The following is a 57,671-nucleotide window of genomic DNA, read 5'->3' as shown; positions in this document are numbered from 1 at the left end:
GAATTTTGCCATGGAAAATAAAGGGAATCCATCCTTTGATTTTGAAGTATTGGAAAACCTGATTCAATTACCCAATATTATCTGGATGAATGATGATAAAGGACAAATTAATGATGAAATCTTTTATGAAGTAGTGGGCGGTCATACTCCATTCATGCAGGTTTTCTGGATCAAAGAAAATGAAGAAACAGCTTTTTATGGTGCAGACGATCTTCCACAGGCTTCTTACCTAAAATATCATTTAGCCTACAAAAGTGATTTCGATGGCAGAAAAGCAATGGAATTACGACTTGAATGGGAAAAAAAAGCAAGAGAAAACCATTGGAAGATTTTACTCTATCATGATTTGGAGAAAGATGTAATTGAAATAAATTAGTTATTTATTTTTAATAAATAATCCGGCTTTCTCAAAAATGAGAAAGCCGGATTATTTGGATACAAATGAATATTTTTTGTTTATCTATTTTACCGGAAAGATGTTCCCTGATTATAATAATATCTTTTTTAATGTGAATTATTTTCTCTGATCTTTAACTTCCGGAGATAAGTATAACAGCTTTCAAAATCGAAATACTTTTCTTTAAGCAGCTCTGCCTGGTATTTAAGGGGTAGATATTTTCCCCATTTTGAAAAATCAATAATCCCGGGGCGGTCTTCTAATAATTTCATAAGCATAGCATTAATATCTGAACTTTGTTCAATATTTTTAAGAACGGCCACAAATTCGGATGCAGTACAGTTTTCTATTTCAAATGAACTTTCATGATCATTGAGCATATTTTCTATTCCCTGCCTATCCAAAATAAAACGTAGGGTCCTGTTGACTGCAGAGCTTGTAAAAGAATAAAAAGTGATATTTTCATTACTGTTTAACAGTGCCCTTTCCGTTGTAGAGTCGTTGATGTCAAAAACAGAAAAATCTTTTCTTAATATCTCAATAATTTCATATCCTGTCTTATCCAAAAAATCATATTCTTCTCTTGAGGTAATGATTTCAAGCATCTTTTCCCGGATTTTATATGCTGTATCTGCAGCATCTCCCAAAAACATAGGCTTTTTCCCATCTATAGCCGGCACTACCTCTATTTTCTTTGTTTTATAATCAATATCGATGATGCTCCATATTTTGGCAGACAGGTAGATATTTTCACCTTTCCTAATTTGGGGAGATAATGGAAGTTCTCCGATTTTCATTCCATTTCCGGAAACTTTAAAGAAAACAGCAGTTTCAAAAAGGGTATAGAAATCTTTAGTATTGACTACTTTTTCTCCTTCAATACCAATGATCAGTTCGTTTCCTAACTTTTCCAAAAATTCAATATTGGTGAGATGGATAATAACGTCTTCTATTTCCTCTCCTTTAACATTTGAAAAGGTTTTATTCGCTGCAATTTCTCTCAGCAACCGTGGCAAAGAAATTCCAGATGTTCCTTTAACAATTGATAAAAGCTGATGAACCAGAACATCATAAGGTTTTTTATTGACAGAGATAGGTTCTATATAGTGTTCCTTGTATAATAACCAACATGCCAAAGACTGTAGTAAGCTCCATTTTCCTGTAGCATATAAAAATAGATTGCTGGCTTTTCCCTCCCTTCTTCCACTTCTTCCTACCCGCTGGATCAGAGAAGCTATACTATGGGTGGCATCAATCTGTACGACTTCATCTACATTGCCAATATCAATTCCGAGTTCCAGAGTTGAAGTACAGGAAATGCAGAAGTTTTCCAAAGTAGAATTTTTTGCAAAAAACTCTACATATTCACGAACCTCTCTATCTACAGAAGAGTGATGTGAGAAGTAATTCTTATGCCCACCTACTCTTTCGGAAATCTGTTTCAGTTTTACGGCAACTTCTTCCACTTTTCCTCTTTCATTGGGAAATATCAGAACTTTACTGTCTCTTGTCCGGGCATACAAATCTTTCAAAAGAGGCAATGGTAATTCATTACCAGCTCCTGAAAAATATTTAAAAATAACGTTGATTGGTTTGGGAGTAGTATCTCTTATAATCTTTGTGCAGCCCTGATCTCCAAGAAAGTCTTTGAGTTCAGCATATTGATTGGCATCACTTACCGTTGCAGATAGTCCTACAATACTGAATTTCTTCACATTAACTCTTTGCAGACGATTCAAAAGCGATTGCAGATGAGTTCCCCGGTCAGAACCTAAAAACGAATGGATCTCATCAATAACAATATATTCCAGATGGGAGAACAAATGATGAATATTGTAAGGTTTGTTGGCGAACATTGCCTCCAGAGATTCCGGGGTAATGAGAACAATTCCTTCAGGCGCTTTAATAAGTTTGTCCTTAGCCCCTTTCGAGGCTTCTCCATGCCATTTTGTTACCGTAACATCCAAATATTCACAAAGACTTTCAACCCTTAGAAACTGATCGTTGATTAAGGCAATCAATGGAGAGATATAAAGTACTTTTACACCTGCTTCTTTGAAATTAACTTTTGATAAAATAGGCAGAAAAGCTGCCTCAGTTTTACCTGAGGCTGTTCTGGATATTAAAATATAATTATTATCAGTTGGAATAATCCTTTGTATAGCCGCTTCCTGAATGGGCCTTAAACTATCCCATTTCTTATCACGGATGTATTTTCTGATAGGTTCAGAGAGCTGGTCGAATGCTGTCATAATTCCTCAATGTTGTCTAATAGAACAAGATCATTTGGCCTTTCGTCAACAATTTCAATTTCTCCAAAAAGTCTTCTTTTATCCACCTCAGGATTTTGTCTGATGATATTGAGAATATTCAGGAAATCCCTGAGCACTTCTCTTGGTGTAAGAAACTCTGCAGCTCCAGGTTTATTGAACATTTCTTCCATAAAAGATGAAATTTCATTATCTTTTATATCCAGCTCTGCATTATAATTGAAGTCAAATATCAGCTTAAGTTTTTTAAGTAAAACAAAAATTTCATTGTGATTCAGAGGCATCAGCTTAATGACTGGCTGAGCAAAATCACGAAATTCAGAAGTTTCAAACTTATTGTATTCGAGTCTTGATTTTAAAGCCCGGTAACTGAAAAGTCCTCTTCTTTCATTTTCCAGAAAGTCTCTCGTTCCTGCAAAATTGATGAATAGATTAGCGACTTTCCCCTGAAAACAGTCATTGTAAATTGATAGAATTTTTTCATAATTTTTCTCACGGGAAGCTGTAACAGAAATTTTGTACAGATTAATGGCTTCATCCAGATTGATCATAAAGCCGCTATATCCCATACTTACAAAAAGCTTACAGAAGTTTTTAAGCATATCATAATAGTTGGAATCGTTGATGATTTCACGTATTCCCAGATCCTGTCTTGCTTCTGTTTTGGTTGTATACTCTCCTTTCAGCCATTTCAGAGCATTTCTGCGTAAGAGTTCGTCCCCTTTGATATAGCCTTCATAATATTTGACAATTGCAGAACCAAAATCAAAACCGCCTACTTCAGTAATTTCATTCACGGTTTTCATAATAGAATTCTGAATTAAGTTTAAATACTGATCATTCCTGATCTCTATCAGAGAAATATGATTTTCTTCGGCCGTTTTTGAAATTACCTGTTCAATCCATTTTTCCAGCAAAGTCTGCAAGGCTCCACCTTCCGGTTTGGTCTGAATAGCAATATTATCCATAATGGCAGAATATAATATTACACTTTTCCCGTCATTGGCATAGAGCCTGTTGTCCGGAGTAAAATCGGCATTGGCTACTACAAATTTTTGCTTTAAGGCAACAGTATTGAGTAAATGAAGCATAAAAGACTTTCCGCTTCCGAAATCCCCGATCCAGAATTTGACAAGACTGAGCCCATTTTTTACATCTTCTAAAGAGCCTATAACTGCATTAATCTCTTCAGATCTTCCTACTGTAATATGCTGAACACCAATCTTAGGCACTACTCCGCTTACCAGAGAGTTAACAATGGAATTGGCTTCTTTGGGTTTAATATTGTCAATCATTATTTAAAAGTTTTTGGTAATAATTTGTGTTAATAATAAAATATTCATCTTCTTCTTCAATCAGAATATCATCAAGGGTCTCAAAGCAGCATTCATTAATGGAATCTATTGTAGAGCCAATAAATAGCCCTTTTGTTTTTATAAAATCTCCAAAATCACTCTGAAGTATATTGAAACTGTTTTTTTTAAATAAATCCAAAATTTCCTTTTGAATATCTGTTAAGCTCAATCCGTCAAGATATTTGGTATTCTGATTTTCAGAAACCTGGGGTGTTATCTTAATAATAAGTTCTTGTTTTCCAACTGTTTCTTCCCTCTCTATACAATTCTCTTCCTCCTCATCGCTGAGGATCTGCCCCAGTATATCTGCCGTTTCAGAATGTTGAGCCTGAATATCTTTAATGGCTTCAGGATCTATTGTAATTCTCTTTCTTTTAGGCTGATAAAGCATATTTGCTCTTTTGATAGCTATTTCAAGATCTCTGTCTGCTATAAAATTTTTCAGAATCTCTTCAAAATCAGTAAGCTGTTCTTGGGTTGAAAATAAATTCTTCTGAATGCTCTTGTTAAATTGTCTGTGATCAAATTTTGGAGAACTTAGGTCTTTTTCCAAATAATGGATATAAAGTCGCAGTGCACAGGTTCTATCATAGTCTGCTACAAACTTTGATGCCTCAAAAAATATAGTATCAACAGATGGATTTTTAACATTCACTTCTACAAGTCTGAAAATTTCTCTTTCAAAAGCAAGCGGATTTGAATAATCTTGTTTAATCAGATCAAATTTTGCTTTCCACCGGCTGGTATTATTTTCATTGAGAATAATATTGGTTTTGTAATCCGCATCCAGAATCTGATATTGATTTTCTACCAGAAAAGATTCAATTTTTGATACGATCTTTTTGTTGTACTGATGAAAGATATCCGGTTCGTTATAGTTGAAATCCGTGTTGATTCTCCTTTTAATACCATAAATCTCACGGATATTATTTTCACATAGTTTTAAAATATGGTTGAAAATTTCCGTTTGTACAGAATCATAAGTATAGCTGTAATTTAAGCTTTCTTTTTTGTAGTTGTACCGGAGGCAAACAATAATCTCGGATAATTCATCAATTACTGTAGGGTAAGATTTATTAATAGGAGTACAGTGTTGATAAAGATAATTAATGGTTCTTAAAAATTGCTTTAGTATCTGAATTTTACAATATTCAATTTCGTTAAAGACATTTCCTGAAAAAGACATTTTATCCAGCATTTTAACCTGATGATCTGCCAGATTCAGTTTTCGGCTGTATCTTTTTCCTATTTTACAAAAATCAGAATCATAAGATGTGTTCTGGTGGGATATTGAATCATTTGTGGGTATAGAAAAATCATTTTCAAAATGAATCGGGATATTTGCGTTTCCGGAAACATCAATAATAAAATCGTTGGAATTTGGTGAATGGTTATCGTTCAGCATAGTGACATCAGGGATTATCATCATAGAATTTTCTGAGGAAGTTTCTCTTCAAACAGTATCAAAAATATCAAATTCATGAACTAAAATAATAGTATGTCCGCATTTTCTTAAATCTAATGCTTTTTCCACTTTTCGGCCATAGCAAGAATAGCTCCAGCAAGCATTATTGGTATCTCCAATGATCAGGTAATCCGTTTTTTTTGAAATACTGTTTACAGCAGTTCCTCCTTTTTGGGTAATCGCTTCCTGCAATTCATTTCTTGTTCCTCTGCTTAAAATACCTGTAATACAAAATGTTTTATTTTCAAAAACAATTTCAGGATCTATAGCACAAATGCCAGAGATATTGACTCCTTCAGTATCTTTTTCTATTTTTGCAGTAGTGTCTGTGTTTTTTAGCTCTACAAACTGCTTGATAAAGGCTGTTAAAACAGCTCTTTCCTCCTCATCAATCTTCTTGTCAGCAACAATAGACAAAACAAGACTTCTGATCTCATCATACGGATAATAGGAACTTAGATGCTCATTTTCTGACAGCCAGCCGTGAAGTTTAAAAATTTCATCATCACTTAAAATGCCATCAGCCAGAATGCCATGAAAAATCCCCTGTAATAATTGTAAGTCTGAAGTAATCCCATTGTAATACATACTATCATGCTCATACTTCTGACATAGCCAGTATAAATCTTCAACAGCTTCTTTGGCAGGTATCCCGTTAGAAGCCGTATTTTCAATTAAAAGCATGAATTCACGGAAAGGATTTCTATTGACCAGATCATAATGTTCTTTAGCCCATAATCTGAGCTCATCCATTTCTTTAGCATCAATAATATCATCAGCTATGATTCCTAGTAAAAGGCCTTTTAGAGAATTGATAGCCTTATCTGCTCTGGCCCTGGACGTTACAAGTTGTAAGTCCGAATTTTCAAAATTGGTCATCTTATTACAGTTGAGTTATTGGTTAATTAGCTTCCTTGATGGAAAATCAATTATCTAATATAGCAATATATTGCCTCAAATGTATTGAAGATAAATAAAAAGTCTTTACGGATTCCCGTAATTGAGTTGGGAATTAAAAATTGAAAATGAATAAGATCCTTTTCTATCTAAAAATGATCTACCCCTAAGACCTGCTATAAATCAAGTTGTCTCTGGAATTCTTCCAGATATTTTGCAATATGTATTCCATCGGCTAATCCATGATGGGCTTCAATAGAAACAGGAAGATATTTTTTCCCCTCGCGGATATTAAATTTACCAAAAGCAATTTTAGGGATTGATTCTCCGGTATTAAAATCTGTTGGATGAAGAATTGCACTGAAAGAGTTCCAGGGGATTGTAGTATGTCTAACATGGTCTTTACCCAGTCTTTCGTTACTTATTCTAAGTCCTGAAGTTTCATGTACTCCCTTTATCTCTTCCTGTAGATTAGCATTGAAAACCTCAAAATCTTCAGAGAAAAGGGTAAATGAAAAACCAAAGGTTCCATCCGGTCTGCCAATGGTACTGCCAGCATGTACTGTATCAAACTGCATCACCTGCCCGTCAATAATTCTAAGCTTTAACTCATCAACAGTATTTACAGCCACCATAGATTTATGAAAGTAATAGGCAAAAAATGAGTATCCGTTTTCCTTGGCCTTGTCATAGGCTTTTGTACAATCCACTTCTGTTGTGAAACCAAAATAGGGACTTGCCATGTTAGAAAAAAAATTAAAATGCTCCTTTCTGTTCCAGCTTTCAATATCTACGATCTTCATTGATTTTTATTTGCTGCAAATTTCTGTAATTTTTATCAGTTTACAAGTAAGAAGGAATATAAATTTCCCGTTAACACTATATTTTCTGTTTCAAAATCATGCATATAAATTGACAAGCATGATTATTGCACTTATTTGTAAAGATGAATGCTTAGGAGAACCATTTAAAACAAAATAAAGCTTTACAAGTATGAGTACATCAAATTTAAAAGGAAGAAATTGGGCAGCAAAAAAGGTAGATCATGTTTATATTGTTAGTATTAAAAATCAATCAAGTATCATTGAAGCACTTACAGATTTTGTTAGAAGCCAGGGCATTCAATCGGGGGAAGTTACAGGAATTGGAGCAGTAGATGAAGTTACTTTACGTTTCTTTGTTCCGTCTACCAAAAAATATGTGGATAAAACATTTAAGGAACAGATGGAAGTAACCAATATTTCTGGGAATGTTTCTGTAATAGGTGAAGAGCCGATACTCCATTTGCATATTACTTTAGGAAGAGAAGATTATACTGCATTGGCAGGACATCTTTTAGACGCCAGAATTCGGGGAGCAGGAGAATTTATTTTTTATCCGCTCAATACCAGAACTGTAAAAGCAAAAGATGAGGAAATAGGGATTAATCTCTATAATTTTGAAGAATAATATACCGAAAGTCTTATTTTTGATAAAATATTTTTTAAATGTTTGAGGTACTTCTTTCCCATATTCAGAATAAAGTAGTTATAACCGATGAACAAAAAACACAGGTTCAAGCTTTCTTTACTTTAAAAAAACTTCGAAAAAAACAATATCTGTTACAGGAAGGAGAAATCTGTAAGTGTCTGTCTTTTGTAAGTAAGGGATTGCTGAAATCTTATTTTTTGGATGAAAAAGGGAATGAACATATCAATATGTTTGCTTTTGAAGGCTGGTGGATCTCTGATTTCAACAGTTTTATTCATCAGGAAAAATCAGTTTTAAATATAGATGCCATTGAAGAAACTGAAGTTCTGATGATCACCCTTGATGATTATGAAAAAATGATGCTGGAAATTCCTGTAATGGATCGTTATTTTAGAATTCTCTATCAAAACAGTCTGGTGACAAAGGATCATAGGCTTATAGTCTCCAATAGTTATACTGCTGAGGAAAAATATCTTCAACTGGCACAGAAAAACCCTGAGATGATCAAAAGGGTTCCCCATAATCTTATCGCCTCTTATCTGGGGCTCGCTCCCGAAACAGTAAGTAGGATTCGTAAAAAAAATCTTCTCAATAATACTTGATACAGATCAATCCAAATGCATGATCCATATCAAGCATATTGGACTGTTCTCAGCCATAATTTTGTAATGAAAATTTACAATACTTATGGAAAATAAAGAAAATATAGCATTGGTAGTAGGTGCTACAGGAATTACAGGAAGCAATTTGGCAGAAGAACTTGTTGCACAAGGCTGGATGACCTATGGATTATCCAGAAACCCCAACTCTACTATTTCCGGTCTTCGTAGCATCAAAGCAGATCTGTTGGATGAGCAAAACCTGACGGAAGCATTGAAGGAGATCTCTCCTACTCATATTTATTTTACAACATGGATGCGAAATGATACGGAAGAAGAAAATATTCGGGTAAACAGTTTACTTGTACGAAATCTTCTGAACGTTTTATCTCCTAAAAAATCGGTTAAGCATGTAGCTTTAGTAACCGGCTTGAAACATTATCTGGGACCTTTTGAGGCTTATGTTAAGCAAGGGATTTTGCCTGAAACACCTGTTCGGGAAGAACATCCAAGGCTTCCTCTTCCCAATTTCTATTATGCTCAGGAAGACGAAGTGTACAAAGCTTCGGAAAGAGATGGTTTTACCTGGAGCATTCACAGACCTCATACTGTAATTGGGCATGCTGTGGGTAATCTGATGAATATGGGAACTACGCTGGCTATTTATGCAAGCATCTGCAAGGAAACGGGAAGAAAGTTTATATGGCCTGGATCTGAGGCACAATGGCATGGTGTTTCCGATGTGACGGATGCAAAAGTACTGGCCAAACAACTGGTATGGGCTTCCTCTACCGAACCTGCGAAAAATAAGGCCTACAATATTACGAATGGAGATGTTTTTCGATGGAAATGGCTTTGGAAAAGATTAGCCGACTGGTTTGGAATAGAAGCCGAAGGGTTTAATGATATGATCAGACCTCTGGAAAAAGAATTGGAAAACGATGCGCAAATCTGGAGTGAGATCGCAAAAAAACACCATTTAAATGAAGAAAATCTTAGCAAATTATCGTCTGCATGGCATACCGATCTTGATCTCGGAAGACCGCTGGAAGTAATGTGTGATATGTCCAATAGCAGAAAGCTTGGATTTACAGCCTATAAAAGTACAGAAGACTCTTTCATAGAATTGTTTGAGCGATTAAGAAGTGAAAATATAATTCCTTAAGGAGTATATATTTTCAAAACCTTTAAACGATAAGCCATCTATTATAAAATGTAGATGGCTTTTGTGTTTTTTAATAGTATTTCTATATTTTCTTATTTAATTTCTTGTAGATATACATTCGCAGTATCTTTTATATCTATTTTAATAAATTTTAAGTCTGAAAAATATAGGTTTCTTTTTGTTGTTTCATTAGAGGGAACATAAGTGTTTCTAAATAAAGTTTTTTGCATTTCTTTCATAGTAATTATATCACTCCCAGTAATATATTTTATACCATTTTCAGATGCTTTGTTATCAAAACTTAAATTATAATTTCCTCGTTTAAATTCTAAATTTTTAATGTAATAATTCTTCTCCTGACCGCATTTACAATATATATTCATTGTATCTTTCTGCTGGATAAAAGTATATTTTTTTTGATAATATCTAGAACCCATTGGTTTCCAATTTTGAGTTATGATACTTATATTTTTGTTATTGAAAATTTCTTTATTTTCTGATGCTTCTACCGTTTTTTTATAAGAATTGTCCTGATTATATGCTTTTGAATAATATTTTGCGAGTTGGATATTTCCATTGATAAATTCAAATACTAAGACATCTTTTGATGTGGCCTCAATTACTTTTTGTGCATTGCACGATGGGAAAATCAGATTAATTATTAAGACATATTGGAATATATTCATTTTATTATTTCAATTGTTTTATTGCATTTCATCAGCAGAAATTTCACTTACTCTCAATCTTAATATTATCAAATCTCTCAAAATCAACAATGTAAAATATAACATCATTTAATTTAGTATCTTCCCTTTTTCTTGTATTATTGTTAAATAGCTTATAAAGTAAAATATTCTCATTAAAAACATTAACCTTACCAGAAGACTCTAAATTATTTTTTAAAATTTCAACATTATAATTCCCCTTTTTAAACTTTAGGTTATGTAAATAATAATTACCAGTATTTCCATAGTTAATTACGTAATTCATAGTATCCTTATCCTTTACAAAACTAATTATTGTAGGGCGAGGAATATCAGTCCATTTTCTGTCTTTAATTAAAGTATAAGTATCATTTTGCATAAATGTTTTCTGTAAAATCCTTACTCCTTTTTCTGGTTTTAATAGAAGTAGATTTGAACTATACATATCATCATTCGCTATTTTTTTTTGTGCATCACAACTATAAATAAGTGGTAAAACCATTATGATAAAAAATATTTTTTTCATTACTTATAAATTTTTAAATCCTTCTTTTAATACAGTTATTACTACTTCATGAAGTGTATTAATTTTTTCTGAAGATAAGTCTTCTCCTTTTGATTGAATTTTTGAAATATGAAAATGGCCTGTCATTAAACTAGATTTCAAATCTTTTCTTATTTTAGCAACACGATAGAATATTTCATTGGACAAATAATTTCCTCCAGGGCCATTATATACTTTTCCTTTTGGATAATTATCTACAGTTGCAACTCCACTTTCTCCATTTTTCTGGCTATACTCTCCAAAAAATATTGCTTGAGATAAACCTTTTGAAAAGGCTTTTGGAAGTGTGGTAGAAATAGTTTCTGGAGAATCATTACTTACCGATTTACTTTCATCTACTCTTATATGATCAGAATTATCATTAAAACCTTCTCTTGTTGCAGTTGCAAAAACATCAATATGATAATCTCCTTCACCTGCTTGGCTTACTGTAATTATCATATCAACATTTAAAATATGAGATGTGATATATTTTTCAATAATACCATTCCCTTGTCCCTTGTTCTGATCCTGACTTCCATCAAAATCAGAATATCTTACCGGAACTATCATTGTTTGTATATAGGCTCCTAATTTATTGTTTTTTGAAAATGCTAATGCAACTACTCCAGATGGGTTTGATTGTTTTATATTGGGTGAATATAGCTTTATAGATTCATTATTAAACTCATTCAATATAAATGGATCAAATCCAGTAATGAGAATTTTCTTTTTATTTCCAGCCTTTGAAAAATCTATTCCTGTATAATTTCTACTTTTTTCTTCAAAAAGTACTATGATTTTCCAAAGCTTGCTATTTTTAGGGATAATGGATTTTTTGAAAAAATCATCCTGATCTTTTTGTGAAAGTGTTTTAATATCTTTAATAAAAACATATTGCCTTTTTAAGATAACCTGCATGGCAATTCTTGCCCAGTACAGAGGCCTGTCGTCAAGAATAGCCTTTCTTTCTTTTATTTCATCCTTTTTTACTCCGGTTTTGTTGTTTGTTGTGGTCAACTTCATATTATGCTTCTGGTGCTGTAGTACTGCATAGCTCCATAATTTTCCCGCACTTTCAGATACCTTCGCATTGATGTCCTCAACAGATGCCTCTGTATGGTCTTCACAAAGCCATTCTGAAAAATCATCAACAATATCTTTAATATCTTCATTCTCATCAGCGTATTTATCAATATAAAAATTTTCATAATTGGTCAATAAATCTTTGCCTCCGGAATTGTCTGTTTTAAAAAGGCCAATTAATTCTTCATAGTTTCTTTTATAGGTAACAGGTTTTAAACGGTTTTCTGCTAGTGGAAGAAAAACATTTTTAGCATCTAAAACAACTTTAGCGAAAAATTCATTTAAATCTTCTTCCTTTATTTGGGTTTCATGTAAAGTATAATCATATTCTTCAAAATCATCGCTATACCAATTAGGATTAAGAACAAAAAGCGGAGTTTCAAAAGTTTCTTCGTGAGTAACTAATCCGTTCCAGGAAAAGCGTTTAGTATTTAAAATATCAAATTTCTGATGGATACTTTTTGTTTTTCCCTGCAGATTCACATAGATGCTTTGCCCTTTGGCATTGGATGTTACTATCTTGATTTTAAGTTTCTGTCCGTAAAAAAAATCTTTAGTATTCTGATCGAGGACTTTATTGTTTTCATCCAAAAATTCAACCTTTTCTACTTTTGGATGGGTGGTATAAATTTCTTCAGGCGGAATATAATTTCCGTGGGAAACTCCCGTCTTTTCACCTTGCTGGGTTATTTGTTTTTCAGCAGTAACAATTATATTTCCTTTGGTTACCCACATAGAGTGATTTCCATCTGATTTGATGGTATATTCTCCACGAACAATTTTTGTTTTAGAGCCACCAACATACATTTTTGTAGTTTCTCTCATTTGTTTGGTGTTTTTATATCCAGGTGGTTATGTAACTCTATGAAGAACGGATAGAAATACCGAACAACAATAGTTGCAATATTGATAAAACCATTTGAACCTTACTAACTTACAAAAATAATTGCAGAATCATAGGATTCTGCAATTAAAAATATCTCTTCTCAATATATTTATTATCTGGTTATAATTCTGTGGTGGTTATTCCGTATTTCTTTTTAAATGAAAAATAAAAATGAGACAGATTCTCAAATCCCAGATCAAGATAGATATCCGATGGTTTTTTATTCCTGTTTTTAATCAGAAAATAAGCTTCTTTCAATCTTTTTTCCTTTAACCATTGCTTGGGAGTCATATTAAATATTTTGCTGAAATCCCGCTTAAAACCAGAAAGACTTCGGCCTGTAAGCCGTGCAAAAGCTTCCACAGATACATTGAACATAAAGTTCTTATTCATAAATTCCTTGAGATCAATCTTATGTGGTTCCGAAAAGTCAAAAAGAAGATTCTTTAGATCCGGATGAGCTTGCAGAAGAAGCTCAATTGCTTCTTTAACTTTTAATACAGCCAGCCTTGGAGATATTTGTTCGGTTTTATCAATATAAGGGATTAATGATGCAAAATAACTCTTAAAAAATTCATCAGACTCAAAGAATAACCGTTGATGACCCGGAAAAGGACTATCCACTACCATCTTTTGCTCACTGGCATATTGCCGAAGAGTTTCATCATCCAGTGTAATGGAAATAAATTGATACTTTTCCCCATTTAAAGGCTGTTTAATCGTTCGGATTAATTGATTTTTCCTGACTAAAACTACCGTGTTTTCTCCGATAATAGTCTTACCCTGATCATGAAAGGCATGAGTTTCCCCAGAAATCTGAAATCCCAGAAAATGATCCGGAATAAACTCTTCATGCCCCCTGTAGGCATCAAAGGCACATGAATAAACCAGTTTGTCAAATATGATTTCAGAAGTCTTTTCCATAACACAAATATCTGAAATTTAAACAATAGCAGACGCCCCTGCATGGGCAATCTCTTTGTCTTGCTCAGGAGTGCCGCCAGACGAACCTATAGCCCCAATTATTCCTGCGTTTTTATCCTTAATGATAACGCCTCCTGCCAGGGTTAAAAGTCCGTCATTAGAATTTAGCATCCCATATCCATGAATATCGGCTCCAGAAATAATGCCTCCCATTACATCGCTGTCAATTCCAAACATAATGGCTGTTTTGGCTTTTTTTATAGCAAAATCAATCACTCCATATACGCTGTCCAGCCGGGCAAAAGCAACCAGATGTCCTCCGGTATCTACTACAGCAATACTTACAGGAATACCTAATAATTTTGCTTTTTCTATTGCAGCATGCAATATTTTTTCTGCTAGTTTATAAGTTATTCCCATATTCTTAACTTTTTGCAGTCCACGCTTCAGTTTGAAGCTGTTTTACAAAATCTTCAGTTTCCTTGGGATGTACATTCCTGAAATCACTGTTGTCATTCAGAGCAACATTTACAATAACTTCCGCCATGGAATATGGATCCAGCTGATGCGCAAGAGACTCAGAAGCTCCCTCGAAAGCTGATTCTGGGGTGAAATTTACCTTTGGATCATACCAGCGGAATATGGAGTCTACTCCCCTGTCATTGAATCCTGTTCCAAATACTCCCGGATTACAGGTTGCAATTTTGATATTGAACGGAGCCAGTTCGGTTCTCAACCCTTCCGCAATTGACTCTAAGGCATGTTTAGACGCACAGTAAGCGGCCACGTAGGGTACTGTCCATAAACCTCCCATGGATGAAGTAAAGACAATTTTACCCCCTTTCTTTTCAATAAACTTTTTAATGAAACCCTGTGCCAGTTCCAACGCACCGAATACATTCACCTCAAACATAGACCGGATTAAGTCAACAGGCTGCTCTGCAATAGGACCCCCTTCCATGATACCTGCATTGCTTATCAGAATATCAATATCATATTTATTTAAAATATAGGCAATATCCCTTGAATTGGTTACATCCAGCTTATCAACCGTTAAAGGTACACCCTGTTCTGAAGCTTCCCGGATTAAATCGCTCATTTGAGGATATACCTGTGTTGTTGCAATTACCTGATGTCCCTTTTTAGCAAGTTCAAAGGCTGCTATTTTCCCAAAACCGCTTGCTGCTCCTGTAATTAGAATTGTTTTACTCATTGTATTTTATTTTTTTTGTTGATACAAATTTCAAAGATTTTTAAACGGTTTATATTGGTGAAAAGTCCAAACTTATAGTGTTGAAAAGTTCATCTTTTACATTCAGATTGAATCATCTTTATGAAACTAAAACAAAGAGCTGTTTTTTGCTAAAGTTTAAAAATGAATACCTCTATTCCCTATAGTCCATTAAAACCTAATCCAAAAAAATAATAAAATCTGTAGTTTATTGTAAATTGGTTAAGTTTTTGAAGCTTATTCTATAAAACCAGTCACACCATTGAAACTAATCACATTTACTAAAAAAGGAATTTATTGTCCGCAGGGAAAATTCTACATAGATCCCTGGCGACCTGTTGATATGGCTGTCATCACTCATGGACATGCCGACCATGCCCGATGGGGAATGAAAAAATACCTCTGTCATCATTTTACAAAGCCCATTCTTCATCAAAGGATTGGGAGTGATATTGAATGCCAGAGTTTGGCATATGGAGAGATAATTACCATTAACGGGATAAAAGTTTCTCTTCATCCTGCTGGCCATATTATTGGTTCTGCACAGATTAGGCTGGAATATAAAGGGTATGTTACAGTAGTTTCCGGTGATTATAAGACTCAGGATGATGGATTGAGTACACCTTTTGAATTAGTAAAATGCAATGAATTTGTTACCGAAAGTACCTTTGGATTGCCTATTTACAACTGGCTGGAAGTTCCGGATTTAAACCAAAAACTTCAAAATTGGGTACTAAAAAATAAAGAAAATAATAAAACCTCAGTGTTTATCGGTTATTCTCTGGGAAAAGCCCAACGAGTTATGACAGCGGTAAAAGGGCTGGGGAAAATATATGTGCATTACTCCATAGGAAAGCTTAATGAAGCTTTTGAATCTGTAGGAATTGATCTTCCCGATTATACTATCGCCGATTTCAGAGAACGTCCCAAAGAAATGGAACATGAAATTGTAATTGTTCCACCGGCTTTACTGGATAGTAATATTATTAAGAAAATTCCGGATCCGGCCACCGCCATATGTTCGGGATGGATGCAGGTACGCGGAGCCAGAAGATGGCGGAGTGCAGATGCTGGATTTGCCATGAGTGATCATGCAGACTGGAAAGGATTGCTGCAAACGGTAAAAGATACTGAAGCAGAAATTGTACATGTTACCCATGGGCAGACAGAAGTTTTTTCAAAATATCTGAATGAAATTGGGATTCGTGCAGATGTGGTGGAAACCCTTTATGGTGAAGACGAAGAACAATCTGAAAAGGAAACCATTGAAAATCCGGAACCATGAAACATTTTGCAGACCTTATCAACGCCTTGGAAACAACCAATAAAACCAATGCTAAAATTGATGCCATTATTGACTATCTGGAACGAACTCCTGATGATGACAAAGTATGGTTTATTGCCTTGTTTACAGGAAAAAGACCCAAAAGAAATGTCAATACCAATTATATGAAGGAATGGACATTGGATATCACAGGACTTCCGCTATGGCTTTTTCAGGAAAGCTATTCTTCCGTTGGAGATCTTGGTGAAACCCTTTCTTTAATTCTGCCTCCTCCTCTGCAAAAAATTGAAAAAAGTCTGTCAGAATGGATGAATGAGATTGTTAATCTAAAAGATAAAACAGAGACAGAAAAGAAAGAATTTGTATTGAGTTCATGGAACGGCTTAGATTACACAGAACGATTGATTTTCAACAAATTAATTGGCGGAAGCTTCCGGATTGGAGTTTCTGATAAAACTTTGATAAATGCCCTGACAAAATTTTCCGGTCAGGAATCCAGTGCGCTGATGCACAGCCTCATGGGTAAATGGAACCCTAATGATGTTTCTTTCAGAGAACTGATTGATGCTGAAAATATAAACCCCGACAATTCAAAACCATATCCTTTTTGCCTTGCCTATCCTTTAGAAAAAGAGCTTGAAGTCCTTGGTAAGCCTTATGAATGGCTCATAGAATATAAGTGGGATGGAATTCGGGGTCAGATTATCCGTAGAAACGATGAAGTTTTTATTTGGTCAAGAGGGGAAGAACTTGTTACAGAACAGTTTCCCGAGATTACTGAAGTGATAAAAGCCATGAATGGGAACTTCGTTTTAGATGGAGAAATACTTGCGGTGAAAGAGGGTAAGGTTTTAAATTTTAATGAATTACAGAAAAGATTAAACAGAAAAACTTTAACTAAGAAAATGCTCTCAGAAATTCCAATACAGGTCTTTGCCTACGATTTGCTGGAGCTTGAAGGCAATGATTTGAGAGAAAAGCCCGTCTCTGCCAGAAGAGCAATGCTGGAAGAATTTTTACTCAATGAAAAGCCTCATAATATTAAGCTGTCTCAAAGTATCAATTTTGAAAAATGGGAAGAACTGAACCTGATCAGAGAAAACTCAAGAACGGTAAACAGTGAAGGATTGATGCTGAAACAAAAAAACTCACCCTATCATTCAGGACGAAAGAAAGGCGACTGGTGGAAGTGGAAAATCAATCCTTTTACAATAGATGCCGTTCTTATTTATGCCCAAAAAGGAAGTGGCAGACGCAGTGCCTATTACACCGACTATACTTTTGCTGTAAAAAATGAAGATAAGTTGGTTACTATCGCGAAAGCTTACTCCGGATTGACGGATAAGGAGATTATGGAGGTAAGCAAATTTGTAACTAAAAATGCCCTTGAGAAATTTGGACCGGTACGAACTGTAAAAGCTGAACTTGTCTTTGAAATTGCATTTGAAGGAATTGGGCTTAGCAATCGTCACAAAAGCGGTGTTGCCCTTCGGTTTCCAAGAATTGTAAGGTGGCGGAAAGATAAGACAGTAGACGAAATTGACACTCTTGAAGAGATCAAAAAATTAATACAATAACGTGGCTGCTTTTGAACATACCAATGGATTTAAAATCATTCAACAATGGATGGTTGATAAAGGCATATCTCCTTTTCAATTTCAAATAGATACCTGGCGCAGATTCGGAAACGGATATAGTGGTATGGTGGTAGCGCCCACAGGGTTTGGGAAAACTTTTTCAGTTTTTTTAGCATTGGTTTCAGACTTTCTGAATCATCCTGAACATTATAAAAAAGGCTTGAAAATGATCTGGATAAGCCCTCTTCGCTCTTTATCCAAGGATATTGCAAAAGCCATGCAGGAAGCCATTGATGAAATTGGTCTGGACTGGGCCGTAGGAGTGAGAAATGGAGATACAGACCCTAAAGTGAGACAGCAGCAGGTAAAGAAAATGCCCGAAATTCTGGTAGTAACGCCGGAAAGTTTACATTTACTCCTTGCTCAGAAAAATCATGAAACCTTTTTCCGTGATATGAAATGTATGGTTGTAGATGAGTGGCATGAATTGTTAGGTTCAAAGCGCGGCGTAATGGCAGAACTGGGGATTTCACAGCTTAGAGCTTATGCCCCTGATATGAAAATATGGGGTGTTACAGCAACCATTGGTAATTTGGATGAAGCCATGGAGGTACTGATTCCTTATGATATTAAAAAGACTCAAATTACTGCTACAGAACGAAAAAAAATAGATATTCTTCCGGTCTTTCCGGATGAAATTGAAATATTGCCATGGGCCGGACATCTTGGAAATAAACTGGCGGATAAAGTAGTTCCTATTATTCTCAATTCAAAATCTACCATTGTTTTTACGAATACCCGAAGCCAAAGTGAAATGTGGTATCAACTGCTGCTGGATGCCTATCCTGATTTTGCGGGGCAGATTGCCATTCATCATAGCTCCATTGATGCTCACTTAAGGATCTGGATTGAAGAAAATTTGAGTTCAGGAAAATTAAAAGCTGTTGTTTCCACATCATCGCTAGATTTAGGAATAGATTTTAAACCTGTTGATACCGTCATTCAGATCGGCTCTGCAAAAGGAGTTGCCAGATTTCTTCAACGGGCAGGCCGCAGTGGGCACTCCCCTTTTGAAACTTCCAAAATTTATTGTGTACCCACCCATTCTCTGGAATTGATTGAGGTTTCTGCCTTAAAGGAAGCTGTAAAGCAAAAAGTAGTTGAGCCTAGAGAACCACAAGTCTTATGCTTCGATGTCTTGGTGCAGTTTCTGATGACTTTAGCGGTTGGAAGCGGCTTTTATCCCGATGAAGTATACAAAAGAATTAAAAAGGTATATGCCTTTCAGGAAATGACAGATGAAGAATGGAAAAGCATTCTTGAGTTTCTGACCATTGGAGGAAGTGTCCTGAAAAACTATGAAGAATTTCATAAAATTGTTATTTTGGACAATGGCTTATACAAGGTAACATCACGGAAAATAGCAATGCTTCACCGAATGAATATGGGAGTAATTGTAAGTGATGCGATGCTAAAGGTTAAATTTATTTCCGGCGGTTATGTTGGAATGATTGAAGAATATTTTATTTCAAAACTCAAAAAAGAAGAAAAGTTCATTTTAGCCGGACGTACACTGGAAGTTGCAATGATCAAGGATATGACCGTCTATGTAAGAGCTGCAAAAGGAAAAGCACTCGTACCAAGTTATTTGGGTGGAAGGCTGCCATTAAGTTCTGACTTGGGTCATTTTTTAAGAGAAAAACTTTCACATGCTCTAAATCCGAAAGCTTCAGAAAAAGAATTAAGGTTCCTGCACCCGTTATTGATCAATCAGGAAAAAAACTCTCATATTCCCAAAGAAGATGAATTCTTGATTGAAATGATTAAAAACCGTGAAGGATATCATTTGTTTATGTACCCCTTTGAAGGGCGTCTGGTACATGAAGTGATGGCTGCATTAATCGCCTACAGGATTTCAAAACTGGCTCCAATTTCCTTTTCAATGGCCATGAATGACTATGGATTTGAATTATTCAGCGATAAGGAAATACCTTTAAAGGAAGAAAATATACAACATGTTCTAAGCAGGGAAAGCCTGATGACAGATATGATAGCCAGCATTAACTCTGCAGAAATGGCAAGGAGGAAATTTCGTGATATAGCAGTGATCTCCGGAATGGTAATTCAAAATTATGCAGGAAAGCAACGTTCCAATAAATCGTTGCAAAGTTCAGCCGGATTGATATTTAAAGTACTGGAAGATTATGACTCCAATCACTTTCTCATCAGACAGGCCTATACGGAAGTCTTTAATATACAGCTTCAGGAACAACGCTTAGTAGAAGCCTTTAAAAGAATTGAAAAGTCTAAAATCATTTTAAAACATTCCCGTTCTTTCACTCCATTAAGCTTTCCTATAAAGGTAGACAGCCTCAGACAAACCCTTTCCAGTGAAGGACTTGATGCCAGAATTAAAAGAATGTTGAAGCTTTAAAATATCATTATTTTCGGCTTAAATACCTGAAAAGTTTCATGCGTTTTGTACAGCATAACTCTTGATAAGTTCGTAACTTAGAGTATCTTCTCCCAAAGAGTAAAATAAAATTAAAATAATGGCAAAATTGTTCTTAGTCCGTCACGGACAGTCACTCTGGAATCTTGAAAATAGGTTTACAGGCTGGCAGGATATCGATATAACAGAAACCGGAATTGAAGAAGCAAAAAATGCAGGAATAGCCTTAAGGAAAGAAAAAATAGATATTGCCTTTACCTCTGTTTTGATCAGGGCAAAACATACCCTTTCCATTATCCTTGATGAAATAGGAAAACCCAATATTCCCATCATTACAGATAGAGCCCTGAATGAACGTTCCTATGGTAACCTTGAAGGGCTTAACAAGGCAGAAACAGCACAGAAATATGGTGATGAGCAGGTGTATACCTGGCGCAGGTCATATGATGTTGTACCACCAGGCGGAGAAAGCCTTAAAGATACCTATAACAGGGTTATTCCCTATTTTGAACGAGAGATTGCTCCGTTGTTAAAGAAAGGAGAAAATGTTTTGATTGTTGCCCACGGAAACAGTCTCCGTGCCTTGATTATGTACCTTGAACATCTATCGCCTGAAGAAATTTTAGAAAGAGAAATTGCTACAGGTATACCTATAACCTATATTTTTGATGAAAATTTTCATGTAAGCAGACGGGAAAACTGATTTTTCACCAAAAGTAAAAATACTAAGTAAATCAAGTTATTTAAGCATAGCATCTTAAATTTATAATTCATAATTTTCTTTCGTATTTATGGTTACAAAAGATATTTCAATTCAAAACAAGGTTTTTACTTTAACCAATCAGCGTGCTGTATTTTGGAAAAAGGAAAAAGCCCTGATACTTTCTGATCTTCACATAGGGAAGACTGCTCATTTCCGTAAAAATGGCATTGCACTAGCCAATCACATTATGAAAAGTGATCTGGAAAGACTTTCAGCATTGATTGAATATTTTCAGCCCGAAAAATTTATTGTTGTTGGAGATCTGCTTCATGCAGGGGATAATTCTGATGTAGACGAATTCTGTACATGGAGAAACCAATATCCTGATCTCCATTTTTATCTTATTGAAGGCAATCATGACCGAATTTCAGAACAGTTAAAGAAAAAGCTTTGTCTGAACTTTAAGGAATCATTATTGGAAATAGATGGATTTACCTTTATTCATGATTTTGATAAAACGAAGACAGCTTTCCAGATTACCGGGCATATTCATCCCGGAATTGTTTTAAACTATGCCATAAAAAATATCAGACTTCCCTGCTTTGCCCTTAGTGAAAACCAGTTATTACTACCCGCATTCAGCGAGTTTACAGGGCTTGATACTAAAAATCTCCCCAAGAAAAGTACTTTTTTTATTTTTACAGATACAGAGATTTATAAAATTTGAAATGAACAGAAAACTCGTAAAAATATAATAAAAAAAGATTTTTAAAATTCTCGCAGATTTTGCAAATAATTTAATCATATTACTCTGCTCAATCCGCTAAATCTGCGAGAAGTAAATAGTTTTATCTCCAATAAAATCCTTGCGCCTTACAACATACAGTATCTAAAGCTTTTGCATCTTTGTGCAGCCAGCCCTTCTTACTTATTTTTATCATCCAGCCACACTACTTTCTGCTCTGGAAAATGTTCCTGGCCAATAATTTTGCTATATAATTCAGGTCTGCGCGCCTTAATATACCTATACCCTCCTGCCTGTGTGAGTTTTTCAGGAGTAATAACAGCTGTTTCAAAATGGTCTTCAAACGAACGGCATTCCGCAATGATGTCTCCAAAAGGATCAATAATCATGGAGCAGCCATTCTTAAGCTGATCATCATCCATTCCGATAGGATTTGAAAAAACTATATAAGCCCCATTGTCATAAGCTCTTGACGGAAGCCATTTCATCAACCAGTCTCTTCCTTTCATCCCATTAAATTCCAGACGTAAAGAGGTAGGGTCAGCAATTCTGTTTTCCCAAAGTTGGGGATCTACAAAGCCCGCTCCCGGTCTTGTAGAAGGGGTACACATGGTAACATGAGGCATGAATATAATATCAGCACCCAAAAGCTTGGTCGCCCTTACATTTTCAATAATATTGTTGTCATAGCAGATAAGAATTCCGCACTTCCATCCCAAAATATCAAATACACAGTATTCATTGCCAGGGGTAAGGTGTGGATTGATGAAAGGGTGGAGTTTTCTGTACTTCGCTTTTAATCCATTTTTATCTACACATACATAGGCTTTAAACAAATTATTTTGCTCATCCTTTTCAAAAAGACCTGCCAGTATTGTAATATTGTATTGGGTAGCAATTTGTTGTAGCTTTTGGATACTTTCTCCATCAGGAATAATTTCTGCAATATCGAGAAGCTGTTCTTTTGAAAGTTTTCGGGCAAAAGTATATCCTGTGATTGAACATTCATGGAAAGCAATGACATCTGATCCCTGAGAAGCAGCCTGTGCGGCCAGTTTTTCTATAACGGAGAGATTATATTCCTTATCTCCACTTTTGTTTTCAAATTGTGCTGTTGAAATTTTAATATTCATTGATTTTTTTCAGCAAAACTAAATGATAGCGTTGTCGAAAAATTGTATAAAACCGACATGAAAGTTATAACTCAATGAAATTAACTGCCATTTTATTTTCTTTTTTCACATATTGTCGGGGAGTAAGCCCAATATTATTTTTGAACTCCCTGATCATATGAGACTGGTCAGAATATCCTGCATGGTAAGAAAGAATAGTCATATTCTTATCCTCGATTCCTTTATTCATAAGGCTTAAAAAATAGTGCAGCCTAATAATATTACTGTATTTTTTGGGTGTCATTCCCATATAATTCTCAAATTTCCTCTCAAGATGCCGCTCAGAATAACCTGAAAATATTTCCAAATCTTTTGATGAAGAAGAACCTTTATTTTGCAGAATGTGTTGCTGTACAGCCGTTATAAAATGGAAATCAGAACCTATTTCTGCAGAAAGAAAGGTGGTGAAAAACATATTCAGATCATGAATAACCGACAATGGATTTGCTTTATTAAAAAGACTTTCCTGATAAGGATGTAATTTATTTTTTAGAACATCTTCCACAGAAATTATCTGATTCCGAACTTCTTTTGCAGAAACTTTCAGAAGAATATTTAAGAAATACGGTTGAAAAACTACTGCAATCAAAGAAAATATTCCTTTTGAATAAAAATCTTTATAGCTATTTAATCCACCATAAAAAAAAGAAAGCGGCATACGTTCCTCTGAAAGATGAGAATGCAGATTCATATTACCGGATAAAATAAGCCCGGTACTTCCGTCTGTGAATAACCTTACATTTTTTATAGCGTCTTCAGAGTTGTTCAAAAAGATATAATGTCTGATGAAAGGTGCCAGATGTTTTGGAGGTGAAATCTGCATATTCAAATGTACATAAAACTTATCATTCTAAATATCCTAAGACATGTAAAATTAGATGTTAAAATTCTCTTGCAGATCAAACCTATTGCACAAATAATTGTGAAAAAAATTGTAAAATCGGCGAGAAAAAACTGCATTAATTTATCTCTGGTAAAATCTTTGCATCCCCTTACATCTTTGCTTTTTTCTAGCAAATATCCATTAATTATTTAAAAGGCATCTATTCCAGATACCCTATTTTATTCTCTTTTGGTCAGGTATTTGAATAGTTTACTAAATATTATTCTTCATTCTGTTGAATATATGAATACCAATCACTTAAAATATTATAGTATGTCAACACAAAATCTTACCCATCTCGAAGCGATCAAAAAGATCAAAGAGCTTTCAGAAAAAGCCCGAATATGTATGTTCTGTACAGAATTGGAAACTTCTCCTATCAATTCAAGACCAATGACCCTGCAGGAAACAGATGATAGCGGAAATCTCTGGTTCATCAGCAGTGGAACCAGCAATAAGAATTTTGAAATAAAAGAAGACCGCAGAGTACAGTTGTTTTTTATGAATAATGGCGACTCCCAATACCTTTCGGTGTACGGAGAAGCCTCTGTTTATAAGGATAAAGCTACCATAGAAGAAAAATGGTCTCCTCTGGCCAAGGCTTGGTTTGACGGAAAAGATGATCCCAATGTTACCATTATCCGTGTAGAACCTAAAGAAACCTATTATTGGGATACCAAAGCAGGAAAACTGGTCAGTTTATTTAGTTTTGTTGCTTCAGCGATAATAGGACATAAAACCAATAATTCTGATGGTGTAGAGGGAAATGCAATAATTTAGAAAATTCAAAATAAACAATAAATGCTCTCGCAGATTTTACAGATTTTGAAAAGATCCGCACAATCTGTAAAATCTGTGAGAAATAAAAAAACGGCTCAAGAAATTGAGCCGTTTATACAAGATTAATAATATTAATTTTTCACATCTTCCATAGACGCTCCAAAATTAATATGAAGAACATTGCCATTAGGGGTTACTAATGCAGGTACAGATTTTACACCAGCCCTTTCAGCATCCTCAATTTTGTTTTTGTTATTTCCTAAATGGATAATTTCAACATTTTCTAAACCTATAAGGTTAACAATGTCATGTTCTGCGCTGATACATACAGGACACCCTGCATGATAAAAAATGGATTTTTTCATAAGTAAGATTGTATTAATGAATAAGGGTTTTCATAATATTTTTTAATTCCTCTGTTTCTTTTTCAGTAAGAGGTTTTAGCGGGCTTCTTAAATTACCTCCATCTTCACCCAGAATATTAAGACCTGATTTCACAGCTCTTGGTAACCCTTTATTAACAATAAATTTTAAAAGGTCAAACTGTTGATAGAAAATTGTTTTTGCCTTTTCAAGATTACCTTCCTCAACTGCATTATATAGGCCTATATTAAGTTCAGGAATAAGATTGGGTGCAGCTGTACACCACCCTCTTGCTCCCGCAGAAAATGCAGCTAAAGCTAAAGGATTTGAACCGTTATAGAACGCTACCTCTTCTCCTAATTCCCTTCTCAGATAATGCATCCTTTGAATATCTCCTGTACTTTCTTTGATCATAGTTACATTAGGAATTTCAAGCAGTCTCTTCAACAAAGCCGGTGACATGTCTACTCCACTTGTTGCGGGATTATTGTACGCCATAATCGGAATGGAAATTTTACCGGCTACCGCATCATAATGCGCTACAATTTCATCATCTGTAAGCTTCCAGTAGCTCATCGGAATAATCATTACTGCATCAGCTCCCGCTTTCTCAGCAAACTGAGCGTGGTGAATTGTTTTCTCTGTTGTAAGATTGGAAACTCCAACAAGAGTCGGGATTCTTCCTTTTACCTGCTGTAAGGTAGCTTCTGTAACTTCCTCTTTCTCCTCATCAGACAAATAAGGCATTACTCCTGTGCTGCCCAATGGAGCAATTCCATGACTTCCGGAAATGATCAGCCTTTCTACCAAATGTTTGAAAAGAGGTATATCTACTTTTTCATTTTTATCAAAAGGGGTGATAGGATATGCTATAATTCCCTTAAATGGTACGTTTTTCATAATTTTTTTATTTAAAATAAAATTTGTTCTGTTCTACGTTGTTTTAAAGAAACCATTAAGAGGATATTAAGACGAACTTAGTTTAATATGAATGAACTAATGAATGATAAATTTATTAAGCTTATACTCTTAATATCCCTTAATGGTAGAAGATTAAAGGTCTCTTCCCTCTTCCTCCCTTAGCGCAACTCCCAGATTTTGAAGCTGAGGGGCATTTTCACAGGCAATATATTTAGCAGGTTCGGTATCACTAAGGTTTTGATGCTTATGCCAAGCCCAAGAAGGAATATAAACGGCATCTCCTGCTTCCCAATAAACGCGTTCATCCTCTACTTCTGTCCAGCCTTTTCCCTCAAGTACAAACAATACAGTTTCATAGGTATGACGGTGTCTGTTTGTTTGTTGCCCTGGAAGTAACCCTCCAATGGTCATGCTTACATTTTTGCTGGGAAGATCCACAAAGAACACGGGATGTTTTCTTTCCGTTGAAAACTGATTGTGTTCTCCTGCATTCTCTACATTTTTATGAATTAAATTAGCAGGCTTTACATACTTTGGTCTTGCAAATGTTTCGTGAAAGTCTTTTGAACTGAATTCTTTTTTGTCCATGATTTTAAAAATTTAATGTTCTGTGCTTTATTGCATGACAAAATTATCTTATATTTGGACTAGTCAAATGACTCAGTTTTAATATAAATAAATAGTCCAGATGCTACGACCTTGGAAATTAGAATTTGAAATCGATAGGAAACTTGATAAAGCAGTGTATTTACAAATTGCAGATACCATTATTACAGATATCCGATCCGGAAGGCTGAAATCCGGAGATGCACTTCCTGGCAGTCGAAATATGGCTGCAATGCTGAAAATCAATAGAAATACAGTAGTAGAAGCCTACCAGGTTTTAATGAATGAAGAATGGGTTATTTCCAAAGAAAGGAAAGGAATTTTTGTATCTGATAAAATACCGGTGCTGCATTCAAAAAGCATGAACAGGGTTTCAGAAACTGAATATCAACCCATGGCAGCTAATGGAATGTTAATTAGTTTTGATGATGGGCATCCGGATAGTAAAATCGCTCCTGTTACAGAGCTGGCAAGAGCGTACAGGCAGATTTTCAGCATCAAAGCAAAATGGCAGATGATGGGGTATGGAGACGAGCATGGAGATATTGAGTTCCGAAAAATGATTTCAAAAATGCTGAACCATCAACGCGGAATGCAGATTCAGGAAAATGAAATATCCATTACAAGAGGAAGTCAGATGGCCATGTTTCTTACCGCTCAAAGCCTCCTAACCTCAGGTGATGGTGTGATGGTGGAAAATCCTGGCTATCAACCTGCCTGGCAAGCTTTTGAATATACTGGTGCTACTCTATTACCCGTACCTGTGGATGAAGAAGGGATTGATATTGAAACCGTTGAAAAGCTCCTTACCCAACACAAAAATATAAAGGCAATCTACATAACACCTCACCGGCAATATCCTACAACGGTTACCTTAAGCTTATCGAGAAGGCTGAAGCTGATAGAGCTTTCTAATAAGCATAATATCACAATTATTGAGGATGATTATGATAATGAATTTCATTTTGGATACCGCCCTATCTTACCCCTTTCAAGCTTTCCTGAACTCAACAATTATGTATATATAGGAACGCTGAGTAAAGTAGTGGCACCTGCTTTAAGAATTGGCTATTTAGCGACTAAAAATCAGGATTTATTAAATAAAATAGGAAATTTAAGGAAGATCATTGATGTACATGGAGATGTCATTATGGAACAGGCCGTATTACAGTTAATTAAGGACGGAGCCGTAAAAAAGCACATTAAAAAAGCGACTGTTCATTATAAGAATAAAAGGGATTTTGTGTACAGTCTTTTGAAAAAGTATATGAAAGATGTTGCCGACTTTACCTTGCCTGAAGGTGGGCTTGCATTCTGGATCGCACCTAAAACAATAATGGATTGGGATATTGTTACTTCTTTATTATTGGAAAAGAATATTAAAATCATTCATCCGAAACAATATAGCAGGGATAATGTAAATGGATTCAGGTTGAGCTATGGCTCACTCTCAGAAGATCAATTGGAGCAAAGCATTGTAACCATTTCCGAAGTTTTCACTAAGTTATCTGTTTAAGGTTGTGTGCAATGATTTTAATCTGTTGTAAAATTAAATGCTATAGAAACTCTTAAAAAATTCTCGCAGATTTAGCGGATTGTGCAGAGTAATACAATTAAATTATCTGCGTTATCTGCTAAATCTGCGAGAAGAGTAAAAAATCTTTACTTGTAAGCCTAAAGATATCTATTCTACCTCAAAAACTGCCTGAATTTCAACCGAAGAATTAACAGGGATAGATGATGCTCCAAATGTAGCTCTTGCATGTTTTCCTTTCTCTCCAAATACTTCAACAGCCAGATCCGAAGCAATATTCATAAGGTCTGCATGCTTGGTATAATCATCCTTGGTATTGAAAATTCCTGTAAGTTGTACACATTGCTTTACTCTTCTCAAATCTCCACCAACAGCTTCATTAAGAACTGACAGTACATTCAGCATGGTAACTTTTGTAGCATCCTTTACCTGTTGTTCGTTGACGTCTATTCCCAATTTTCCGGCGTTAAATATTTTCCCATCCTTTAGGGCAACCTGATTGATGAATACAAGATTTCCGGAACGTACAAACGGCTGGTAGTTTCCTGCAGGCTTAGGAACCTGAGGAAGAACAATGTTTTTTTGTTTTAAAACCTCATTAAAGTTCTGATGATTTTCAACAATAGATGTATTCTTTTTAGGACGAGTATCTTTCAGGGCCAAAGCTACTTTTGCAAAGTTCTTCCCTTGAAGTTCTGCCAAATGACGTTCTCCTTTTGTAGGTCGTTCAACATCCTTTAGAGAAGCCATCGTCGTAATTCCCAATACACTATTTCCCTGTGGAATTGCTTTATTAAGTTCTTCAGTCCCTCGAATTCCGTTGGATACCAAAACCATTCCGTGTACTGCAAGGCTGTTCCAAAAAGCCTGAAGGGCAAGTTCTTTTCCTGCTCCGCTTCCTGCTGACATAAATACCGTTGCAGGAACACCCTCTAGCCCATGATTGGTCCATATTTGTACGGTTTTAGATAAGAATTCACTCATCCCAGTGCTTATATTTCCGAAATAAACTGGGGAACCAAAGGCTATTCCGTCATAATGGGTAAGTTCATCCACTGTTACTACCGGAAGTCCTTTCAGATTCGGGTTTTGTGATGCCTTAACCAATTTAATGGATGAAACAGCATTGTTTTCGCTTTCAATTCCTTTGGCGATTTCTTTAGCCAATTCATAGGTTCCACCATTATCCGAGTGGATAAGTACAAGTACGTTAGCTTTATTCTGTGCCATCATGTAGGTAGTGCTTAATAGTAAAGTTAAAATAAAAAAAGAACATAGTTTTTTCATTCTGAATAGGATATAAATTAATAATACAAAATTAGTATTGGCGTTTTTATTAAATTTGCCAAAAAATATATACAAAACGACAGTATGAAATGTGGACTGATTGAAAAAACGGAAAGCCAGTTTGTAGATACCATTGAAAAAGAAGCTTATGTATGGTGTGAAAAAGACTGGAAGCATGATGACTACGAACATATTCACAACCGTGCACAGCTTACCTTTGTAGAGGATGGCTATCAGTATTTTCATATTGATCAGAAAATTTATCTTGTTCCCCAACATCATGTGATTTGGGTTCCATCGGGAAAAGCACATAAAATTACCTCAGAAGCAAAAACGGTCAATCTGATGGTATTTTTATTCAAATCTGTCTTTGATGAAGATTTTTATCAGAATGTTCAGGTCTTTGCAGCTCCTCCTGTCTTGAAAGAAATGCTATTGTATGCTTCAAAATGGAATCAGTCATTAGAAAATAACGAAGAACAAGATATTTTTTTTAAAGCTATTTTAAAAAGTCTTCCCAATTTCTATAAGGAAAGCAGTGGACTGGAAATTCCTGTTCCGGGAGATGCACGGCTTATTCCCGTTTGCAATGACATTAATGCCAATTTTAAGTATAATCTGGATATAGATTCCCTGGCTGAAAAGGCAACCATGTCAGTACGAACTCTTCAGCGTATTTTTAAAAGTGAAACAGGAATTACCCTTCAGAAATATCTTCAGCTGACCAGAATTTTAAAAAGCATTGAATTAATAGACACCCAGCAGTACACCTTGAGTGAAATTGCTTATAAAGTGGGCTATCAAAGCCTTTCTGCTTTTACAACGTCCTATTTTGCTGTTATGAAAGCTAAACCTAGAATCAATAAAGGCTAAGGATTTATATTAAATATTTTAGGCAGCTTCTTTCCGGTTGGGAGCGGAAAGAAGCTGCCTATTATTGAATCATGAAGTGTAAAAGTAATTTACTTTGCAAACTTCTTAGTACCAGCTACACACAGAATAACACCAATCGTTACCCCCAGCATTCCTATGCTTACCTGCTCATGAAGAAGATATGCTGCCAGAGTAAGTCCGAAAAAAGGTTGTAACAACTGAAGTTGTCCCACCGTGGTAATTCCTCCCTGAGCTAATCCTTTATACCAAAATATAAATCCAATAAACATACTGAATAAAGAGATGTAGCCCAATCCAAACCAGCCTTTAAAGCTTACTGTTTCAAGATGAGATGGAAAATAAATAAAAAATAACGGAAGCATGATAGGCAAAGATAAAACTAAGGCCCATGAGATGACCTGCCATCCACCTAATGTTTTAGAAAGCTTAGCTCCTTCTGCATAACCCAATCCACATAAAATTACGGCCAGAAGCATAAGGAGGTCTCCAATGGGAGAAGCTGAAATTCCTTGAGAAAATGCATAGCCAATCACCAAAAGACTGCCGATTATTGAAAACAACCAGAATACCGGATGTGGTCTTTCTCCCCCACGAAAAACCCCAAAAATAGCCGTAGCCAACGGTAACATCCCCAAAAATACAATGGAGTGTGCAGAAGTGAGATATTGTAACGCCAATGAAGAAAGCAAAGGAAACCCTATTACACATCCTATAGCCACCAATACTAAAGAAAATATCTGGTTTTTCGCAGGGCGTTTTTCTTTATAAATTAATAAAACAGAAAGTGCCAATATTCCCGCTATCACAGCACGGGCAATAGTCACAAATATTGGATCCATTTCCATCACGGCAAGTTTGGTAGCAGGCATTGAGCCGCTAAAAAGCAATACCCCTATGAAACCATTGATCCAACCGCTTACAGCCTGGTCTTTTGAAATTGTATCTGTCATCATTTTAATAAGTCTTTAATTAATAGGTCAAAATTAGAGAGGATAATTTGATAAACACAGTATCAGTTTTGTATATTTGCATGAGCACAGTTTAAAAAGATGAGCAAAGAATTTTTATATACAGAAATAGCAGATGGTATTGCTGCACAGATCAAAAGTGGTGTTTTAAAGGCAGGAGACAAGCTTCCGTCAGTAAGAATGCTTTGCAGTGAGCATCAGGTAAGCATGAATACAGCAAAACGTGTTTTTCTGGAGCTTGAATCGTTGTCTCTCGTAGAATCAAAGCCACAATCTGGTTACTTTGTGAGCCAATTATTATCTTTAAAACTTCCGTTATCTGCAGTAAGCCGTCCATCTTTAATGGCAAACAATGACGAACCGGATGAACTCATCAGTAAAGTATATGAAAATATGGGAAAGAAAGACATTACCTTTTTTTCCATCGGAATTCCGTCTGGAGATCTATTGCCACAGGCCAAACTGAAAAAGGAGATTGTACATGCCATAAGAGAATTAAAAGATGGCGGAACAGAATATGAGGAGCTTCAGGGAAACCTTAAACTAAGGAGAATGATTGCCGTACGCTCATTACAATGGGGAGGAAATCTTAGTGAAAATGATCTGATTACTACCAACGGCGGAATGAATGCACTATCTTTCTGCTTAATGGCTCTTGGAAAACCCGGAGATACCATTGCCATTGAAAGTCCATGTTATCCGGGAATATTACAGCTGGCGAATGGATTAGGACTAAAGGTACTGGAACTTCCTACTCACCCCACCACCGGAATAGAAATAGATGCATTAAAGAAATTACTTCCAAAGATTGATCTGTGCCTGTTGATTCCTAATTTTAATTCCCCTTTAGGAAGCTGTATGCCGGATGAAAATAAGAAAGAAGTGGTGAAGCTTCTGTCTGAAAATAATATTCCTCTGATTGAAGATGATGTATATGGTGATCTTTACTTTGGTTCTACTCGTCCCAAGTGTTGTAAATCCTTTGATAAAGATGGAAACGTATTGTATTGCAGCTCTATTTCAAAAACATTGGCACCCGGATATCGTGTAGGCTGGATTGCTCCCGGAAAATATAAGGATAAAATTTTAAAGCTAAAACTGCTGCATTCTACGTCCTCTATTTCCATTGTAAATGAAGCAGTAGCCAATTTTCTAAAATCCGGCAGATATGAAAAACATCTTCAACAGCTTCGAAAAACACTGCAAAATAACTATCAGAACTATGTACAAACCATCGCTGAATTCTTTCCTGAAGGAACGAAAACCAGCCGTCCACAGGGAGGGTTATCTCTATGGGTAGAATTTGATAAAAAGGTACGCACTACTGAACTCTATGATTTAGCGATCAAGCAGAATATAAGTATTGCTCCCGGAAGAATGTTTACCTTTCAGGAGCAGTTTGAAAACTGTATGAGACTCTGTATCGGTCTTCCGTGGTCAGAAGAAACACAGGCAAAGCTCAGACAGGTAGGAAATCTTGCCAAAAGGATCTAATCCCTATTTGTTATCCGGAATAAAGTTCTTTCTTGCCAGCTCCTTTCTTACACGACTTAAACTCTCGGGAGTAATCCCTAAATAGGATGCGATCATCCATTGAGGAACCCTAAGAAGTAAATCCGGATACATTTTAATGAACTTCATATATCTTTCTTCAGCAGTCTCGCCTAAAAGAGAATTGATTCTGTTTTGAAGACTTCTGATATGCTTCTGAAGGAGAAAATCACTTCTTTCAATGCTGTTTGGAAATTGCTCTACTAGCTTATTGAAGAAATCAGGATGCAGAAACAATATCTCTGAATCTTCCACAGCCTCAATATAGTAGTTGGATTTTTCATTAAAATAAAGACTGCTTCGGTCAGAGATCAGCCAGCTTTCGGGAGCAAACTGTATAATGTGTTCTTTCCCGTTCTTATCAATGGAATACATTTTTAGAAGGCCCTTTTCTACAAAGAATATATGCCTGCATATTTCGCCATACTGAAGAAGAAACTGATTTTTAGGAATCTTCTTTACTTCATAGTGCAGACTACAGGCGTTCACATTTTGAAGAGGAACATTTAAGACTTTAGCTAAATAATTATTAATATTCTTCATTATACAATTTGGCTTAAAGAAATATCTTCATGCGAAGCGCTGGTGACGGGCTTTCCGTTCTCTATGACAATGAGTTGAGGGCTTTCATGTCTTATCTCAAGATCTGCAGCAATTTTATTTGAAATAGCCCTGTAAGCCAATAAATCCAAATAATACAGTTCTATTTTTTGATCAGAGTTTTCCACCTCCTTTTCAAAGTTTTTCAAAACAGTTCTACTGATAAAGCAGCTTGTTGAATGCTTGAAAATAGCTATTTTATGTTGGTAAGAATGTTCAATGGCTTGTGCCAGGTCTTCTTCAGACTCTATCTTTTTCCAAAAAGATTTTTGATCAGGTGCTTCACTTTTTCCACCGAATATTTTATCAAAAAAACTCATACATTAAATTGTTTTAAATGATGATTAAGATGTTTATATTCTAAAAATTCCCAGTCTTTTTCAGTCATATTCCCGAATAATCTGTGGCTTTTAGGCAGTTTTTTGTTTTCACAGGCTGTCCGAAATTCCTCCAGTGTTTTCAGCAGATTGGTTTTTGATTCATCAAAATCACATTCAAAATTAACGATTAGTTTTTGAAAAGTAGGCATGTTTCTGGGAATTCCGTTATTGAGAACATACATTTCCATTTTAGTAAAGATTCCTATTGTCTCGTAAAGAATATTAATTTTTGGAAGTTCAATTTTCCGTAAAGAGACCTGAAGGACTAGGTCACAATGTTTTAGCATCTGGCCAACATTCATCTTCCCCCATTTTCTTGGAGTATTTTCAGATAATCTGGAAATTCTTTCTATAATTTCCTCAAAGTATATTGGATTATTAAGAGTCTTTTTTACCAACCTTTTTCTTTCTTCAAATTTTCAATATGTGCAAAGTGATGGTCACAATGCCAGACATACATAGCAAGGCTTTCTCTAAGATCATAGTTTTTATGATGCTCAGGATGATGAAAGGTTCTCTCAAATTGTTTATTGGTAAGACTCTTAAGAAGCACTGTCCATCGTTGATGAGTCCCTTTCAATATTCTCATGGCCGGTTTTATAGGCATATGAAAGCTGTCCTGAAGCTCTGCCCATTTGGCTTCATCATACGGCTTTATCGTTGGATTATCTTCCGTTAATGCAAGCTTAAAACGAATAAAACTGTTCATATGACTGTCTGAAAGATGATTCACAAGCTGCCTTACCGTCCATCCTCCCTCTCTGTAAGGGGTATCCAGCTGTTCATCTGTAAAATGCTCAATAAGGTTCTTCAACCTTCCTGGAAAGTCCTTTATCACCTTGATATAGGTATCCAGAGTAGTGTCACAGATATTTTCCGGAACTTCAAACTCTCCTATCGGAAATTTCTTATTCTCTAAATCATTCATTTTTATTCAAGTTTTTAATTTTTATATTATCAATTTCTCTGATAAATTGAGGTATGGACATATATTTAACGTAATCTGCGTAAATTTATCAAAAATTCAAGCATTTAAAATGAAGAAAGCGTTAATTGTATGATGGAAAATGTTTTCAATGCATAAAAAAAGCTCCAATTATCTAAAATTGAAGCTCTTATTATTTTAATTGATGAATTAATAGCCATGTAAATCAATGCCCTCTGTTCTTTGTAAAGGCACTTTTTTACCCATTTTCTTCTGAATCACTCTGAAATGCTGTAATTCATCATCCGTTAGAATATTAATAGCAGTTCCTTTTTCATTGGCACGGCCCGTTCTACCAATACGGTGAATATAATCTAAAGGTGAACGCGGTAATTCGTAATTGATAACGCAAGGAAGAGACTCGATATGAATCCCACGACCAATTAAGTCTGTAGCGACTAAAATCTGGGCGCCATTTACTTTAAATTCTTCTAAATTATTTCTTCGGGCACCTTGTGACTTATGACTGTGAATGGCCACTGCCTTAATTTTATTCTTTTTAAGTTTCTCCACCAAATTATCTGCTGATCTTGTAGAGGAAACAAAAATCAAAGCTTTTTCAACTTTCTTTTCTTTAATTAAATACCGTAAGAAAGGACCCTTATTTTCAGGAGAAACATGATAGGCCAATTGCTCGATATTATCAATTTCAACCTCCTCTTTTTTAATTTCAATAATTGTAGGATTAATGGATAAACGTTCTTTCATTTCAGAAACTTTATCATTTAAAGTCGCCGAAAACAACGTTGTTTGTTTCACCACAGGCATTAAAGCGAAAAGTTTATTCATTTCTTCACCAAAACCTAGCTGAAACATTTTATCTGCTTCATCAATCACCAAATGCTGAATTTCTGAAATACTCAATGCATTATGATCAATTAAGTCTAATAAACGTCCCGGGGTTGCTATAAGAACTTCCACGCCAAACATTCCTTTCATTTGAGGATTGATAGAAACCCCGCCATAAACTGCCATTGTACGAATCTCTCGTTTTAAATTTTCTGTGAAAGCCCTAAAAACTTCATCAATCTGAATGGCTAATTCACGGGTAGGAACCAATATTAAAACCTGAACATTACGGCCTTTTTTGGCTTCTGAATTTTGTAATTTTTCTAAAATTGGCATCACAAAACAAGCGGTTTTTCCAGAACCTGTTTGTGCAATACCCATCAGGTCTTTTCCTTGCAAAATAACAGGGACTGCCTGCTCCTGAATTGGAAATGGCTTTAAATAACCCAACTTGTTAACAGAACGAATAATATTGTGTGATAATCCTAAAGACTCAAATGACATAAAAAATATTTATTTACTGCAAAGATAAGCTATTGATATTTGGTTTACCCTTCGAAATAAAATACTCTATCAACAAAGTTTGATTTTTTTAATTTATACTGTTATTTTTCATATATAAAAAAATATATTGCCGATTTGTCCGATAATTCAGTTTTGGACAAATTTTTGTCTGTTAGTTTTGTAAATTTATCAAAAATTCGAGAAATCTAAATATGAAAAAAGCATTAATAATAGTCGATGTACAGAATGATTTTTGTGAAGGCGGAGCCCTTGCAGTTCCTGGAGCTAATGAGATTATCCCGTACATCAATCTTTTGATGGAGGAAAATGAATATGATCAGGTTATTTTGACACAGGATTGGCATCCGGTAGGCCACAAAAGCTTTGCCAGCAGCAATGGTAAAAAAGTAGGTGAAAACATTATTCTTAATGGTGTCCCTCAGTTTATGTGGCCGGATCACTGTATTCAGGGAACTTTTGGTGCTGAATTCCACAAAGATTTGAATCAGGATAAAGTAACTCATATCATCCAAAAAGGAAAAAATCTTGAAATTGACAGCTATAGCGGCTTTCAGGATAATAATCATTTTATGAAAACGGGCTTGGATGATTTCTTGAAGTACCATGATATTCAACTGGTAGAAATCGTTGGATTAGCTATGGATTATTGTGTGAAGTTTACTTGCCAGGACGCTGTAGCCAACGGATATGTGACATGTCTTCACTTTAACGGAACACGTGCTGTAAATGTAAGACCTGATAATGGTAGAGATGCCATTTATGAGATGATCGAAAAAGGAGTAACAATATTGGGATAAAACAGTATAAATCAACATGTCTCAAAAACAAAACAACAGTATCATTTTGGTGCTGTTGTTTTGTTTTTTATGTTATTATAGGTTTTGTCATATTTTACTCCTGACCCACTATGGCTAATTCTGTCAGATAATCCTTAATTTCAATATTTCCAACTGCAAATTCGTGTTCAAGCAGTTTCATTTTTTCTGTTTTGGTATACTCACGATTATAGATTGTTGTTAATATATTCTCTTCATCATTAAGTGGATCAGAAATATGCATTAGGTCACGAAAAGCTGTATAATATCTAACGCCTAATATTCTTTGGGACAGAGCATTAAAATGAATACCATCAGCATTAGCTGTAAGTCCTCTCGCTGTAACAAAATAACAATTTGCATGGGTTCTGGCAAAACTTTCCAATGCCTTATTAATTAAGGGATAAGACGCAAAATATTGCCCAAAGGTTCCACTAGATAAGAAATCTCCTAAACCGCCTATAACAACAGGAACATCCGGAACATTTAATTCCTTGCGGAATGCCTCAATAATTTTATGAAATTTTTCACAATATTTCCCCGCTCTTTCCGGAGTGCTGTCGCTTTCGCCCTGATGCCATAAAATACCTGAAAGCTGACTTGTTCGTTGTGCAAGCCTGGCCTGTGATATTGCATTTTCAAATAAAGCACCCCCTACAGCCCAATCATCAAGGCTAGTTCCTCCATCAGCACATGGTATCAATCCTATCTCGCCTTGCGCATTATCAATCCTCCATGAAGCGGCAAATGAAGCTGAAAGCCCAACTCCGGCACTGGGGCGGTCAAAATTAATAGGCTCAGACATTATTTGCCATAATCCGTTTCTTTGCATCTTAATATGTTCATCAAAGATGGGTGGAACTTCTTTAACAAAGCCACGACCAGCCATATTTGACTGACCTATCATTAAAAAGGAATGTATCATTTTTTTTTATTATTTAATTGGATTCCAATACTTCTGCTGAATGAGAGCCAAGCTAGTTTCTTTACGCTATTATGAGCAATATCTCCGGATCTGAATGCTGTAATCGTTGCAGAAATTACACTGGTAAAAAGAATTTTTATCCAGGGTAACGGAAACTGATTATCTATCACTTTCTCTTTTTGTAACTCCTGAATGGCCTTAAATAATTGATTTCTTATTTTAAAATAGGATTCACTTTGCTCACTTTTGTAAGGTGTTGAAAGTGATTGAATATCATCATTCAGTTTAATTAGAAAGGCATACTTTGTTCCACTATCAATTCCTTCGTATAATAAATGTTCAAGTTGTATCAAAGGATCTTCGGAGCTTTTACAGGCTTTAATAGCCGCAAGCTCCCACGCCTCCATCATATTCTTGTTACATGCTTCTAATAATTCATGACGGTTTTTAAAATACCGGTGAATCGTTCTTCGATTAATGCCACAACGCAATGCAATATCCTCAAATGTTGCAGAAAAGTTCTCATTTAAAACAGATATCGCAGTATCAATAATTTTTTGCTGAGTATTCATATTTTCTATGACCACAAAATTACGACAAATGTCTCAAATTTGAGACATTTATTTTAAAACCTATTAATCATACAAAAAGCGCAGAAAATAATTTCTACGCTTTTTATTTTTTAAACTTAAAATTCTTGCTTAAGAATAATGATATTAGTAAAAAGCCAGAATTTAAAATTCATAGCTCATCATTGTTTTAAAGCATCTTAAGGTTATTTACTTCCAGTTCTGTAAGGATTCTCCAGTGTCCTCTCTTGATATTCTTCTTCGTCATTCCTGCAAACATTACTCTATCCAAGCTTTCTACCTCATACCCTAATCTTTGGAATATTCTTCTGATGACACGGTTCCATCCGATATGAATTTCAATTCCAATCTCATTTTTAGGCTTCCCTTCAATGTATGAAATCTGATCCACTGTAGCAACTCCCTCATCAAGACGAATACCTTCTGCAATAAGACGTAAATCTTCACCAGTTAGTTTCTTATCCAACGTTACATGATAAATCTTCTTGGCATCAAAAGATGGATGCGTTAGTTTTTTCGTCATGTGACCATCATTAGTCAACAAAATAACACCTGTTGTGGAACGATCTAGTCTTCCAACAGGGAAAAGCCTGTAAGGAGAAGCATTTGCTACAAGATCCATTACGGTTTTTCTAGCTTTATCGTCTTTAGTGGTAGAAATATAACCTTTTGGTTTGTTCAAAAGTACATAAACAGGTTTTTCCGGAGTAATACTTTGTCCGTCAAAAACTACTCTGTCCGTTTTCTGTACCTGATATCCCATTTCATCTACCACCTTTCCGTTTACCTCTACTAAACCTTGGGTGATTAGCTCGTCAGCTTCTCTCCTGCTGCAGATTCCGGAATTAGCAATATACTTATTAAGACGGATGCTGTCCTTATGAACATCTTTTTCAATCTTGTTCAGTCTTCTTTTCTGTACAAAGGATTTTGCTCTATCTTCATTTCTATCATCACCATTAGACGGTCTTCTTCCGTATTTTAGGCTACCTCTTTCGTACTTATCTCTAGTATCGAAACTTTTTGCGCCTCTTTTAGGTTTTCCAAAAGATTTCTTCGCATAGCTCTCACTTTTATTTGTGATATAAGCTCTATTTTCAGATTTTGATTCAGAATTATCACTAGAGCTATCAAAGCTTTCGTTATTTTTCTTGAATGGTTTCTTTTCAAATCTTGAGTTGGATCCTGAATGTTCTGGGCCTTTTTTTCCTCCATCTTTAGAGAAAGGTTTTTTAAAAGGTTTTGATCCTGAAGAATTTCCAGATCTGGAAGCACGAGAATCATCAGAACTTTTCTTGGTTGAAATTCTTGGTCTCTTTGGTCTGTCTGAATTATTATTATCTCTGCTCATTCTAAAAATTTCTGCAAAGATAGTAATTTAGTTACGAGTTAAAAATTAAGAATCATAACTTTGCAATATAGTTTACGTTTTTAACTTTATATACAATCTAAGATGATAACAATATTAAACGATAATTTTTCTCAGCTAAACGAACTTCTTCACGAAAAAACATTCAGTAAAATTTTCATTTTGGTAGATGAAAACACCCATGAATACTGCCTTCCTATCCTTTTAGGAAATATGGAGACAGATCTTGGTTTTGAAATTCTTGAGATCGAAGCCGGAGAAGAAATGAAAAATATTCACACTGCCAATCAACTTTGGGAAATTCTTACAGAGATGCAGGCAGACAGAAAAGCATTGATTATCAATTTAGGAGGTGGTGTAATTACAGATATGGGAGGTTTTGTGGCTTCTACCTATAAAAGAGGAATACAGTTTATCAACATCCCTACTACCCTTTTATCCATGTGTGACGCCTCAATTGGAGGAAAAACAGGTATCGATTTAATGCATTATAAAAACATGGTGGGAACATTTGCTTTCCCGGAACAGATTTTTATTTACCCTAAGTTTTTGGAAACCCTGCCTTTTAAGGAACTAAGAAGTGGATTTGCAGAAATGCTGAAGCACGGGCTGATTGCCGATAAAGCACACTGGAATCAGCTGATTCAAATCCATAAACTTGATGTGGAAGCTGTAACCCCGCATATTCAAACCTCAATGGATATCAAGCAGGAAGTTGTTGAAAAAGACTTCCATGAAAGCAATATCAGAAAAACATTAAATTTTGGACATACTATCGGACATGCTGTGGAAAGCCTATGCTTACAACAAGGCAACCCTATCCTACACGGAGAAGCTGTTGCTATGGGAATGATTTCAGAAGCCCATCTTGCTTATCTTGAGAATCTTATTTCAGAGGACGATGCAAAGGCTATTATTGAAAATATTCAGCGCTACTATCCTTATTTAGACATCAGTGATTTCAAGGATGAAGATATTACCGCACTGCTTTTAAATGATAAAAAGAACACTGACAGCAAAATTAATTTCTCTTTACTTTCAAATATTGGCTCATGTACCTATGACCACCAATGCAGTCAACAAAACATCATTGACTCTCTTCATTTTTACAGAAAACTGAATGATGCATAATGAGTTTTTTAAAATAACTTGATTATTAAGAAGATATTATAAACAACAAACCCCACTTCTCAATAAGTGGGTTTCATTCATTTTAATTCTGAAAGAGATATTTTTATTTTGCTAAAGAAGATTCTAAGTGTTTTAACCGTTCTTCAAAAATAGTCTGTGTGTGCTTCATTTCCATATTCGATTTCTTTAAAACCTCATTTTCATTTTCTAAGACTTCTATTTTTTTGGCCAATTCCTGAGTTGCAGAGATATTCAGCATAGATAATGCATCATAATCTACAGTTCTTAAGTCGGACACTTCAGTTCCGTAAACAAAGAGCTTCCCCATAAGCTTTTTTCCAGCCAGATTTACTGTAATACTGTTAGATGTACTGTTCTCTATTTCCAATATGGATTCTCCTGTTTCATCATATATTTTAAGAAATTTATCTTCTTTAGAAATAGCAACCCGTTTTTCGAAGGTAAAAACGTCTCCCTCTTGTTTTGCCAGCTGATAGATATTGGGAATAAAGGTCTTCACACCACTCTTACTGACTGCCTGCGGATATACAGACTCCACCTCCTGGGCAATTACCTTTTTAAATTCTTGGTTACCATATAATGCCTTATCCTTCATACGATAATTGGTAATGCTGAGCTTTCTTAAGGTGATTAAATCTTTTCCACTGTCCGACCTACTCATGATATCTTTGATTCTTTTATCAGAAAAAAGAGACGTTTGTGCCACACTCAATTTACCTACCGATATAATATTCCCATCCGCATAAATAGAGGTATTGGTATTGAAAGTACCTATATCATTAGTATAATTAGAATAAGTGGCTAATGTTCCGTCAAAAGAGCCTGAATCAGGACTTATTCCGTAGTACGTAAGGCTTGTTGCTATCAGGGGCCATGCTGTGGTCTTTAATCTAATGTCCAGTGGGAATTTTGGAGTATTGGTCCCAATCCCCATATTTCCGTTCTGGTCAATATTAATTCTTCTGTTTCCGTCTCCATCGGCAATGATAATGTTATTTGAAAGTGACGCTGGCAGTCCGCTTACATTGGCTCCGATAATCGTATTTGATTTCCCGGAAACAAGCCCTGCACCTGCACGGAAACCTATGAAAGTATTATAATTATTTACGGTATTCAAATTATATCCTGCAGATCCGCCAATAGCCGTGTTCCCCCTTCCACCAGGAAGCATCCGGAAAGCATCTCCTCCTATTCCTATATTGTCATCTCCGGAGATAAGCTCACGGAGTGAACTTGCCCCAATACCAACATTGCCTATCGTACTTTTAGCTGAAAAAAGTGAAAAATAGCCGTTGGCAACATTATTATTTCCGTCCAGATTCGAATATAAAGCCCGGTACCCATAACCTGTATTTTGTATCCCTGTTTTGTTGCTGCTCAATACCTCTGAACCTATGGCTGTATTCATACTTCCTGTGGTATTCGAAATTAAATTATTGGTTCCTACTGCGGTATTGTTCAATCCTATTGTGTTAGCTGTTAAGCTGTTGACCCCAAAGATCGTATTCGTTGTATTTAATACACCAGATACAATATTATTCCTTTTAAAAATAACATCTACATTATCAGACGTTCCTATAAAATTAACTCCGTTGACCATACCCGAATTTCCGGTGAGGCTCCATCCCGTCATCACAATAGGCCTCAGATCATCCAGTACTTTGGTCCATCGGCCTGCAGTGGTACTCCAATAATAATAACCAGGAAGAACATCGCTAACAGCAGCTGTGTTGTAGATCATTAAAGAATTAGCCGGTAATGGTACGGTAACAGTATCTGAACTCCCAGTCAATGCAATTCTAGGGATTAAAAGACCTTTGTTAGACCCAGCAACCTCCAGTACTGAAGATGGATCAGGTGTTGTTGTATTGATTCCCACCTGAGCTTGGAAATTGTTTTCAAATAAAAGAAATAACAGCAGCAGGGTACATTTTTTCATGGTATAGTAGTTAATGAGTTCTTACAAAACTCAATGAGCCGTTTTGTAAGAATATCAGATTATAATTGTATAAAGAATACAAAATTAATAAAGAAAATGAGATAGATAAGGCCTAGCAAAGCTCTTTTACAGAAATTAGAATGATATAATGACAGCGGATACAATTTTATTTAATAGAATATTGTGTTATTAAATTTAACATCAAACAAGAAATGTAAGCCCAAAAGGATTAAAGCTTACCCTCTTTAAACCCTTTCATTTGATAAAAAAATGAAGGGTGTACAGAATAAACGTGACCAATCATTCAACTTTTTAACCCTATTTTTGACAAATTTGTCAATTTAGAAATCTTCTAAACAAATGTTTAATTAACTTTTTAAAACACTGTTAATCAATTTGATAAAAGTAAAACCACTTCCGTATCAGATGGTTTTTTCATTTATTTTAACAGTGAAAAATATTTTTGGCAAGCAATTTGAAAGATACTCTGCGTTCCACAGAAATGTGAACAAGTAGTAAAATTTAAAATTAAGAAAGAGTAAAATTAAAAAATTAAAGTTATGAAAAAGTTAATTTTAGGATTAGCAGTAACTGCAGGAACATTAGCGTTCGCTCAACAGACCCCTTCTTCTAATCCGGTTACATTTGGGGTAAAAGGAGGAATGAACGTATCTTCACTTTCAAAAGATAGTGGTTTAGATGATCAAAAATCTAAAATAGGTTTCAATGCAGGTGTATTTGCTAACATTCCGGTAGCCGCTTCATTTAGTGTTCAACCGGAGGTATTATACTCACAGTATGGTAACAAATCAGACTTTACAGCATTGGGAACAAAATATTCAGCTTCTACCAAGCTAGATTATATTGCAGTACCGGTAATGTTCCAGTATAATGCACTTCCAAACCTTTATTTAGAAGCTGGTCCAGAATTTGGGTTCATGGTTAGCGCTAAAAATAAATTGAAAAATGAATCTAACGGAGATTCTTCTACATCAGATAATTACAAAGACAACTTCAATACATTCAACTTTGGGATTGGTCTTGGTGCAGGATACTATTTCACTCCAAACCTAGGAATTACAGCTAGATATGTTGCAGGTTTAACAGACATTGCCAAAAACAGACCTAGCGGATCTGACGCTGTCAGAAACAATGTATTCCAAGTAGGATTAGCTTATAAATTTAAATAAGCTTCATACATTCACTTAACAAATTTTATATTCAATAAAAAAGATCAGATTAATTTTTTAATCTGGTCTTTTTATTTTAAAGCTTAAATAAATGTTAAAAAAAATATTATCTTTTTTAGAAAAATTTAAATATGAATTTAATTACATGGATATAAAACCCTTATATTCATTCAAATAAGCAAGTAGACCTACTAATTAAATCCACTGCATTATTCTTTGGCACACTGTTTGATTATAAACAAAACGTTAAATAAAACTTAAAAACTATTAAATATAAACTTATGAAAAAGATTTTTTTAGGCCTAGCATTAGTAGCAGGTACTTTCACTTTTGCACAAAAAACTTCATCAAATACAGTTTCTTCATCTCCAGTTAGATTTGGTTTAAAAGCTGGTCTTAACGTTTCTAGCCTTACTGAAAGCGGTTGGAATTCAAAAGCTGGATTTTATGGTGGTGTATTTGCTAACATTCCAGTAGCTCAGGATTTCTCTGTTCAACCGGAGGTATTATACAGCGGAATGGGGGCAAAAGCAAAATCTAATAGTGATGTAAAAGCTAATCTTGATTATATTGCAGTACCAGTAATGTTACAGTACAATGCACTTCCTAACCTATACTTAGAAGCAGGTCCTCAATTCGGATTCCTTGTAAGTGCTAAAGCAAAATATCAGTCTAATTCTGTAGATATTAAAGACGGAACTAAAACTTTTGATTTCGGTCTTGGTCTTGGAGCAGGGTACTACTTCACTCAGAATATCGGAGTTAACGTAAGATATGTTGCAGGTTTAACTGATATCGCAAAAGATAGACCTAGTGGTTCTGACTCTAACAAAAATGGAGCGTTCCAAGTTGGTTTAGCTTACAAATTCTAAGGTTACCCTTAATAAATTATAAAAACCGGATTATATATTTAATCCGGTTTTTTTATATAAAATTCTCATTGAATATTTTTGGCAAGAAATTTGCGTAGTATGTACTGATTATATCCTCATTCAAAATATTTGCATCTGCATTTTTTGATAATAATGAATTGCATTCTACTCATTAAAAATCAAGTAATAATAAGATGATACTGAAAGGTACAATAATAGATAAGGATAGATCTTAATAAATAGAATACATTTTGATTTCAATAGAAAAAGTCAGGTTTACTTGTTAAATCTGACTTTTTCGCTTTAATATGATTTTTGTCAGTTTCCTTTATTTGGCGAAAGTTTTGCTTCAGTTATAAAAATTAAATTAAAACTTAAAAATCATGAAAAAACTCTTTATGGGGTTGGCATTTATTGGATGCCTTTTTGTAAATGCACAGGAAAAAGTTAAGTCATCATCTCCTATTACTTTTGGAGTTAAGGCTGGCTTTAATGCCTCTACGGTTACCAGCAATGATAGTTATAATTATGATAACAATGAGAAACTGAAGCCTGGTTTTAATGCAGGTGTATTTGTAAACATTCCGGTAGCTGAGAAATTCAGTGTACAGCCTGAGCTTCTTTTCAGTCAGTTGGGATCAAAAACAGAGGATTATCTTAATTTCGGTTCAAATGGCTATAGATACAGAAGAACGTCTACCTATACAACAAACTTCAATTATTTAGTTCTTCCTGTGATGGTTCAGTATAATATTCTTCCTCAACTGTATGTAGAGGCTGGTCCTGAGTTCGGATTACTGCTTGGTGGAAAATCAAAAGGTGATTTCACTGTTACAGAGTCATCAGGAAGTCAAACGAATACTTATTCTGATAGTTTTTCCAATAAAATACCAAAGGAGCTTTATAACAAATTCAATTTTGGGATAGGCATTGGAGCGGGTTACTATTTCACCCAAAGTTTTGGAGTGACGGCAAGATTTACGGCAGGTCTTACAAGTCTTTTAAAGAATGACATCTCAGAAAATGATAATAAATCGAGAAATAATGCTATTCAAGTAGGAGTAGCTTATAAGTTCAAATAGAATATTTATTATTCTTTAAATGAATGTCGGACTATAAAGTGGTCCGACATTTTTATTTGGAAACATTCTTGAAGCTTTTTTTTGAGTTCTTTAAAAAATAAAGAATATTTAAGAGATTGATCTCATAAATTCAATTATTATTTCTATTAAGAGATTATCATCAAATGAATAAAATTTAACATAAATTTTATCCTAAAAACTCCTTATACATTGAAATATTTCAGAAAGAACAAAAGAGAATGGTTATTTTTTTACTTACAAAAAATGCCATAAGACCTTTGTTAATCAAGGTTTTTTAAGTTTGGCAAGCATTTTGCAAAATAAATGACAAGTGATTGAAAAATCATTTGAAATAGTAAACAGTAAAATTAAAAAATAAAATTATGAAGAAGTTATTTTTAGGACTGGCTTTAACGGCTGGTACATTAGCCTTTGCACAAGAAACAACAACAGCCAATACATCTCCTCTTAAAAAAGACGTTCAGCCTGTAAGATTTGGTATTAAAGCTGGAGGTAACTCTGCTTATTTCAGCCAACAACAATTTGGTATGAATAGCCAGAAATTAGGTTTCCACGCAGGTGCTTTTGTGAATATTCCAATCTCTAAGCACTTTAGCTTCCAACCTGAGGTATTATATAACCAAATGGGTTCAAGAGACGTAATCTCTTCTTTAGAAACTGATAATGGTACAACAAATGTAAAAACTAAGTTACAGGATAAAGTAACAATGAATTATATTTCTGTTCCGTTAATGGTTCAGATGAGACCAACAGAAAAATTCTATATTGAAGCTGGACCTGAATTCAGTTATTTCATTAATGGTAAAAATAAAGGCGAAGCTACTGTAGCAAGTACTACAGGAGGAATTACCACTACCACTACAAGCTCTCACTCTGAGGATATCGATAAAGACCAGATTAACAAATTCAACTTTGGTTTAGGCCTTGGTTTAGGATATGATATTACTTCTAACATCGGTATCAACGCAAGATATGTAAATAGCTTGACAAAGATTGACAAGAGCAGACCTGCTGCTGAAAACAACAACAGAGTTTTCCAGTTAGGCGTGAACTATAAATTCTAATAAGAATAAACCAATTTTTTAACTCCAGATGCAGTTTTCTGCATTGATAAAATAGCCGGAAGAATTTTTCTTCCGGCTATTTATTTTTTCAAGTAAAATATGAAAAACTATTGAAATATTCTAGGATCATCACTGATTACTCCGTCTATTCCCATATCTTTCAATTCCTGTAATCTTTCTTTCGTATTAACAGTCCATGGGATGACCTTCATGCCCAATGTATGACATTCTTGTACAAGTTTGGGAGTAACAAGAGTATGATCTGGGCTATATACAGTTGGAGTAAAACTTAGGAACGTCATATCTCCTGCTACCCCATTCATGTGATTGGGATACAGCTTAAATTTTTCTGCAGGTATATTTTTGAAATGAGCCTGCTGCTGAGCCAGTTTTCTGTCATCAACCTTTTCTACCAATAAAGCTGTCATTATTTTAGGATATTCTTTATGAATAATCTCCAGGGTTCTGGGATCAAAAGACTGAATAATTACCCGATCCTGAATCTTTTTCTCAACAATAATCTTCATCATCAAGTCTACAAATTCTTTTGGTTCAGGATGAAAGATATTATCTGAGAAAGGGCGCGTTTTTGTTTCAATATTATAAATGGGCAAAGGCCTTTTCAATTCACGGGAATACGTCTCACAAGCATCTATCACTTCAGAAAAAAGAGGTTTTTTAGCTTTTATCTTCTTCTGATCAGGATAGTTATTAAGTTTCTTCAGCCCAACATCAAATGTTTGAATCTTCGCATAGGGCATTTCATAAATTTTGTAGTAAAAACCGGAATCTTTTGGAATATAGGTTCCGTCCGGCTTTGTTATTAATTCTGGTGAAAGAAAAGCATCATGGGAAAGGATGACCTGTTTATCTTTTGTAACGGCCAGATCCATTTCCAATGTTCTAATGTTCATTTTTAGAGCATTCTTCATTGCCGGAATTGTATTCTCAGGATAGAGAGATTTTCCTCCGCGATGGGCTTGCTTATCGAAAGACTGGGAGAAGTAAAATTGGGTACATACAAAAAAAAGACCTGTGAGAAATACGTTTTTCATATTCTGAAATTTTAATCTTACAAAATTAAAACTTGCATGTATACTGTATAATACAGGAATATTAAGGTTATGCTATATTCGCCTAAATAAAGAGAGTCAGGTTATAACTGACTCTCTTGTTTTTATTTTAATAAAATTAATTGAATAATTCTACCTCCTCTCCTTTTCCTACCGGATATTCTTCTGTAAAGCATCCGAAGCAGTGATTGGAAGATCCTAAAATGGTCTTTAGGTTGTCTATACTTAAAAATTCTAAAGAATCCACTCCTAAATAGTTTTTAAGTTCTTCTGTAGACATGTTTGCCGAAATAAGATCATCCTTTGAAGGGGTATCAATTCCCAGATAACATGGAGCAATAATTGGTGGAGAAACACTTCTGAAGTGAATCTCTTTTACTCCGGCATCTTTTAGAATTTTAACCAACCTTTTGGAGGTTGTTCCACGAACAATAGAGTCATCAATAATAACTACTCTTTTGTCTTTCATTTCTGAAATAATCGGGTTTAATTTTAGATTAACTACCCTTTCTCTCATTTCCTGAGTAGGAACAATAAAGCTCCTTCCAATATATCGGTTTTTAATCAATACTGGACGGAAAGGGATCCCTGACGCCTTAGAGAAACCAATAGCAGCAGGAACTCCGGAATCCGGAACTCCAATCACTAGATCTGCATCTACAGGAGCTTGTTCCCATATTTTTTCACCAGACTTTTCTCTGATCTCATAAACATTGATGTTTTCTAAGGTAGAGTCAGGTCTTGCAAAATAGATGTACTCAAATGAGCAGATTCTTTGTTTACCCTTTGCTTCATCCATCATATAAGACTGAAGTTTTCCAGGTTCATTTTCATTTGTATAAATGATTTCTCCCGGAAGAATGTCGCGTACATACTGCGCACCTACGGCATCTAATGCCACAGATTCTGATGCAACTACATAAGAATTTTCATCAATTGCTCCTAAAACCAATGGACGAATACCATTAAAGTCTCGGAATGCAAAGAATTTATTTCTAGTCATTCCTACTACAGAATAAGCCCCTTCAATTTTCTCCATGGTAGCTTTAATAGCTCCGCGAAGTCCCAGGTCAAGGTTTTTCTGGATCAGTCTCAAGATAACCTCAGAATCGGAAGTTGCTCTGAAAACTACGCCTTCAGCTTCTAATTCATGTTTTAGTTCCTTGGCATTGGTAAGGTTACCATTGTGTGCTATGGAAAGTATAATCTGGTCATATTCGTTTTTGGCGAAAAATGGCTGGAAGTTATATTTCTTTTTATCTCCTGCAGTGGTATAGCGAGTATGTCCAATTGCAGAATTTCCCATAAAAGTTTCAGGTTCCTGAATGTCTTTATAAACATCTAAAACCAGTCCTTCATCTTTCATATTGGTAATTCTTCCATCCTTTAAGACAGAAATACCACAAGCTTCCTGGCCTCTGTGCTGTAGTGCAAAAAGCCCGAACTGTGAAAGAGAGAACGTATCCAGATCATTGTCTGAATACAATCCGAAGATCCCACATTCCTCATTAGGAGCATCTAATCTTTCCTCTTCCTGAGTTCTGAAAAGATTTCTTCCGTAGGTCTGGTTTTCAAACTGTTTTAAATATTCACTTTTATGAATGTCTAAACTTTTCATTTCTATTTTTTCTAATGATTAGAAGTTAGATATTAGATGTTAGAAATTAGTCTAAGTTAACTTCAAATTTTAATTTTGTTATAACCAACAAAGCAATTTTCAGAATAAACATCTGATACCTGATGTTTAATATCCGAAATCTTATTTCTGTAGAAGGTTTTTAAGACGGTTGTAAATCTCAACATACGCCTCAGTAACTTCACCTAAGTCTCTTCTGAATCTGTCTTTATCCAGTTTCTTCATCGTGTCTTTGTCCCAAAGTCTGCAAGTATCAGGAGAAATTTCATCAGCAAGAATAATTTCACCATCTGAAGTTTTTCCTAATTCGATTTTGAAGTCTACCAGGATGATATTGATCTTGTCAAACAGGTCGATAAGGATTTCATTGATATCTGACGTTAATTCATACATTTCATCAAGTTCCTCGTAGGTAGCTGCACCTAAGAAAACAGCATGGTGATCATTGATAAGCGGATCTCCCAATTCGTCTTTTTTATAGCAGATATCGAAGATTGTTACAGGAGATTTAATTCCTTCTTCTACTCCTAATCTTTGTGCCATACTTCCTGCAGAGTAATTTCTTACGACCATTTCCAAAGGAATGATAGATACTTTTTTCACCAACTGCTCTCTTTCGTCCAATTGTTTGATGAAATGAGTTTTGATTCCTTTTTCATTTAAGTATTCAAAAATAAGGGTAGTAATCGCGTTATTCATTTCCCCTTTCAGGTCAACCTGACCCTTCTTTTGAGCGTTAAATGCTGTAGCATCGTCTTTGAAACGTACTACTACTTCATTAGGATTATCGGTAGCAAATACTTGTTTTGCTTTCCCCTCGTACAACATTTCTTTCTTTTGACTCATAATTTTACTTTCTAAATTGTAGTTAGATTTATTGATTTACTTTATTATTATTCCTGTTAAGACAGCCAGTCCAAAACTTAGCAATGTACCAATTAATACATATTCTGTAAGTTTTCTCTGTTTTGCCTGTGCTAGGTCGCTGAATCTGAAAACAGATTTGGCAGCCACCATAAAACCTACGCCTTCCCAGTGATTTACCATGATAAAGGTAAATACCAAAAGGCGTTCTAAAATTCCGATATATTTTCCGGCACTTGATAAAGATTCGGTTTGAATATTGTTTGGGCCATCCGGAGCGGGTGTCCAGGACGACAATAGTAGTTTGATAAAAATGGAAGCGGGCGTTGTCAGAAACAATGCTGCCATAATGATCTTTAAAAATTCCTGATTTTGTAAAAAACTGAAGCTGAATTCCTGAAAATAGAAAGAAACTCCTGCAATCACCAAAACATGGAGTAATTGGTCAATGAAAAACCATCTTTTCTTTGTTTTTACATTTTGAAAGCTAAGCTTTGCTGCATCAATAATAAAATGAGTACCCCCTACCAAGACAGCAACCCACCACAATTGTAAATCCCAAAGGAAAATAAAACTTAAAACGGTGTGAATCAGAACATGAAAGTATAAAAACTTACTTTTCAGTTTATAGTTCTCCTTATCAGCAACCCATGAATTTGGCTGAAGTATAAAATCTCCGAGTAGATGTGCCAATATGAGTTTGATAAAGATCATGCTTATAGTTCTGAGATTTTCTTTCTGAAATACTGGTTGGTTTCCACGATGAGCTCATAGTTAGCTCGTTTCAGTCTCTGGCTTATAGAAGACTGTGAAATAGCAAATCTTTTAGCAAGATCTTCTTGTGTAATATCCTGATTCATGATCATTTCATGAATAATCTCTGACGTAGCCATTGTCCAGTTATCAAAATCCTTGGATGACCATTTCAATAAGATATTCAAATCCCTGTCCACAGAATCACTGGAAGTTTTGATAGCAACAGTGTGCCCGTCATTTTTAAGGTCGTTGAGTAATCTGCCGGAGTTTACATAGGCTGTTCCATTGGATTCGGTGACTTTCTCGGATGAGAAACTTTCTTCACCTATACCAATGGCAATCCTTACATCTAAATTTTCCTGACTTTTAATAAGTGATTTTATGGCTAGAAAATGCCAAAAAACGTCACCGATATTGCATTTGAACTGAAACTCATCTCCTCTGTAGATTTCCCATGTGCCAGGAGCGCTTCCCCAGATTTCGAGAAGATTTTTAAGCTTGGTAATCCAAACTTCAGTGTCCGCATGCTGTGAATTTATAATATCACCGGTAATGACCGCTATCATACTGCAAATATAAGCATAATTACTTATAAATAAAAAATATAAGCAGAAACACTTATAGATATTGATTATTAGTGAATCTGCTTATATCGATGATATGATAAACACAAGGTTTTTAAGGCCTTAGCTAAAATCTTAAAATTGTGAAAAAGTAAAAAAATAGCTTTCTCTACTACTTCTTAATAAATTGAAACACCTTATCATCAACCTTAAGGATATACATTCCTGTTGGAAGCCATTGTACAGAAATATTTTTCTTATTTCTAAAAGGATCTTTTTCGATATAAATCACTTTTCCGGAAAGATCAATAATTTGAGTTATTTTAACTTTTTCTACATCACCGCTTACAAAAAGATGATCATCAACAGGATTTGGATAGATTTTAAGCTCGCTATTGGAAGTAATCAATTCTGTAGTGGATAAAGTGCCTCCCAGATTCTGACAGTAATTGGACGAATAAGAATCCCACTCACTGATATTAAATGTACCTGCAGGCTGATTGATTATATTTTTTCTATATAAAGATACATTTCCGTTATTATTGGTGGTATATTTCACTCCAATAGCATCTACAGTAACGGTCTTGTTATAAGCAAGCTCTACATAATTTTCTCCTGAAAATTTCATGGGATCAGAAGCTGTTACAAATTTTGCCTGATCATTGGTATAGCATGATAAAGTAGATTTTGGATTCAAAATAACAAATGTTTCATTGTTTCCTACTTTACCCTCCAGTTCATAGGTATCTCCACTATAGATAGCTCCTGAACTGTTATTTTTAAACTGGATATTGATTCTGTAATTATTCAAATTAACTTCGTGTCCTGTTTTATTAACGATTTCCAAAGCATTATTCTTAATAAAATCTGTATTGGTTCCTGATATATACTTTGTAATCATAAGATCCTGAGCATATGAATCTGAAGCAATTGTAGAAGCGGTAACCGTATTACTGAATGGAGATTCCAGATAGGCTTTATCAAAAGCCTTTACTGTAAAAGTATAGGTTGTTGACGGGCTCAGGTGATCTATGCTTATAGAAGTTCCTTTTGTAACTGCTACAGGTGTTGTTGAGCCATTCATATATATTCGGTATCCTAAAACATCCGTATCGGGAGAAGCTGCCCAATTCAAATTCACAAAATAAGCATTTTGCTGTGTTGAAACCAGAGACCCGGGAGCCGCCGGAGCAATAGTGTCAGGAGTTTCAGACCAGATCATATCAATCCATTCAGGATGATCTATAAATGGATTTCTGTTTTTTTGTATTGTATAGATGCTGTTATTTCTGTCTATTTCTCTTTGCGAAACAGGATCTGCTGCACTCCATTGTTTCAGCATGGCAACGTACGGAAGATCAATAGCCCTTTCTTCAGTTCCGTCAAGTGGACACTGATCCGTTGTCGGTGTTATGTTTGCTGAGGTAGTATAGGCCGTATTAAACGACCCAAGTTTTCCTTCGTATCTTACTGCAAAGTATAACAAAGTCCTTGCAATGTCGCCTTTAAATTCATTAATAGGCTCATAGACTCTTCCTGCATAAGGATAGTTTGGAATAGCCGCATTAGACATTCTCGAACCATTGGTGAAAATATAATGATTCGTATTATTTCCTATTCCATAGGGATAATTGTTCCTTCGCTGATTGATATAGGCATCCACAGGAATAATGAAATTAAGATCCGAATACATAGGGTAATCACTAATAGACGAGCTTGTACTAAATGTGCTTTGCGGCATCATATGCTCCCTGTTATACCCCAAACTCTCACCACTTGCACCGGCTATGAGCTGATCAGTCTTGTATTCATAAGCATCCGGTCCCGAAGGTATTTCCGAATAGATATCCAACAGATATTGCGTATTGGAAGCATCATGATCATAATATTTGTCAAGATCAGTCTGGTTATAAAGCACTTTCAGGTCATCATAATGCCAGTTGATCATTTTATCCGAAATAATATCATGAAGCTTTGATTTTAGGGCATACCCCGTTAACCCAGCTGTTCCATTATAATATCCTGCAGGTACTTGTGCGGAAATATAAGAGGAAATTAAAATTATAGGAAGTAGAATTTTTTTCATACCTTAAATTGGGAGGCTAAAATAGCAAAATAAAATATGTAAAAGTTTGAATATCTTATTAAGAAAACATTAATTCTCAAACCATAAAAAATTGGAAATTAAAATATTGAACGCTGTAGTATTATGAATGCAATAATTTTCTTTAGCATTCCGTCAATTTAATTATCTTTGGGAACTAACTATTATCTATATGAACACAGAGACAATTGACAACATCAAAATGATAGCGGAGACAGCTAGAGAATTTGCAGAGAAGAATATCCGACCGAATATTATGGAGTGGGATGAGAGCCAGACATTTCCAAAAGACCTATTCCATCAATTAGGAGAAATGGGATTTATGGGGATTGTAGTTCCTGAGCAATACGGAGGTTCCGGTTTAGGCTATCACGAGTATGTTACTATTCTGGACGAAATTTCTCAGGTAGATCCATCTATTGGTCTTTCTGTAGCTGCACACAATTCTCTTTGTACAAATCATATTTATGAGTTTGGAAATGAAGAACAAAGAAATAAATGGCTTCCTCAGCTAGCATCCGGAAAAGTAATCGGAGCTTGGGGATTAACAGAACATAATACAGGTTCAGATTCCGGAGGTATGTCTACCACTGCTGTAAAAGATGGAGATGAATGGATCATCAACGGAGCAAAGAATTTCATTACCCATGCTATTTCAGGAGATATCGCTGTAGTAATGACAAGAACAGGTGAAGTAGGAGCTAAAAATAACTCTACAGCTTTCGTTTTAGAAAAAGGAATGCCAGGATTTGCATCGGGGAAAAAAGAAAATAAATTAGGAATGCGTGCTTCTGAAACAGCAGAACTTATTTTCGATAATGTACGTGTACCAGACTCGCACCGCTTAGGTGAGGTAGGTGAAGGATTCAAGCAAGCCATGAAAATATTGGATGGTGGTAGAATTTCCATTGCTGCATTAAGTTTAGGTACAGCAAGAGGAGCTTATAAAGCTGCTTTAAAATATGCAAAAGAAAGACATCAGTTTGGAAAATCAATCTCTGAATTCCAGGCAATCAACTTTATGCTTGCTGATATGGCAACAGAAATTGATGCTGCTGAACTTCTTATCCAAAGAGCTTCAACTCTAAAAAATGCAAAACAAAAGATGACTAAGGAAGGAGCTATGGCAAAATTATATGCTTCTGAAGCATGTGTAAGAATTTCCAACAACGCTGTTCAGATCTTTGGAGGTTATGGATATACAAAAGATTTTCCTGCTGAAAAATTCTACAGAGACTCTAAGCTTTGCACGATTGGTGAAGGAACTTCTGAGATCCAGAGATTGGTGATCGGAAGAGATATTACAAGATAATTTTAACCCTCATACAAATGATAAAACAGGCTCTTTTGGGTGAATTTCTGTATGAAGCAGAGAACACCAGAAAAATTTTAAAGGCAATTCCTGACAGTGCCTTAGACTGGAAGCCGTCCGAAAAAAACTGGACGACCGCTCAGCTGGCCTCTCATATTGCTGAAGTATACAACTGGTATGAATCTACTTTCAATAAGGATGTCTTTGACATGGGAGAATACCGGTATGATAAAGGCGATATTTCCAAGGCTGAAAAGATTGTTGCAAAATTTGAAGAAAATGTAGCCCAGGCACAGAAAGTACTGGAAGACTCGGACGAAAGCACCTATTTCAATGAATGGAAAATGGAAATGCATGGAAATATTCTCTTTCCTCCATCCCCGAAAATTCAGGTAGTACGAGGCTTTCTTTATAATCATTTGTACCATCACAGAGGTGAATTGGTCGTTTATTTAAGATCCACGGGAAATAAGGTTCCCGGACTTTACGGCCCTACTGCGGATGATAAAATGTAATTAAAAAATTATTATACTAATAAATGAAATGGCATACGTGTTTTACGTATGTCATTTCTATTTTAACTCCACTTTATTTCAATTATATTCAATGTATCGCATAATATATTAAATGAATATTCTAAATTTTTCATAAAAATTTTTGTTTTTCGTAACATATTTTTTATTAATTTCGATTTACCATAACAAAAACAAATATTTAATATGAAAAGACAATTAACCCTGATTGGAATGCTCCTGATCACAGGTGTTTCCTACGCACAAACTGACCGTCTATGGTCTCAGAACTCCAAAAAAACATCTTCGGAGATCTTTGAGAACAAATCCAGTATCCAAAACCCAAAGGTATACAACCTGGATATTAACGGATTAAAAAATGCTTTAGCAAAAGCTCCAAAAAGACTGGCAGTTGGCGAAAAATCAGAACTCATCATTTCTTTTCCAAATTCTGAGGGCAGAATGGAAAGTTTTAAAGTGAAAGAGAATTCCAACTTCACTCCGGAGCTGGCGGCAAAGTATCCGGATATTAAATCCTATGTGGGACAGGGTCTTGAAGATCCAAACTCTACGGTATATTTCAGTATTTCATCACTCGGATTATCTTCTATGGAGATATATGGAGATAAATCTGCCGTATTTATTGAACCTTATTCCAAAGATCTTTCTACCTATGTTGTTTACAAAAAATCAGACAAGAAAGATGATCTCAGCAAGTTTGAATGTACAGTAATAGATGTTGCAAAAAAAGGGGTAACCAATGCCAATATTGCAGCAAGACCAAATGCTGATGATGCTAAATTAAGAACATTCAGATTGGCATTGTCTTGTACCGGAGAATACACCACGTATTTTGGAGGTACAAAAGCGCAGGCTTTAGCAGCAATGAACAATACCATGACCCGTGTGAACGGTGTTTTTGAAAAAGATTTTGCAGCAAGAATGGTACTGATTGCCAATAATGATGCTGTCATTTATACCAACGCTTCTACGGATCCTTATTCTGCTTCCTCTGGTATGAGTAGTTGGAATTCTCAATTACAAAGCACTCTGACTTCGGTGATTGGTGAAGCTAACTACGACATCGGGCACTTATTTGGAGCCTCCGGAGGTGGAGGAAATGCAGGCTGCATCGGTTGTATCTGTACAAACGGATCAAAAGGAAGCGGATACACTTCACCTGCAGATGCAATTCCATCAGGAGATAACTTTGATATCGATTACGTTGCTCACGAGATGGGACATCAATTCGGTGGAAACCACACGTTCTCTCATGGAAATGAAGGAACAGGCGTCAATATGGAACCGGGATCAGGATCAACCATTATGGGATACGCCGGAATTACCGGTCAGGATGTTCAGCCTCACTCTGACGCCTTTTTCCATGCGGTAAGTATTCAGCAGATTACCAATAATATTAAAGCAAAAACCTGTTCTGTAAATACAAATACAGGAAATGCAATTCCTACAGCTAATGCAGGATTAGATTACACAATTCCAAAAGGAACACCATTTGTATTAACAGGAACCGGAACTGATGCTGACGGAGATTCTTTAACTTATATCTGGGAACAGATGGATAATGCTTCTTCATCTCAAACAGGGGCTAGTTCTGCCGCGAGTGCAACAAAAGCTTCAGGCCCTAATTTCAGATCATGGACTCCCCTTACTGTACCTACAAGATATTTCCCAAGAATGGCTTCTGTTTTAGCAGGTGCAACCACCACAGCAGGTTCTGAAATTACAGTTGAAGCTCTTTCTTCAGTAGCCAGAACATTGAACTTCAGATTTACTGTTCGGGATAACAAGTCCGGAGGTTCAGGAAATAATTCAGACGAT

General features: G+C 35.3%; 55 protein-coding genes (2 of these 55 cut by a window edge). 22 read left to right on the top strand and 33 right to left on the bottom strand.

What is annotated here, in order from left to right; genetic code table 11:
- Window positions 1-376, top strand: the 3' portion of a protein-coding gene (locus tag SCA31_RS00540) for an MBL fold metallo-hydrolase (protein WP_410694807.1). It extends 359 nt beyond the left edge of the window; 376 of the gene's 735 nt are visible here — the last part of the coding sequence; the start codon falls outside the window, past its left edge; its stop codon occupies window positions 374-376.
- A 128-nt stretch (window positions 377-504) separates the two neighbouring features.
- Here the strand turns inward: SCA31_RS00540 and SCA31_RS00535 are convergent, their stop codons facing one another.
- The 5 genes from SCA31_RS00535 to SCA31_RS00515 all read right to left on the bottom strand — a co-directional run bounded on the left by SCA31_RS00535 (window position 505) and on the right by SCA31_RS00515 (window position 7,187).
- Entirely contained in the window at window positions 505-2,649 is a 2,145-nt protein-coding gene (locus SCA31_RS00535; protein WP_410694806.1) for a DEAD/DEAH box helicase, read from the bottom strand.
- Entirely contained in the window at window positions 2,646-3,962 is a 1,317-nt protein-coding gene (locus SCA31_RS00530) for an ATP-binding protein (protein ID WP_410694805.1), read from the bottom strand. The genes SCA31_RS00535 and SCA31_RS00530 overlap by 4 nt, the downstream gene beginning before the upstream one ends.
- The gene (locus SCA31_RS00525) at window positions 3,955-5,451 is read right to left on the bottom strand and encodes a tellurite resistance TerB C-terminal domain-containing protein (protein WP_410694804.1); all 1,497 of its coding nucleotides are present in this window, start codon (window positions 5,449-5,451) and stop codon (window positions 3,955-3,957) included. The genes SCA31_RS00530 and SCA31_RS00525 overlap by 8 nt, the downstream gene beginning before the upstream one ends.
- Window positions 5,452-5,475: 24 nt before the next feature.
- Window positions 5,476-6,366, bottom strand: a complete 891-nt coding sequence (locus SCA31_RS00520; RefSeq protein ID WP_410694803.1) for a BRCT domain-containing protein — start codon at window positions 6,364-6,366, stop codon at window positions 5,476-5,478.
- Between the two features lie 194 nt (window positions 6,367-6,560).
- The gene (locus SCA31_RS00515; RefSeq protein ID WP_410694802.1) at window positions 6,561-7,187 is read right to left on the bottom strand and encodes a CatA-like O-acetyltransferase; all 627 of its coding nucleotides are present in this window, start codon (window positions 7,185-7,187) and stop codon (window positions 6,561-6,563) included.
- Window positions 7,188-7,377: 190 nt separating this feature from the next.
- Between SCA31_RS00515 and SCA31_RS00510 the strand changes: the two genes are divergently transcribed.
- The 3 genes from SCA31_RS00510 to SCA31_RS00500 all read left to right on the top strand — a co-directional run bounded on the left by SCA31_RS00510 (window position 7,378) and on the right by SCA31_RS00500 (window position 9,618).
- Window positions 7,378-7,833: a PPC domain-containing DNA-binding protein gene (locus SCA31_RS00510; RefSeq protein ID WP_410694801.1), complete on the top strand. Its 456-nt coding sequence runs from the start codon at window positions 7,378-7,380 to the stop codon at window positions 7,831-7,833.
- Window positions 7,834-7,871: 38 nt separating this feature from the next.
- Window positions 7,872-8,456, top strand: coding sequence for a Crp/Fnr family transcriptional regulator (locus SCA31_RS00505; protein WP_410694800.1), 585 nt, complete (start codon window positions 7,872-7,874; stop codon window positions 8,454-8,456).
- An 85-nt stretch (window positions 8,457-8,541) separates the two neighbouring features.
- On the top strand, window positions 8,542-9,618 hold the full coding sequence (locus tag SCA31_RS00500) for an SDR family oxidoreductase (RefSeq protein ID WP_410694799.1): 1,077 nt from the start codon (window positions 8,542-8,544) through the stop codon (window positions 9,616-9,618).
- A 92-nt stretch (window positions 9,619-9,710) separates the two neighbouring features.
- Here SCA31_RS00500 and SCA31_RS00495 read toward each other — a convergent pair whose 3' ends face one another.
- The 6 genes from SCA31_RS00495 to SCA31_RS00470 form a co-directional block, all read right to left on the bottom strand.
- Window positions 9,711-10,304, bottom strand: coding sequence for a hypothetical protein (locus SCA31_RS00495; protein WP_410694797.1), 594 nt, complete (start codon window positions 10,302-10,304; stop codon window positions 9,711-9,713).
- A 43-nt stretch (window positions 10,305-10,347) separates the two neighbouring features.
- Window positions 10,348-10,848: a hypothetical protein gene (locus tag SCA31_RS00490; protein ID WP_410694795.1), complete on the bottom strand. Its 501-nt coding sequence runs from the start codon at window positions 10,846-10,848 to the stop codon at window positions 10,348-10,350.
- A gap of 3 nt (window positions 10,849-10,851) precedes the next feature.
- On the bottom strand, window positions 10,852-12,777 hold the full coding sequence (locus SCA31_RS00485) for a hypothetical protein (RefSeq protein ID WP_410694794.1): 1,926 nt from the start codon (window positions 12,775-12,777) through the stop codon (window positions 10,852-10,854).
- 181 nt (window positions 12,778-12,958) lie between these two features.
- Window positions 12,959-13,762: a helix-turn-helix domain-containing protein gene (locus SCA31_RS00480; RefSeq protein ID WP_410694793.1), complete on the bottom strand. Its 804-nt coding sequence runs from the start codon at window positions 13,760-13,762 to the stop codon at window positions 12,959-12,961.
- Window positions 13,763-13,780: 18 nt separating this feature from the next.
- Window positions 13,781-14,182: a GlcG/HbpS family heme-binding protein gene (locus SCA31_RS00475; RefSeq protein WP_410694792.1), complete on the bottom strand. Its 402-nt coding sequence runs from the start codon at window positions 14,180-14,182 to the stop codon at window positions 13,781-13,783.
- A 4-nt stretch (window positions 14,183-14,186) separates the two neighbouring features.
- A complete protein-coding gene (locus SCA31_RS00470) occupies window positions 14,187-14,975 on the bottom strand; it encodes an SDR family oxidoreductase (protein ID WP_410694791.1) in 789 nt (262 codons plus the stop codon).
- 280 nt (window positions 14,976-15,255) lie between these two features.
- On the opposite strand from SCA31_RS00470, the gene SCA31_RS00465 reads away from it, so the two are divergent.
- From SCA31_RS00465 to pdeM, 5 genes are all read left to right on the top strand, one after another.
- Window positions 15,256-16,278: a ligase-associated DNA damage response exonuclease gene (locus tag SCA31_RS00465; RefSeq protein ID WP_410694790.1), complete on the top strand. Its 1,023-nt coding sequence runs from the start codon at window positions 15,256-15,258 to the stop codon at window positions 16,276-16,278.
- Window positions 16,275-17,855 (top strand): ATP-dependent DNA ligase, encoded by a 1,581-nt coding sequence (locus SCA31_RS00460; RefSeq protein ID WP_410694789.1) that lies wholly within the window; start codon window positions 16,275-16,277, stop codon window positions 17,853-17,855. The genes SCA31_RS00465 and SCA31_RS00460 overlap by 4 nt, the downstream gene beginning before the upstream one ends.
- 1 nt (window position 17,856) lies before the next feature.
- Window positions 17,857-20,289 (top strand): ligase-associated DNA damage response DEXH box helicase, encoded by a 2,433-nt coding sequence (locus SCA31_RS00455; protein WP_410694788.1) that lies wholly within the window; start codon window positions 17,857-17,859, stop codon window positions 20,287-20,289.
- A gap of 118 nt (window positions 20,290-20,407) precedes the next feature.
- Window positions 20,408-21,010, top strand: coding sequence for a 2,3-bisphosphoglycerate-dependent phosphoglycerate mutase (locus tag SCA31_RS00450; RefSeq protein WP_410694787.1), 603 nt, complete (start codon window positions 20,408-20,410; stop codon window positions 21,008-21,010).
- Between the two features lie 88 nt (window positions 21,011-21,098).
- The gene (gene pdeM / locus SCA31_RS00445; RefSeq protein WP_410694786.1) at window positions 21,099-21,737 is read left to right on the top strand and encodes a ligase-associated DNA damage response endonuclease PdeM; all 639 of its coding nucleotides are present in this window, start codon (window positions 21,099-21,101) and stop codon (window positions 21,735-21,737) included.
- Window positions 21,738-21,934: 197 nt separating this feature from the next.
- Here the strand turns inward: pdeM and SCA31_RS00440 are convergent, their stop codons facing one another.
- Together SCA31_RS00440 and SCA31_RS00435 are read right to left on the bottom strand one after the other, a co-directional pair.
- Window positions 21,935-22,888 (bottom strand): nitrilase family protein, encoded by a 954-nt coding sequence (locus SCA31_RS00440; protein WP_410694785.1) that lies wholly within the window; start codon window positions 22,886-22,888, stop codon window positions 21,935-21,937.
- Window positions 22,889-22,952: 64 nt separating this feature from the next.
- On the bottom strand, window positions 22,953-23,750 hold the full coding sequence (locus tag SCA31_RS00435; RefSeq protein ID WP_410694784.1) for a helix-turn-helix domain-containing protein: 798 nt from the start codon (window positions 23,748-23,750) through the stop codon (window positions 22,953-22,955).
- Window positions 23,751-24,083: 333 nt separating this feature from the next.
- Here SCA31_RS00435 and SCA31_RS00430 point away from each other — a divergent pair, with 333 nt between their 5' ends.
- Entirely contained in the window at window positions 24,084-24,590 is a 507-nt protein-coding gene (locus SCA31_RS00430) for a pyridoxamine 5'-phosphate oxidase family protein (protein WP_410694783.1), read from the top strand.
- A gap of 131 nt (window positions 24,591-24,721) precedes the next feature.
- On the opposite strand, the gene SCA31_RS00425 is transcribed toward SCA31_RS00430, so the two are convergent.
- From SCA31_RS00425 to SCA31_RS00415, 3 genes are all read right to left on the bottom strand, one after another.
- Window positions 24,722-24,955 carry a thioredoxin family protein gene (locus SCA31_RS00425; protein WP_410694782.1) on the bottom strand — a complete coding sequence of 78 codons (234 nt, stop codon included), beginning with the start codon at window positions 24,953-24,955 and terminating at the stop codon, window positions 24,722-24,724.
- Between the two features lie 13 nt (window positions 24,956-24,968).
- Complete coding sequence (locus tag SCA31_RS00420; protein ID WP_410694781.1) at window positions 24,969-25,853, bottom strand: dihydrodipicolinate synthase family protein; 885 nt, start codon at window positions 25,851-25,853, stop codon at window positions 24,969-24,971.
- Between the two features lie 153 nt (window positions 25,854-26,006).
- Complete coding sequence (locus tag SCA31_RS00415; protein WP_410694780.1) at window positions 26,007-26,462, bottom strand: cupin domain-containing protein; 456 nt, start codon at window positions 26,460-26,462, stop codon at window positions 26,007-26,009.
- A gap of 100 nt (window positions 26,463-26,562) precedes the next feature.
- Between SCA31_RS00415 and SCA31_RS00410 the strand changes: the two genes are divergently transcribed.
- On the top strand, window positions 26,563-27,996 hold the full coding sequence (locus SCA31_RS00410) for a PLP-dependent aminotransferase family protein (protein ID WP_410694779.1): 1,434 nt from the start codon (window positions 26,563-26,565) through the stop codon (window positions 27,994-27,996).
- A 168-nt stretch (window positions 27,997-28,164) separates the two neighbouring features.
- Here the strand turns inward: SCA31_RS00410 and SCA31_RS00405 are convergent, their stop codons facing one another.
- On the bottom strand, window positions 28,165-29,301 hold the full coding sequence (locus SCA31_RS00405) for an Atu1372/SO_1960 family protein (RefSeq protein ID WP_410694778.1): 1,137 nt from the start codon (window positions 29,299-29,301) through the stop codon (window positions 28,165-28,167).
- A gap of 84 nt (window positions 29,302-29,385) precedes the next feature.
- Between SCA31_RS00405 and SCA31_RS00400 the strand changes: the two genes are divergently transcribed.
- Window positions 29,386-30,174 carry an AraC family transcriptional regulator gene (locus SCA31_RS00400; protein WP_410694777.1) on the top strand — a complete coding sequence of 263 codons (789 nt, stop codon included), beginning with the start codon at window positions 29,386-29,388 and terminating at the stop codon, window positions 30,172-30,174.
- An 89-nt stretch (window positions 30,175-30,263) separates the two neighbouring features.
- On the opposite strand, the gene SCA31_RS00395 is transcribed toward SCA31_RS00400, so the two are convergent.
- Complete coding sequence (locus tag SCA31_RS00395; protein ID WP_410694776.1) at window positions 30,264-31,148, bottom strand: DMT family transporter; 885 nt, start codon at window positions 31,146-31,148, stop codon at window positions 30,264-30,266.
- 96 nt (window positions 31,149-31,244) lie between these two features.
- Between SCA31_RS00395 and SCA31_RS00390 the strand changes: the two genes are divergently transcribed.
- Window positions 31,245-32,657, top strand: coding sequence for a PLP-dependent aminotransferase family protein (locus SCA31_RS00390; RefSeq protein WP_410694775.1), 1,413 nt, complete (start codon window positions 31,245-31,247; stop codon window positions 32,655-32,657).
- Between the two features lie 3 nt (window positions 32,658-32,660).
- Here the strand turns inward: SCA31_RS00390 and SCA31_RS00385 are convergent, their stop codons facing one another.
- The 5 genes from SCA31_RS00385 to SCA31_RS00365 form a co-directional block, all read right to left on the bottom strand.
- Window positions 32,661-33,257: a Crp/Fnr family transcriptional regulator gene (locus tag SCA31_RS00385; protein WP_410694774.1), complete on the bottom strand. Its 597-nt coding sequence runs from the start codon at window positions 33,255-33,257 to the stop codon at window positions 32,661-32,663.
- Window positions 33,257-33,634 carry a bacillithiol system redox-active protein YtxJ gene (ytxJ, locus tag SCA31_RS00380; protein ID WP_410694773.1) on the bottom strand — a complete coding sequence of 126 codons (378 nt, stop codon included), beginning with the start codon at window positions 33,632-33,634 and terminating at the stop codon, window positions 33,257-33,259. Before ytxJ ends, SCA31_RS00385 begins: the two co-directional genes overlap by 1 nt.
- The gene (locus SCA31_RS00375; RefSeq protein WP_410694772.1) at window positions 33,631-34,092 is read right to left on the bottom strand and encodes a DUF1569 domain-containing protein; all 462 of its coding nucleotides are present in this window, start codon (window positions 34,090-34,092) and stop codon (window positions 33,631-33,633) included. The genes ytxJ and SCA31_RS00375 overlap by 4 nt, the downstream gene beginning before the upstream one ends.
- Entirely contained in the window at window positions 34,086-34,622 is a 537-nt protein-coding gene (locus SCA31_RS00370; RefSeq protein ID WP_410694770.1) for a YfiT family bacillithiol transferase, read from the bottom strand. The genes SCA31_RS00375 and SCA31_RS00370 overlap by 7 nt, the downstream gene beginning before the upstream one ends.
- Window positions 34,623-34,829: 207 nt before the next feature.
- On the bottom strand, window positions 34,830-35,972 hold the full coding sequence (locus SCA31_RS00365; protein WP_410694769.1) for a DEAD/DEAH box helicase: 1,143 nt from the start codon (window positions 35,970-35,972) through the stop codon (window positions 34,830-34,832).
- 212 nt (window positions 35,973-36,184) lie between these two features.
- On the opposite strand from SCA31_RS00365, the gene pncA reads away from it, so the two are divergent.
- Window positions 36,185-36,790 (top strand): bifunctional nicotinamidase/pyrazinamidase, encoded by a 606-nt coding sequence (gene pncA / locus SCA31_RS00360; RefSeq protein ID WP_410694768.1) that lies wholly within the window; start codon window positions 36,185-36,187, stop codon window positions 36,788-36,790.
- Between the two features lie 94 nt (window positions 36,791-36,884).
- Here pncA and SCA31_RS00355 read toward each other — a convergent pair whose 3' ends face one another.
- The 3 genes from SCA31_RS00355 to SCA31_RS00345 form a co-directional block, all read right to left on the bottom strand.
- On the bottom strand, window positions 36,885-37,733 hold the full coding sequence (locus tag SCA31_RS00355; RefSeq protein WP_410694767.1) for a sialate O-acetylesterase: 849 nt from the start codon (window positions 37,731-37,733) through the stop codon (window positions 36,885-36,887).
- Window positions 37,730-38,305 (bottom strand): TetR/AcrR family transcriptional regulator, encoded by a 576-nt coding sequence (locus tag SCA31_RS00350; protein ID WP_410694766.1) that lies wholly within the window; start codon window positions 38,303-38,305, stop codon window positions 37,730-37,732. The genes SCA31_RS00355 and SCA31_RS00350 overlap by 4 nt, the downstream gene beginning before the upstream one ends.
- Before the next feature lie 187 nt (window positions 38,306-38,492).
- The gene (locus SCA31_RS00345) at window positions 38,493-39,674 is read right to left on the bottom strand and encodes a pseudouridine synthase (protein ID WP_410694765.1); all 1,182 of its coding nucleotides are present in this window, start codon (window positions 39,672-39,674) and stop codon (window positions 38,493-38,495) included.
- Window positions 39,675-39,776: 102 nt separating this feature from the next.
- On the opposite strand from SCA31_RS00345, the gene aroB reads away from it, so the two are divergent.
- The gene (gene aroB / locus SCA31_RS00340; RefSeq protein WP_410694764.1) at window positions 39,777-40,823 is read left to right on the top strand and encodes a 3-dehydroquinate synthase; all 1,047 of its coding nucleotides are present in this window, start codon (window positions 39,777-39,779) and stop codon (window positions 40,821-40,823) included.
- Between the two features lie 103 nt (window positions 40,824-40,926).
- On the opposite strand, the gene SCA31_RS00335 is transcribed toward aroB, so the two are convergent.
- Complete coding sequence (locus tag SCA31_RS00335) at window positions 40,927-42,783, bottom strand: hypothetical protein (RefSeq protein WP_410694763.1); 1,857 nt, start codon at window positions 42,781-42,783, stop codon at window positions 40,927-40,929.
- A 560-nt stretch (window positions 42,784-43,343) separates the two neighbouring features.
- On the opposite strand from SCA31_RS00335, the gene SCA31_RS00330 reads away from it, so the two are divergent.
- From SCA31_RS00330 to SCA31_RS00315, 4 genes are all read left to right on the top strand, one after another.
- Window positions 43,344-43,973 (top strand): porin family protein, encoded by a 630-nt coding sequence (locus SCA31_RS00330; RefSeq protein WP_109617118.1) that lies wholly within the window; start codon window positions 43,344-43,346, stop codon window positions 43,971-43,973.
- A 281-nt stretch (window positions 43,974-44,254) separates the two neighbouring features.
- Window positions 44,255-44,845: a porin family protein gene (locus tag SCA31_RS00325; RefSeq protein WP_410694762.1), complete on the top strand. Its 591-nt coding sequence runs from the start codon at window positions 44,255-44,257 to the stop codon at window positions 44,843-44,845.
- Window positions 44,846-45,228: 383 nt separating this feature from the next.
- Window positions 45,229-45,927, top strand: coding sequence for a porin family protein (locus tag SCA31_RS00320; protein ID WP_410694761.1), 699 nt, complete (start codon window positions 45,229-45,231; stop codon window positions 45,925-45,927).
- Between the two features lie 383 nt (window positions 45,928-46,310).
- Entirely contained in the window at window positions 46,311-47,012 is a 702-nt protein-coding gene (locus SCA31_RS00315; RefSeq protein ID WP_410694760.1) for a porin family protein, read from the top strand.
- 107 nt (window positions 47,013-47,119) lie between these two features.
- Here SCA31_RS00315 and SCA31_RS00310 read toward each other — a convergent pair whose 3' ends face one another.
- From SCA31_RS00310 to SCA31_RS00285, 6 genes are all read right to left on the bottom strand, one after another.
- Complete coding sequence (locus SCA31_RS00310) at window positions 47,120-48,067, bottom strand: glycerophosphodiester phosphodiesterase family protein (protein WP_410694758.1); 948 nt, start codon at window positions 48,065-48,067, stop codon at window positions 47,120-47,122.
- Between the two features lie 136 nt (window positions 48,068-48,203).
- Complete coding sequence (gene purF, locus SCA31_RS00305) at window positions 48,204-49,703, bottom strand: amidophosphoribosyltransferase (protein WP_284462605.1); 1,500 nt, start codon at window positions 49,701-49,703, stop codon at window positions 48,204-48,206.
- Between the two features lie 141 nt (window positions 49,704-49,844).
- Entirely contained in the window at window positions 49,845-50,567 is a 723-nt protein-coding gene (gene purC / locus SCA31_RS00300; RefSeq protein ID WP_076352005.1) for a phosphoribosylaminoimidazolesuccinocarboxamide synthase, read from the bottom strand.
- Window positions 50,568-50,603: 36 nt separating this feature from the next.
- On the bottom strand, window positions 50,604-51,299 hold the full coding sequence (locus SCA31_RS00295) for a DUF3307 domain-containing protein (RefSeq protein WP_410694757.1): 696 nt from the start codon (window positions 51,297-51,299) through the stop codon (window positions 50,604-50,606).
- Between the two features lie 2 nt (window positions 51,300-51,301).
- The gene (locus tag SCA31_RS00290; protein WP_410694756.1) at window positions 51,302-51,907 is read right to left on the bottom strand and encodes a SatD family protein; all 606 of its coding nucleotides are present in this window, start codon (window positions 51,905-51,907) and stop codon (window positions 51,302-51,304) included.
- A 169-nt stretch (window positions 51,908-52,076) separates the two neighbouring features.
- Window positions 52,077-53,990, bottom strand: coding sequence for an endonuclease (locus SCA31_RS00285; protein ID WP_410694755.1), 1,914 nt, complete (start codon window positions 53,988-53,990; stop codon window positions 52,077-52,079).
- Window positions 53,991-54,180: 190 nt separating this feature from the next.
- On the opposite strand from SCA31_RS00285, the gene SCA31_RS00280 reads away from it, so the two are divergent.
- The 3 genes from SCA31_RS00280 to SCA31_RS00270 form a co-directional block, all read left to right on the top strand.
- Window positions 54,181-55,320, top strand: a complete 1,140-nt coding sequence (locus SCA31_RS00280; protein ID WP_410694754.1) for an acyl-CoA dehydrogenase family protein — start codon at window positions 54,181-54,183, stop codon at window positions 55,318-55,320.
- A gap of 17 nt (window positions 55,321-55,337) precedes the next feature.
- On the top strand, window positions 55,338-55,835 hold the full coding sequence (locus tag SCA31_RS00275) for a DinB family protein (protein WP_410694753.1): 498 nt from the start codon (window positions 55,338-55,340) through the stop codon (window positions 55,833-55,835).
- A gap of 204 nt (window positions 55,836-56,039) precedes the next feature.
- Window positions 56,040-57,671, top strand: partial view of a reprolysin-like metallopeptidase gene (locus SCA31_RS00270; protein WP_410694752.1) — the 5' portion only. 1,299 nt of this gene lie beyond the right edge of the window; 1,632 of the gene's 2,931 nt are visible here — the first part of the coding sequence; the start codon lies at window positions 56,040-56,042; its stop codon lies beyond the right edge, outside the window.

Origin of the sequence: Chryseobacterium sp. SIMBA_028 (assembly GCF_046535285.1) — a bacterium.
In the GTDB taxonomy this organism is placed as follows: Bacteria; Bacteroidota; Bacteroidia; order Flavobacteriales; family Weeksellaceae; genus Chryseobacterium.
This window is presented reverse-complemented; position numbering and strand designations above follow the sequence as displayed.

Bases quoted from the DNA above. Each gene is read 5' to 3' on its own strand.
- SCA31_RS00535 (WP_410694806.1), bottom strand. From the start codon at position 2,649: ATGACAGCATTCGACCAGCTCTCTGAACCTATCAGAAAATACATCCGT.
- SCA31_RS00530 (WP_410694805.1), bottom strand. From the start codon at position 3,962: ATGATTGACAATATTAAACCCAAAGAAGCCAATTCCATTGTTAACTCT.
- SCA31_RS00525 (WP_410694804.1), bottom strand. From the start codon at position 5,451: ATGATGATAATCCCTGATGTCACTATGCTGAACGATAACCATTCACCA.
- SCA31_RS00520 (WP_410694803.1), bottom strand. From the start codon at position 6,366: ATGACCAATTTTGAAAATTCGGACTTACAACTTGTAACGTCCAGGGCC.
- SCA31_RS00515 (WP_410694802.1), bottom strand. From the start codon at position 7,187: ATGAAGATCGTAGATATTGAAAGCTGGAACAGAAAGGAGCATTTTAAT.
- SCA31_RS00510 (WP_410694801.1), top strand. From the start codon at position 7,378: ATGAGTACATCAAATTTAAAAGGAAGAAATTGGGCAGCAAAAAAGGTA.
- SCA31_RS00505 (WP_410694800.1), top strand. From the start codon at position 7,872: ATGTTTGAGGTACTTCTTTCCCATATTCAGAATAAAGTAGTTATAACC.
- SCA31_RS00500 (WP_410694799.1), top strand. From the start codon at position 8,542: ATGGAAAATAAAGAAAATATAGCATTGGTAGTAGGTGCTACAGGAATT.
- SCA31_RS00495 (WP_410694797.1), bottom strand. From the start codon at position 10,304: ATGAATATATTCCAATATGTCTTAATAATTAATCTGATTTTCCCATCG.
- SCA31_RS00490 (WP_410694795.1), bottom strand. From the start codon at position 10,848: ATGAAAAAAATATTTTTTATCATAATGGTTTTACCACTTATTTATAGT.
- SCA31_RS00485 (WP_410694794.1), bottom strand. From the start codon at position 12,777: ATGAGAGAAACTACAAAAATGTATGTTGGTGGCTCTAAAACAAAAATT.
- SCA31_RS00480 (WP_410694793.1), bottom strand. From the start codon at position 13,762: ATGGAAAAGACTTCTGAAATCATATTTGACAAACTGGTTTATTCATGT.
- SCA31_RS00475 (WP_410694792.1), bottom strand. From the start codon at position 14,182: ATGGGAATAACTTATAAACTAGCAGAAAAAATATTGCATGCTGCAATA.
- SCA31_RS00470 (WP_410694791.1), bottom strand. From the start codon at position 14,975: ATGAGTAAAACAATTCTAATTACAGGAGCAGCAAGCGGTTTTGGGAAA.
- SCA31_RS00460 (WP_410694789.1), top strand. From the start codon at position 16,275: ATGAAACATTTTGCAGACCTTATCAACGCCTTGGAAACAACCAATAAA.
- SCA31_RS00450 (WP_410694787.1), top strand. From the start codon at position 20,408: ATGGCAAAATTGTTCTTAGTCCGTCACGGACAGTCACTCTGGAATCTT.
- pdeM (WP_410694786.1), top strand. From the start codon at position 21,099: ATGGTTACAAAAGATATTTCAATTCAAAACAAGGTTTTTACTTTAACC.
- SCA31_RS00440 (WP_410694785.1), bottom strand. From the start codon at position 22,888: ATGAATATTAAAATTTCAACAGCACAATTTGAAAACAAAAGTGGAGAT.
- SCA31_RS00435 (WP_410694784.1), bottom strand. From the start codon at position 23,750: ATGCAGATTTCACCTCCAAAACATCTGGCACCTTTCATCAGACATTAT.
- SCA31_RS00430 (WP_410694783.1), top strand. From the start codon at position 24,084: ATGTCAACACAAAATCTTACCCATCTCGAAGCGATCAAAAAGATCAAA.
- SCA31_RS00425 (WP_410694782.1), bottom strand. From the start codon at position 24,955: ATGAAAAAATCCATTTTTTATCATGCAGGGTGTCCTGTATGTATCAGC.
- SCA31_RS00420 (WP_410694781.1), bottom strand. From the start codon at position 25,853: ATGAAAAACGTACCATTTAAGGGAATTATAGCATATCCTATCACCCCT.
- SCA31_RS00415 (WP_410694780.1), bottom strand. From the start codon at position 26,462: ATGGACAAAAAAGAATTCAGTTCAAAAGACTTTCACGAAACATTTGCA.
- SCA31_RS00410 (WP_410694779.1), top strand. From the start codon at position 26,563: ATGCTACGACCTTGGAAATTAGAATTTGAAATCGATAGGAAACTTGAT.
- SCA31_RS00405 (WP_410694778.1), bottom strand. From the start codon at position 29,301: ATGAAAAAACTATGTTCTTTTTTTATTTTAACTTTACTATTAAGCACT.
- SCA31_RS00400 (WP_410694777.1), top strand. From the start codon at position 29,386: ATGAAATGTGGACTGATTGAAAAAACGGAAAGCCAGTTTGTAGATACC.
- SCA31_RS00395 (WP_410694776.1), bottom strand. From the start codon at position 31,148: ATGATGACAGATACAATTTCAAAAGACCAGGCTGTAAGCGGTTGGATC.
- SCA31_RS00390 (WP_410694775.1), top strand. From the start codon at position 31,245: ATGAGCAAAGAATTTTTATATACAGAAATAGCAGATGGTATTGCTGCA.
- SCA31_RS00385 (WP_410694774.1), bottom strand. From the start codon at position 33,257: ATGAAGAATATTAATAATTATTTAGCTAAAGTCTTAAATGTTCCTCTT.
- ytxJ (WP_410694773.1), bottom strand. From the start codon at position 33,634: ATGAGTTTTTTTGATAAAATATTCGGTGGAAAAAGTGAAGCACCTGAT.
- SCA31_RS00370 (WP_410694770.1), bottom strand. From the start codon at position 34,622: ATGAATGATTTAGAGAATAAGAAATTTCCGATAGGAGAGTTTGAAGTT.
- SCA31_RS00365 (WP_410694769.1), bottom strand. From the start codon at position 35,972: ATGTCATTTGAGTCTTTAGGATTATCACACAATATTATTCGTTCTGTT.
- pncA (WP_410694768.1), top strand. From the start codon at position 36,185: ATGAAAAAAGCATTAATAATAGTCGATGTACAGAATGATTTTTGTGAA.
- SCA31_RS00355 (WP_410694767.1), bottom strand. From the start codon at position 37,733: ATGATACATTCCTTTTTAATGATAGGTCAGTCAAATATGGCTGGTCGT.
- SCA31_RS00350 (WP_410694766.1), bottom strand. From the start codon at position 38,305: ATGAATACTCAGCAAAAAATTATTGATACTGCGATATCTGTTTTAAAT.
- SCA31_RS00345 (WP_410694765.1), bottom strand. From the start codon at position 39,674: ATGAGCAGAGATAATAATAATTCAGACAGACCAAAGAGACCAAGAATT.
- aroB (WP_410694764.1), top strand. From the start codon at position 39,777: ATGATAACAATATTAAACGATAATTTTTCTCAGCTAAACGAACTTCTT.
- SCA31_RS00335 (WP_410694763.1), bottom strand. From the start codon at position 42,783: ATGAAAAAATGTACCCTGCTGCTGTTATTTCTTTTATTTGAAAACAAT.
- SCA31_RS00330 (WP_109617118.1), top strand. From the start codon at position 43,344: ATGAAAAAGTTAATTTTAGGATTAGCAGTAACTGCAGGAACATTAGCG.
- SCA31_RS00325 (WP_410694762.1), top strand. From the start codon at position 44,255: ATGAAAAAGATTTTTTTAGGCCTAGCATTAGTAGCAGGTACTTTCACT.
- SCA31_RS00320 (WP_410694761.1), top strand. From the start codon at position 45,229: ATGAAAAAACTCTTTATGGGGTTGGCATTTATTGGATGCCTTTTTGTA.
- SCA31_RS00315 (WP_410694760.1), top strand. From the start codon at position 46,311: ATGAAGAAGTTATTTTTAGGACTGGCTTTAACGGCTGGTACATTAGCC.
- SCA31_RS00310 (WP_410694758.1), bottom strand. From the start codon at position 48,067: ATGAAAAACGTATTTCTCACAGGTCTTTTTTTTGTATGTACCCAATTT.
- purF (WP_284462605.1), bottom strand. From the start codon at position 49,703: ATGAAAAGTTTAGACATTCATAAAAGTGAATATTTAAAACAGTTTGAA.
- purC (WP_076352005.1), bottom strand. From the start codon at position 50,567: ATGAGTCAAAAGAAAGAAATGTTGTACGAGGGGAAAGCAAAACAAGTA.
- SCA31_RS00295 (WP_410694757.1), bottom strand. From the start codon at position 51,299: ATGATCTTTATCAAACTCATATTGGCACATCTACTCGGAGATTTTATA.
- SCA31_RS00290 (WP_410694756.1), bottom strand. From the start codon at position 51,907: ATGATAGCGGTCATTACCGGTGATATTATAAATTCACAGCATGCGGAC.
- SCA31_RS00285 (WP_410694755.1), bottom strand. From the start codon at position 53,990: ATGAAAAAAATTCTACTTCCTATAATTTTAATTTCCTCTTATATTTCC.
- SCA31_RS00280 (WP_410694754.1), top strand. From the start codon at position 54,181: ATGAACACAGAGACAATTGACAACATCAAAATGATAGCGGAGACAGCT.
- SCA31_RS00275 (WP_410694753.1), top strand. From the start codon at position 55,338: ATGATAAAACAGGCTCTTTTGGGTGAATTTCTGTATGAAGCAGAGAAC.